Below are 57671 nucleotides of genomic sequence, written 5' to 3' on the forward strand. Positions count from 1 at the left end.
CCAGAGGCCGGGGTGGTTCCATCGTTGAACGATCTACTAATTCTAATTAACCACTCCGGCCTCCGGCCACCCCTCCTTGAAAAAAAGGAGGGGAGCTTCTCGCTTATCAACTCTAGTCTAGTGCGGATGGGGCGTGGATGGTGGCTACCGATTTGCTCGTCAGTTCATACAGCGCCTGCAAGAACCTATCGACTTCATCCTTCGTGATGTTGAGCGGTGGCAGCAGGCGGAGCACCGTTGGGTCAGAGGCGTTGCCGACGAAGATGTGGTGCTCGGTCAGCAGTTTGTCGCGCACGTCCTTGATGGGGAAGTCGTACTTGATGCCTACCATCAGGCCCCGGCCGCGGATTTCCTCGGCTCCCGCATTAACTTCCAGCTCAGTGCGCAGGTAAGCGCCTAGCTCGGTGGCGTGCTGCAAGAGGTTTTCGTCTTCGATGACTTCCAGCACAGCCAGCGCAGCGGCGCAGGCCAGGTGGTTGCCGCCGAATGTTGTGCCGAGCAGGCCATACGAGGCTTTCAGCTCCGGCGAAATCAGGATGCCGCCGATGGGGAAGCCATTACCCATGCCTTTGGCCACCGAAATGATGTCGGGCTTGATGCCGGCGTGTTGGTGCGCGAAGAACTTGCCGCTGCGGCCGTAACCGCTCTGCACCTCATCGGCAATCAGCAGCACGCCGTGCAGTTTGCAGAGCGCGGCCAAGCCTACCAAAAACTCATCGGAAGGCATAATGATGCCGCCCACACCCTGAATCGGCTCGACGATAACGGCGCAAACTTCGCCGGTTTGCATCACCCGCTCCACTTCGCTCAGCTCGTAGGGCACAAACGAAATAGCGTGGCCCGCGTTGAAGGGCGCCACGATTTTGGGGTTGTCGGTGGCCGCTACTGCCCCGGAGGTTCGGCCGTGAAAAGCGCCTTTGAAGGCAATGACGTGGTTTTTGCCGGTATGAAACGAGGCCAGCTTCAGGGCATTCTCATTGGCTTCGGCACCCGAGTTGCACAGAAACAGCGTGTAGTCGTCGTAGCCCGATACCTCGCCGAGCTTACGGGCCAGCTGCGCCTGAATCGGAATCTGCACCGAGTTGGAGTAGAAGCCGATGTTCTGCAACTGCTCGGTGAGGCGCTGCACGTAGTGCGGGTGGCTGTGGCCGATGGAAATTACGGCGTGGCCGCCGTAGAAGTCCAGGTACTCCTGGCCTTTATCGTCCCACAGCTTGGCTCCTAGCGCCTTAACCGGCGTGATGTTGACGAGCGGATATACGTTGAAAAGCTCCATGGTTTTTTGCGGTTGTTAGCTTTCGACAATAATTTAATCTAACTCAATGTCTAATGTGGCGGGTATATTGTCTTGATTAAGCTCTTTATAAAAGTCTTCATTAATACCGATAAAAGCCATCCCGTCGTACCCTCTGAGCAGAACTGTACGCTCTTTAGATTCAACAGAAGTATGGACTATTTTCATCGCCAATCCGTGTTTCTCAATCAACTCAGCTACAGTAGCTCTGTTTACTTCAGTAATGTTTACAATCCAATCACCTTTTGTAATATTTAGTAAACTGCCAAGTATGTATTTGATACCATCATAGGAATCCGTAGAAAGGAACCAGTTAGCTCCATAGGGAGCGTTTCGAATTACCTCGGCTAATAGCTTAGTTTCAGCATTCATAAGAGTAACGTGAAGTTGTCATGCTGAGCTTGCCGAAGCATCTTGGCAGAACGATATGATATGCGGCGCGGTAGAGATGCTTCGGCAGGCTCAGCATGACGTTCTAGAACATTACAAAAGTCCCGCCTTCAAATTTAAACCCGTCGTTTCCGGCAGGCCAAACAGCAGATTCATATTCTGCACCGCTTGGCCGGAAGCGCCCTTCACCAGATTATCAATAACCGAAGTAATCAGCAGTTGCTTGCCGAACCTTTGCACGTGCAGCAGACACTTGTTGGTATTGACTACTTGCTTGAGGTGAATTTCCTTGTCGGAAACAGTGGTAAAAGGCGCGGCGGCGTAGAAATCCTGGTACAGCTGGCGCGCTTCGTCCTGCGTTAAATCCGTGGGCGTGTAGACACTGGCGAAGATACCACGCGAGAAATTTCCTCGGTACGGAATGAAGTGAATAGCCATTTCCAGCGGGTGCTGTAGTTGCGCCAGACTCTCCCCTATCTCGCCAAGGTGCTGGTGGCTGAACGGCTTGTAGATAGACACATTGTTGGTGCGCCACGAGAAATGCACCGTCTCCGATAAGCTCTGCCCCGCCCCCGTCGAGCCGGTAATGGCCGACACGTGCACATCCTCGGTCAGTTTGCCCGCCGCCGCTAGCGGCAACAAAGCCAGCTGAATGGCCGTGGCAAAACAGCCCGGATTGGCAATGCTTTGCGCCTGCTGAATGCGGCTCTTGTTCAACTCCGGCAACCCGTACACAAACTCCCGGTCGGCAAACTCCTGATCCGCCTCCAGGCGGAAATCATTGCTCAGGTCGATGATGTGGGTGGTAGCTGACAGCGGCGTCTTTTCCAGGAAAGCCCGCGAGTTGCCGTGCCCGAGGCACAGAAACACCACGTCCTCATCCCCCGCCAATTCCGAGGCAAATACCAGGTCTGTCTCGCCCACCAAATCATCGTGTACCTGGTACACCGGATTGCCCGCATTCGAGGAGCTGACAATGGCCCCTAACGCCACGTACTCGTGATGCAGCAGGATGCGGATCAGCTCGCCGGCCGTGTAGCCCGCGCCGCCCACAATACCCACGCGAATGACCTCACCCCCTAGCCCCATCTCCAAAAGAGAAGGGGAACTAGCTTTTAGCTTTTCTTCTAACTCTAGTTCCTCTGACTCTGCTGCTGTTAACTGCTTCTCTACATTAGAGCTAACATCTAGAGCTAGTTCCCCCTCTCCACGGGAGAGGGGGCTAGGGGGTGAGGCCCCCTCCGGCAAGTCGTTGCTATTCCTCATTGAAGGAGCTGTGAATGCGGAGCTGATTGCTGAATATTTTAATGAAGCCCTTGGCGTCGCGGCCGTCCCAAGCGTCGTTTTCCTCGCCGTAGGTAGCCACTTTTGAGCGCATCATGTCATATCTCGACTCGATGCCTTGCAGCTCGAACTGATACGGTTTCAGCGTAACGAACACCTTGCCCGACACCCGCTCCTGCGACGACGTCAGGAAGGCTTCCATATCGCGCATTACCGGGTCGAGGTACTGCGCTTCGTGCAGCAGCGTACCGTACCAGTTGGCGATGTAGTCTTTGTGCAGCTGCTGCCACCGGCTCGACGTGTGCTTTTCCAGCAAATGGTGGCCTTTCAGCAGAATAAGTGGCGCCGGAGCCTCAAACCCCACGCGGCCTTTAATGCCCAAAATAGTGTCGCCGACGTGTGTATCGCGGCCGATGGCGTATTGGCCCGCTAGCTCGTTTAGCGCCTGAATGAGCTGCACCGGGTTCATAGTCTGGCCATTCAAAGCCACCGGCTCGCCCTTCTCGAAGGTAATTTCCACGCTGGTTGGCTCCGTGGCGCTGATTTGCGTCGGGTACGCCGATTCAGGCAAGGCTTGGTTGGACGTCAGCGTTTCGACACCGCCCACGCTGGTGCCCCAAATCCCCTTGTTGATGGAGTATTTGGCCTTTTCCCAACTCATCTCGAAGCCGTGCTGGTTCAGAAAGTCGATTTCCGCCTGGCGCGACAGTTTCAGGTCGCGAATGGGCGTGATGATTTCGGTGTTCGGCGAAATCACCGAAAACGCCACATCGAAACGAACCTGATCATTGCCGGCGCCGGTGCTGCCGTGGGCAATGTAGTCGGCCTGGTGCTCGCGGGCGTACTCGGCCAAAGCCAGCGACTGGAACATCCGCTCCGCGCTGACGCTCAGCGGATACGTGTCGTTCTTAAGGATATTGCCGAAAATAAGGTAGCGCAAACAGTCCCGGTAGAATCGCTCGGTCACGTCAATCACCTCGTGCTTGGTCGAGCCAAGCTCGTAGGCTCGTTTCTCGATGGCTGCTAGCTCCTCCTGCGAGAAACCACCCGAGTTGACAATAACCGTGTGCACCTCCAAACCCAACTCGCGGGTCAGGTACACCACGCAATACGACGTATCTAAACCGCCGCTGTACGCTAAAACTACCTTTTTCATTTGTTAGTATTGAGTAAAGGGTACTAAGTAGCTGGTAGTGAGTAGTGGGTGGTTAGCAGTGAGTTATCTGACGACCAGAAATAGTCTCACTCCTATTCCACACAATACCAATTACCTACCCCTCAGTATTTGATGATTTCAATCGACTCCTGCGCACGCTGGCTGAACTGGTCGTCGAGCTTGTCGTAAACCATGCCGGTACATAGGCACATTTTGCGCTCGTTTTCCATCAGGATGCCGTAGTTTTTGCAGCTAGAGCAGCCCTTCCAGAAATCGTCGCTTTGGGTCAGCTCCGGGAAGGTTACCGGGCGGTAGCCTAGCTCGTTGTTGATTTTCATGACGGCCGCGCTGGTGGTGATACCGAAGATTTTGGCCGCCGGGTATTTGGTGCGCGACAGCTCGAACACGCGGTGCTTGATGGCCCGGCCCAAGCCCTCCTGACGCAGCGCCGTATTCACGATGAGTCCCGAATTGACCACGAACTTGTTGTCTTCGAACGTCTCGATATAGCAGAAACCGGCCAGCTGCTCGTCAACGAAAGCAATAATGGCGTCGCCCTTATCCATCTTCTTTACCAGATAGTTAGGGTCACGCTTGGCGATACCGACCCCCCGCGTTCTGGCGGATTCGGCGTACCATTGACAAAGGGTTTCCACATACTGCGCGTCGGCAGCATTGGCTACGCGTAAAATCATGGTCAAAGCTCGGTTAGTTGCCTGCCTATCAGACAACGGACTCGGAAAGACGGACTGAAAAAAGTATAAGCTACTTACGAATGAAGTGGCTCGGCAACCGGGGAAAAGACCGGAATCAGGGAAAAATCCTGAAAACGAGGAATAATTGGCTTCGCGGGCGGCTGAAGGAGCATTTCTGGCTTACAGTTCGCCAGAAACGACATACTACGTAGGGCTTACACTCGTGTCAGATGGTTATCAGTTTAAGTTCTCTTCAATCGGGGCGATTTGGTGAAGGCCCCGCGCCGGTTTTTGCTCATGCTAAAAACGCAGGCGAAATTGTGCAGCCAGCTTTTAAGCTGGCATTATTCGCACGACCAGCGTGGGTCGTAGCAGAAGCACAAGAGAGGAGAGACGAACCATGACAGTTGCCGCGGGGCGGCGTAAGTGTTTCTGCGGTTTAAATGATTAGAACCGCTAAATCGTTGCAAAACTAGATGTTTTTTTTCGGAAACTTTGCCGGCTCCACGTTAAAAAACCTTTAGCAATAGCGCGCTTCCGATTTGTGGCCAAACGCTAAGGCTTACATTGCCACATTTTATCGCCCTTAGAGCCTTTTTGAAAAGAACGTTACAACCTCCTGCAGAGGCGCAGCCGAAGCATCTCGCGTGCTGATGTAAGAGTAGTAACTGAGCTTACCACACGAGCGAGATGCTTCCGTTGCACCTCTGCAGGACGTTCTATCTGAACATGGCCCCAAGCACGGCCTTTCATCACCTAATTAGCTTATGAGCAAAGTCCTAAAAATATTTAAAATCGGGGGTGGCATCATCGATGATGAAACACAGCTTCGCTATTTTATCGGGGAGCTGGCGCGCATCGAAGGCCGCAAAATACTGGTACACGGCGGTGGCAAAGGAGCCAACCAGATGCTTGCTCGCCTCGGCATAGAGCCCCAAATGGTAGAGGGCCGCCGCATCACCGACGCCGCCACCCTCGACATCGTGACGATGTTTTACGCCGGCAAAACCAACAAGCAAATTGTAGCTTTTCTGCAAGCGGAGGGCGTAAATGCACTCGGCCTGTCGGGCGCCGATGCCAACGCCATTCAGGCCACTAAACGCCCCGTGCGCACCATCGACTACGGCTACGTGGGCGACCTGAACGAGCACAGCATCAATAGCAGCCTGCTGGAGCAACTGCTCGAAGCCAACATAACGCCCGTGTTCTGCGCCATCACCCACGACGGCCACGGCCAATTGCTTAACACCAATGCCGATACCATTGCCAGCACCCTGGCCCGTGCCCTGGCCGGGTCATATGCGGTAGAACTGCACTTTTGCTTCGAGAAAGACGGGGTGCTGACCGACCTCAACGACGAGACGTCGGTGATTCCGCGCATCACGCCTGGGTTGTATCAAACGTTGAAGGCCGACGGCGTCATTGCGGCCGGCATGGTGCCCAAACTCGACAACGCCTTTGCCGCGCTGGAAGCTGGAGTAGCTACCGTGGTTATCGAAAACGCCTTGAAAATCAACGAGCCCGTGAAAACGATTTTATGCCGGAGCTAATCGAACGTCTTTCCGAAGAAGCTATTCAGCTGCTCGTTCAGCTACTTAAAACGCCGTCGTTCTCGCGGGAAGAAGGCGCAACGGCGGGCCTTATTTTCAACTTTCTGGCCGCGCACGGCGCGCACCCACAACGCGCCGGCCACAACGTGTGGGCCGTGGCCCCGCACTTCGAGGCCACCTGCCCTACCCTGCTGCTCAATTCTCATCACGACACCGTGAAGCCCGGCAGCACCTGGACCTACGACCCATTCGGGGCCGTGCTGGAGGGCGATAAACTCATTGGCCTCGGCAGCAACGACGCCGGCGCCTCAACGGTGAGCTTGCTAGCCACCTTCCTGTATTTTCAAGAGCAGCGCCCGGCCTTCAACCTGATTTGCGCCATCACGGCAGAAGAGGAAATTTCAGGCGCGGGCGGCATCCGCAGCGTCCTGCCGCAGCTCGGGAAGATAAACTTAGGCATCGTTGGTGAGCCGACCCAAATGGACATGGCCATTGCCGAAAAGGGCCTCGTGGTGCTGGATTGTGTAACCCACGGCCGCACCGGCCACGCCGCCCGCGACGAAGGCGAAAACGCTTTGTACAAAGCCCTTCCCGATATTCACTGGTTTCAGCACTACCAGTTCCCGCTGGTATCGGAACTGCTAGGCCCCGTGAAAACTACCGTTACGCAGGTGCAAGCCGGCTCGCAGCACAATGTAGTGCCCGACAAATGCCAGTTTGTGGTCGATGTGCGCACCAACGAGCTGTACAGCAACGAGGACATTGTGCAGCTAATCCGGGCGCAGGTGGGGGCCGATGTTACACCCCGCTCCACGCACCTCAACTCTTCCCGCATTGCTCTAGACCATCCGCTGGTGCGTAAAGGGCTGGCGCAAGGCCGCCGGGCCTTCGGCTCCGCCACCCTGTCCGACCAATCCATGATGCCCTTCGACACCGTTAAAATCGGCCCCGGCGACTCGGCCCGCTCCCACACCCCCGACGAGTACATCTTGCTCAGCGAAATCCGGGCAGGAATCCGGGGCTATATAGAACTGCTGGATGGTTTGGAATGGTGATGTAACACACCAACTTTCAGTTGGTGAACCCCGAACGTCTCCAGCGGTGCGCCGTGCAATGAAGTCTTGAAGCATCATCTACGAATTAGCAGCAACTCACCAACTGAAAGTTGGTGTTACACTCAGCAATATGAAAATTTGGGATAAGGGCATTGCCGTTGACAAGAAAATCGAGCAGTTCACGGTCGGCAAAGACCGGGAGCTGGACCTGTATCTGGCCCGGTTCGATGTATTGGCGTCTAAAGCTCAGGCCAACATGCTGGCTAAGGTTAATCTGATTTCGGGCGAGGAAAACCAGCAGCTTCAGTTAGGCCTGACGGAGCTGGCAGCCCAACTAGAGGCAGGCACCTTCACCATCGAGGAGAGCTTCGAGGACGTCCACTCGAAAATCGAGGCCTACCTGACCGAGAAATTCGGGGATGCGGGCAAAAAAATTCACACGGCCCGCTCCCGCAACGACCAGGTACTCACCGCCATTCAACTGTTTCTGAAAGACTATACCGAGCAAGCCGCCGCCCAAATCATGGCGCTGGTGGCGGTACTACTGGAAAAGGCCGAAGCGCACCAAACCGACCTGATGCCGGGCTACACGCACTTTCAGGCTGCCATGCCGAGCAGTTTCGGCCTGTGGTTTTCGGCTTACGCCGAACACCTGCTCCTCGACTTGGCCCTGCTGGAGGCCGCCCACACCGTAGCCGACCAAAACCCATTGGGTTCGGGCGCCGGCTTCGGCAGCAGCTTCCCCATCGACCGGCAGCTTACCACGCAGGAAATGGGGTTCGGCAACCTCGCCGTTAGTTCAGTAGGCGCCCAGATGCTGCGGGGCAAAACCGAGAAAACCGTGGCCTTCGCACTGGCCGGCGTGGGTGCTACCCTCTCGAAAATGGCTTACGACTTAGTGCTCTACAACAGCCAGGACCTAGCTTTTGTGGAGCTGCCGGCCGCCTTTACCACGGGTTCCAGCATCATGCCCCACAAGAAAAACCCCGACGTGTTCGAGCTGGTGCGGGCCCGCTGCAATGCTCTGCAAGGCTTGCCCACCACCCTCATGCTAACCACCAACAACCTCCCGAGCGGCTACCACCGCGACTTCCAAATCCTGAAGGAGATTCTCTTCGAGCCGATGATGCAGTTCCTCGACATTCTCGACATCCTGCTCTTCGCGCTGCCTCAACTGCGCATCAAGCCCGATTTGCTGAATCAGCCCAAGTACGATGGCATCTTCTCGGTCGAGAACATCAATCAGCTTATTCAGGCTGGCGTGCCGTTCCGCGAAGCCTATGTGCAGGTGGGGCAAGCTGTGGAGCAGGGCCGCTACATACCGCACCGCAAGTTTCACACTACGCATTTGGGCAGCGTCCACAACCTAGGGTTAGAGGAAATCCGGGCGAAGGTGGCCCGAGTGCGCGAGACTAGCCGCGTGCTACAAAACGAATAAAGGCATCAATAGAGCACTATTACCATACCTTTTCTCGCCGTTGCAAAAAATATTTTTCAATATGATTAAAAAGATGAGCTTTATAAAAAACTGAATAACAATCGATTGCATTAGAAGTATTAAAAATGGTAAGTATATACTCACCAAAAGAAGTGAGCTAACACTTACTAGTTAACTAATTCTTTGTAATATTGCTCCCGCTACCAGCTAATGAATCCCCCCCATCAGCTAGTAGCCAATTCCCACGCTCCGTTTGAACAGGCGCAAACCCCACCCCGCCTGTAGTATTTTCGAATACCGGACAGCTTGCTAGATGCAGTTGTTTCGCCACTATTCGAACCCAAGTAGCCGGCCGCTTCGACTTACGTTCGAGGCGGCCGGCTTCCGTTTGTGGCCATGCCATTCCTGCAAAGCGCTGCTTTAGCAGTACCTATTGATACACTTAGCTTTGAGGTAGAAAGGCAGTCTCGTTGGAGCAGACGAAACGCAAAAGCGCCACGGCAGCAGTCTGGTCGCAATTTAATTATGGCGAATCTCCTTTAGGGCGGGTAGGCGCTGCTCAATAACTACGGTGCCACTTGCTATTCACGCTTTTTCAGCCCGTTAGCGAACTTCCAGACAACTAATACCCCGGCTATAAACTGAATCGCTAACCCCAGCAATATAAGGAAGTCGCTACCTGGATAGCGCTGAACTTTAAAGAATGCTGCCATCAGCACCAACCCCATTCCAACCAACAACAGAATAATTAACAAACGATAGGATAGCTTCATGGGGCTTGGTGATGGGGAAAGCGAAATAACAGGGATACGACAAGACAGTTTCATAGTTCGGCCGATGCAAGGCCCGTATCGACAGCATAAGAAATGTAAAAGCCCCAACACCAGTGGATGTTGGGGCTTTTGCCAGTGAGCACAAGCCAAAGCTTAGGCTCTATTTTACAAGTGAATCACTTCGCCGTAAGCTGCAGCCGCAGCTTCCATCACGGCTTCGCTCATGGTGGGGTGCGGGTGAACCGACTTAATGATTTCGTGGCCGGTAGTTTCGAGTTTGCGGGCAACCACCACTTCGGCAATCATTTCCGTCACGTTCGAGCCAATCATGTGGGCACCGAGCCACTCGCCGTACTTCTTGTCGAAGATTACTTTCACGAAGCCATCTTTCACGCCACCTGCTGAGGCTTTGCCGGAGGCAGAGAAAGGGAACTTGCCTACCAGAATGTCGTAGCCCTGCTTTTTGGCTTCGGCTTCGGTGAGACCCACGGAGGCAATTTCCGGGGTGGCGTAGGTGCAGCCCGGAATGTTCTGGTAGTTGAGCGGCTCGGGGTTGTGACCCGTAATTTTCTCGACGCAGATAATGCCTTCGGCCGAGGCTACGTGGGCCAGCGCCGGGCCCGGAATAATGTCGCCGATGGCGTAAATACCGGGCACGTTGGTCTGGTAGTAGTCGTCGACGATGACGCGGCCGCGCTCCACTTTGATGCCTAGCTCTTCGATGCCGATGTTTTCCAGGTTGGTGGTCACGCCAACGGCGCTCAGCACTACATCGCAGGCAATTTGCTGCTCGCCTTTCTCGGTTTTGACGGTCACGCTGCAGCCTTCGCCGCTGGTGTCCACTTTGGTTACCTCGGCGCTGGTTAGCACGTTGATGCCCATTTTCTTGAACGACTTTTCCATCTGGCGCGACACTTCCTCGTCCTCAACGGGCACGATGCGGGGCAAGTATTCCACCACCGTCACCTCCGAGCCCATGGCCCGGTAGAAGTACGCAAACTCGACGCCAATAGCGCCCGAACCAACCACCACGAGGCGCTTGGGCTGCTTTTCGAGGCTCATGGCTTTGCGGTAGCCGATGATTTTCTTGTCGTCGACGGGCATGGTGGGCAACTCGCGCGAACGGGCGCCGGTGGCCAGAATGATGTGCTTGGCTTCTACCGTGTCCTTGGTGCCGTCGGCTTTGGTTAGCTCGACTTTGCCGGGGGCCAGCAGCTTGCCGGTGCCCATGATGGCGTCGATTTTGTTCTTTTTAAACAGGAAGTTGATGCCCTTGCTCATGCCATCGGCCACGCCGCGGCTGCGGTTGATGACGGCGTTGAAGTCGAAGCTCACGCCTTCGGCTTTCAGGCCGTATTCGCTGGCGTGGTTGAGGTATTCAAACACCTGAGCACTTTTGAGCAGCGCTTTGGTAGGAATGCAGCCCCAATTGAGGCAGATGCCCCCGAGCGACTCTCGCTCGATGACGCCGACTTTCAGACCAAGTTGGGAGGCGCGGATGGCGGCCACGTAGCCGCCCGGCCCAGAGCCGACCACGACCAGGTCGTATTGCAATGCCATAGTGTTTTCAGGTTGAAGGTGAAAAAGGAAACTCCGCGCCGGGCTGATAGCCGCCCCACGGGGTCGACAAAGATAGGCAGGCGGCGCATCTACCCAACAGCTAGAAGCGGGCATCGGTTCTTGGTTGCTCTCCCTCCTACCTTGGCTGGATTATCTGCCAGGCGAAAACCACCAAATTCATTTACCAGAAGCATATTTGAGGGAATCTGTTAGTGGGCGCGGCAACCTGTGAAGCAGGCTCTGATCAGGCAAAAAGGCTCGTAGTAAGCAGGCAGTTGAGTTGGCGAAAACCTAAGCTTTTGCTTTGCCAGCAAACTTTTAGGGCATTCCCAAAGAATCAAGCCATTGAGAAGAACGTCATTCCGAGGCACGAGGAATCTCGCGTGCAGTGGTAAACCTAGCTTTCAGAAATTATCATTGCTCGCGGGATTCCTCGTGCCTCGGAATGACGTTCTTTTTCGGATAGTTCTTGTCTTGATCTTCTGTCTTTTCCAAACAAATCAATTAGGTGCGGTGGATGCATCTTTTTATGGGCACGCGTAGTTTCTGAAATAAGCGGCTGTGCTGATGTTGGCTGTTAGCTAAAGCTGGTTCCTTATTGGTCGCTACGAATTTTCTGTGCTTCTTCCTGCCCCCATTGCGCCTCACTTTTGTATGCTTCGCCGCCTACTTGTTTTGCTTTCTGTTGCTGGCAGCCTGTTGTTTTTCGCGCAATGCGCCTCCGTTGAAGCGGACAAGAATACTGCTACTTCGCAACGGGCAATTCGCCTGGAGCGCGCCGAGCCCTTGTTGCTCGACTCGGCGGCCCTAACCAATGCCACGGCTTCGGCGGCGGGCGCCACAGCGGAAGTTGCCAAATCCACTTCCGAGTACCGGGCTATGGTGGAGGCGGCTGATGCGCTACTGGCTAGTACGCCCGGTGATGTGCAGGTGCTGCTGGTGCGGGCCAAGGCCAAAAGCCACCTTCGAGAGTACGATGCCGCTATTGCCGACTGCAACACGGCATTGCGTCTATCACCTAACCAAGCGGAAGCCTTTTACCAACGCGGGCTCAACCGCCTCAAAATGAAGCAGTCTCCGGCGGCTGTCACTGATCTAACGAAAGCTATTCAGTACAATCCGCAGTACAAAGAAGCTTTCTTTGGGCGCGGGGTGGCCCGTATGCAAACCCTCAACTTCAGAGCCGCCATCCCTGACTTCACCGAAGCCATCCGCCTCGACTCCATCTATGCCGATGCTTACGAATACCGCGGTATCAGCTACGCCTCCCTCAATAAACCCGCCGAAGCCAAAGCCGATCTGGAAAAAGCCGTTCAATTGAACCCCAAAGCCGAGCGAAGCCTCCGGCGCTACGTGGAGAAGTAACGCGAAGCTCCCGCTTCCGCGCACGAGCAAAGCGAGTATCTCGCGTCAGGACCAGATGGCGTGGTTACGGATACTCGCTTTGCTCGTGCGCGGAAGCGGGAGCTTCGCGTTACTTTCCAACTAGCAGCTTCAAATAGAAGCTTGGCTTGCGGAGCCGTTCGCGCATGTCCAGGTCCAGGAACATCATAGACAGCGTTTCGGCAATGGTGGGGTTGCTGGCGGCGCGGTTGGCAATGAAATTGAACAGCCACGGGTAGTTTAACAGACGCTGCATAACCCGACTCAGGCGCAACTCCTGGCCGAGGCGGTTATACACGGCTTTATCATAACCCACCAAGAAAGGTGGGGTGAAATCCTGCACGGCGAGGGCCCGGCAAGCCCAATCGGCGGCGTGGCGGCCCGACACCATGGCGTGGCTGATGCCCTCGCCGCTGAAGGGGTCGATGAGCGAGGCAGCGTCGCCGAGTAGCAGGAAGTTGCGACCGGAAAGTGAACGGCGCTTCGAGCCGAGGGGCAAACCGAAGCCCCGCACTGGCCCTAGCCGCTCGGCGCCGGCAAATCGGTCTTTCAGGGCTGGATGTGTAGCGAGCATAGCTGTGAGCTGCTCGCGCAGGTTCACTTTCTTCTTCGACACAGCTTCGGTGAGCATACCTACTCCCACGTTGGCCTCGCCGTTGGGCAGGGGAAATACCCAAAGGTAGCCGGGCAGAAAATCCTTGATAAAATGCAGCTCGATGAAGTTGTCGGGGTGCATGTTGCGCACGCCTCGGTAGTAAGCCCGCAGGCCGGCACAGTGGTGTGCGGGCTCTAAGGCGTGCCCGCCGATTTGCCGCGCAAAGACCGACTGCGCCCCGTTGGCGACCAACAGTAGCCGCGCCAGTACGACCGGCTGCCCATCCGCGTTTTTCAGCAGCCACCGTCCATCGGGCTGTTGCTCCTGCTGGCTGATGTCGATGCCTTCCCGTAGGTCTATTTCGGGGCGGCGGCGTACTTCTTGGATGAGGAAGTTGTCGAAGTCGAGGCGTTTGCTGATGTGGCCGGCAGCGTGGTCGGTGGCGGGGTTGTAGCGCGGCTTGAAGGGAACCGTCAGCTTGCGGCCGTTGGGAGCGTAAAAGTCGATGCCCCAAGAAGGAAGCTGCAACGGCGCCATTTCGAGCCGAGCAGGCAGGTCGGCATCGACCCGGCGTAATTCACTTAACACCTTACCGCTCAAAGCGTCGCCGCAGACTTTGTCGCGGGGGAAAGTCGCTCGGTCGAGGAGCAGGCAGGGCTGACCAGCGTTGGCGAGGTGCAATGCCGCCGTGGCGCCCCCCGGCCCGGCACCTAGAATACAGATGTCAGTTTCAAGCATAATTTCTCAGCTGATAGCTGTTGGCTGCTAGCTATTAGCTTCCAGAGACCACAGAATGCTGCGCAAGCTACGGCAAAGCATTCTACTGAACAGTGCTTGGCTTGCTCAGTTGCAGCTTATAAAAAGCCAACAGCTAGCAGTTAACAGCTAATAGCCTCTTTTGCTACCTTCGCCCCATGACAAAACTACTCGACGGAAAAGTAGCCCTCATTACGGGCGCCTCTAAAGGAATTGGCCGCGCCATTGCGGTGCATTTCGCCCAATTAGGCGCTCAGGTGGCTTTCACCTATCTCTCCAGTGTGGAGAAAGGTCAGCAGCTTGAAGCAGAGCTGGCCGCCCACGGCACCAAAGTAAAAGGTTACCGCTCCGATGCCTCCGTGTATGCGGAAGCCGAAAAGCTGGTGGAAGACGTGTTGGCCGATTTTACCAAGCTGGATATCCTCGTCAACAACGCCGGCATCACGCAAGACGGCCTGCTAATGCGCATGAGCGAGCAACAGTGGGACCAGGTAATAGCTGTGAACCTGAAGTCGGTGTTCAACCTCACCAAAGCGGCCACCAAGCCTATGATGCGCGCCAAAGCCGGGAGCATCATCAACATGACCTCGGTAGTTGGCATCAAAGGCAACGCTGGTCAGGCCAACTACGCCGCTTCGAAATCAGGTATCATCGGCTTCACGAAGTCGGTGGCGCTGGAACTCGGCTCGCGCAACATCCGCTGCAACGCCATTGCCCCCGGTTTCATCGAAACCGAAATGACCGACGCCCTCGACCCCAAGCAAGTAGACGAATGGCGCAAAGCTATTCCGCTCAAGCGCGGCGGCTCCCCCGAGGACGTGGCCAAAGCTACCGCCTTCCTGGCCTCCGACGACTCTGGCTACATCACCGGCCAGGTGCTGCAGGTTGATGGCGGCATGCTAACGTAACCCACATGGCGACGCCGGAAGAGCACGCAACGCATGATGCAGAAGCCGAAAAGAAAATCATCAGCGACGTAGAGCAGTATGGGTCTCACATTGGTCAAGTTAATAGCAATGGCTATTCACCTAGCTTTTCCTACACAATTGGGTTATTTAAGTCGTACGGATACCCGGAGCTGATTTGCTTCGGGCTGAGTCTTGACTTGTTACACTCAGTACTTTGGTCAGGTAAAGAGTTGTTAGACAAATATCCTGCGCCTGACCAAAGCCTTGGTTACCCCGACTTTTTAGGAGACTACGATGTACGCCTTTTAACCGTAGACAAGGCTTGGTACAAAGACTATTTTGGCTATGCCAAGTGGTTCTACGGAAATTGGAATTTCCCGGCGCTGCAAATAGTGTGGCCCGATAAGCAAGCGCTGTTTCCTTGGGAAGAAGGCTTTAATCCAAACTGGAAATTCGGACAACCGTTGCTTGACCGAAATATTGATTTTAAGTTTCGTGAAGAACGAAATCTAGGAGTTTTTACAACGCGCCAGGTCTTGGAGGGACAGCCAATTCTGCGCGTGTCTCACGATACCGACGGCGACTGGCAGTTTCTATGTGACACAACCTCTGACGTAGCCGACTTGAAAATAGTGGCTTTGGAAGAGGTAATTCAGCGTGATGCGTCCATCAATAACCTGTTCCAGCTCAACTATGGCTGGTCGGCATGGCGCGAAACGCTAGAAGATGCTTGGGAGACATGGGAGAAGGATATAAACGAGGCCGAAGAAGCAGAATAATACGTTCCAAAAATCGTAAGCTGATTGATTAATATTTCCAGGTTGATAAGTAACTGAAGCTAGCTCTCAGTTACTTATCAACCTAGAGCCTCATCCTCAGCTTGCCGAAGCATCTGGCGTGCTGACGTTACCCCATTGTAGAGACGCGACGCGTCGCGTCGTTGAACGACTGGAATGGGGTCTTTATAAACAACGTCAGCAACGACGCGACGCGAAGTGTCGCGTCTCTACCTCGTTCTACCTCAGCACACGAGATGCTTCGAAAAACTCAGCCGGACGGGCTTTTGTATGCTCCTCCCTTACTCCGTCAGCTTGAAGGCGGCTTCTTGCACGTCGCGGGAGTTACCACCGACGAATACTTGGAAGTCGCCGGGCTCGGACACGAACTTTAGGTCGGCGTTGTAGAACTTCAGGTCGTCGGGGCTTAGCTTGAAGGTCAGGGTGCGGCTTTCGCCTTTCTTCAGCATCACTTTTTGGAAGCTTTTCAACTCCTTCACCGGGCGCGAGATGGAGCCGACCATGTCTCGGATGTAGAGTTGGGCCACTTCTTCGCCGTCGTAGTTGCCGGTGTTTTGTACGGTTACTTTCACCTCCAGCGTGGCCGAGGAGGTTAGCGTGCTAGTGCTGAGTTCGGGTTTGCCGTATTTGAACGTGGTGTAGCTCAGGCCGTAGCCGAAGGGATAGAGCGGGTCGTTGCTGACGTCCAGGTAGCGCGACTTGTACTTGTCGAGCGCCACGCCGGCGTAGGGGCGGCCGGTGTTTTTGTGGTTGTAGTAGATAGGTACCTGGCCGACTACCTGCGGGAAGGTGGCCGTGATTTTGCCCGAGGGATTGTAGTTGCCGAACAGCACGTCGGCAATGGCGTTGCCGGCTTGGGTGCCGGCAAACCAGGTTTCCAGAATGGCATCGGCGTTTTTGTCTTCCCAACTCAGCGTGAGTGGGCGGCCGTTCATGAGCACCAGCACCAGCGGCTTGCCGGTTTTCTTGAGCGCCTTGAGTAGCTCCAGCTGCTGCCCCGGCAACCCAATATCGGCGCGGCTGGCGGCCTCGCCCGTCATGCCCTGCGACTCGCCCACTACGGCCACTATTACGTCGGCGCTTTGGGCGACTTGCACGGCCTCCTGCATCATCACTTCCGGGGCGCGTTTGTCGATGTTTAACTCGCCGCCGTGGGCGTTGAGGCGGGCTATCATCTGCTCGTCGTCGGTGACGTTGGCGCCTTGGGCGTACACCACTTTCACGGCGTTGCCGGCTACATTTTTCAGGCCTTGTTCTACCGATACGGCCTGCTTCCAGTCGCCAGCACCGCTCCAGTTGCCAATCATGTCGCGCTGGCGGTTGGCCAGCGGGCCGATCAGGGCAATGGTGCCGGATTTTTTGAGAGGCAGCGTGTTTTTATCGTTTTTGAGAAGCACTAGGCTTTTGCGGCTGATGTCGCGGGCGTCGGCCATGAACTGTTTGTTCATCATGGTGGCCTTGGCGCGCTTTTCCGTTACGGCGCGGTAGGGGTCTTCAAAAAGGCCGAGCTTGTACTTGGCTTCCAGCACCCGGCGGCAGGCGGCATCAATTTGCTCCTGCTTCACGGTCCCGTCTTTCAGGTTTTGAGCCAGATTTTTCAGGAAAATTTCGCCTACCATATCCTGGTCAATACCCGCATTGACGGCCAGCGCCGACACCTGCGCGTCGTTGCCCATGCCGTGAGCCGTCATTTCGTTGATGGCGGTGTAGTCGGTAGCCACGAAGCCTTTGAAGCCCCATTGGGTGCGAAGCAGGTCGGTCATTAGCCATTTGTTGCCAGTGGCGGGCGTGCCGTTGATGTCGTTGAAGGAGCTCATGACAGAGCCTACGCCCGCATCGATGGCGGCTTTGTAGGGCGGCAGGTACTCGTTGTACATGCGCACCAGGCTCATATCGGTGGTGTTGTAGTCGCGACCGGCTTCGGCGGCGCCGTAGAGGGCAAAATGCTTGAGGCAGGCCATAACGTTGGTGGGCTTGCTCATGTCATTGTCGGGGCCCTGGTAGCCGCGCACCATCACGCGGGCAATTTGAGCGCCGAGGTAGGGGTCTTCCCCCCCACCTTCGGCAATGCGGCCCCACCGTGGGTCGCGGGCAATGTCGACCATGGGCGAGTACACCCAATTGATGCCGTCGGCGGCGGCTTCTTCGGCGGCAATGCGGGCGCTCCGCTCGATGGCGGGCAAGTCCCAGGAAGCAGCTACGCCAAGCGGAATCGGGAAGATGGTGCGGTGCCCGTGAATGACATCGTAGCCGAAAATCAGCGGAATGTGCAGGCGCGACTCTTTCACGGCCAGTTCTTGCAGCTTGCGCGCTGCTACGGGCGTGTAGGTGTTGAGCACCGCTCCTACCGCGCCCTTCCGGATGTTGGCGTCCACATCCTTGCTCACCACTGGCCCCGTCACATCAAAGCCGACCGATACCAGATTCAGCTGCCCGATTTTCTCTTCCAGCGTCATCTTCCGCATCAGGTCCGCCACAAACTTGCCCATCTTGGGGTCATCGGCAGAGGCTACGGAAGTTGTAGGGGTTGTCTTTTGGGCTTGCAGCTGTGGCGTTAAGGCTAGGCCAAGCGAAAAAAGCAAAGCCGTTCGGAGGGTTCGTTTCATGTGGGAATAAGTGAAGGATTGGTAGGTGAAGAGGAAACAGGCCACCAAGCGAAGAGTAGAACGTCTTACCGATGTATCTGGCGTCTGCGCCGCCGGAGCCGAAGCATCTCGCTTGGGTGGTAGTCTCAACGAGGCAAGCCAGATGCTTCCTTCGTCAGCATGACACTATCATCCTTACATCAGCACGCGAGATGCTTCGGTTACGCCTCTGCACGACGCTTAGGCACCCTACTTCTTGATTTGTGGGCTTTCGAAGCCAAGCTTAGTTAAACCGCGCTGCACGTCGGGGCTGCTCATGAAGAGCTTCCAGAGTAACCCACTGCGGTGGTTTTCTATCATGACCACAATCGGGCCCTGGTCGATGGCCAGGTGCGACTTGGCGTACCAGTTGTGCTGCTCACTGAACCCGTCGACAAAGCCGTACTCGCTCCAGATGTTGTCACCGAGGTCGTTGTAAAAGTGCTTGAGGGCGGCCATGGACTCGGCGGGTGCATAGGGCATGGCGGAGAGGGCCGCGGTGGGCGAAATCACGCCGAGGTCTTCGGTGGGTGAGTGGGCGGCGTAGCCTTGGTAGCTATCGGAGGCAGTGAGGCCCCAGTTGTTGGGGCCGTAGCCCTTGTACTTCTTGGGGTTGGCCACGCAGTAGGCATAGTTGATGCGGGTATGGGCCTGGTTTTGCTGCATGTAGTTGGCATACTGGTCTTTGAGGCCGCGGGGGTCAAGGCCCATAAACGAGTAATGCGAGAAAAACAGCGGGCCGCCGTAATCGAAGCCTAGGGGCAGGTTGGTTTGATAGAACTCCTTGCCGTTGCGGAAATGCTCGCCAGTGGCCCAACCCTGGTCGTACACCTTTTTGTCGATGGCGTACTTGGGCGATGATGCGGCCAGCACGTAGGTGATCAGGCACTCGTTCCAGCCGTGAATCTGGTGGTTCATGCTCCAGCCGTTATTGGGGCTCCAGTGCCAGTAGAGCACATTTTGGTTGCCCTGCGTGTGCCAGTTCCACTCCACCCCTTCCCACATCCACAGGATATGGTTGCGCAATTCCTGCTCGGTTTTCGTTTCCTGCGTGAAGTACTGGCGGGCGCACAGCAGGCCCTCAAACAGAAATGAGGTTTCCACCAGGTCACCCCCGTCATCCTTCTGGCTGAAGCGAATCACTTTCCCCGTTTCCCCGTTCAGCCAGTGCGGAAACACTCCGTGGAACGAGTCCGACTTCTCCAGAAACTTCACGATTTTCAGGATGCGCGCAGCAGCCTGCTCCCGCGTAATCCATTTGCGGTTCGCGGCCACGATGATGGCCATGATGCCGAAACCCGTACCACCGGTTGTCACTACCTCGTTGCCGTACTCGTAGGCCACGTTGCTCCGCTCCCGGGCCATGCCGGACACCGGGTGCCCGAAGTCCCAGAAGTAGCGGAACGTCTGCCGCTGCACCTGATCGAGCAACTGTTCGTCGGAGAGGTTACGGGGCCGCTGCTTCGGGTCGAATCTGGCAGTGGGCGCGGCTTTTTTTGGTGCGGGCTTTTGCTGCGCGTGCAGCCAGCCAGGCAGCAGCAAGAACAGCAGCAAGATGAGTTTTGTCTTCATAGGATCAACCCGCGCTTAATACCCCGGATTCTGCGTCAACTGGCCGCCGCTGAGGTCGATTTGCTGCTGCGGAATAGGGAAAAGCTCGTTCTTGTTTTTCACGAAGGTTTTGCCTTGGGCGGCGAAGATGGGCACGATACGGCCGGACTGCACGCTTTCCTGGCGTACCAGGTCGAAGAACCGGTCTTGCTCCAGGGCCAGCTCTACGCGGCGCTCTTGCCAGATTTGGGTGAGCGTGGGCGCGGCAATGCCGGTCAGGCCGGCGCGGGTGCGTACCAGGTTCAGGCTGGTAGCGGCGGCGGCCATTTGGCCGGTTTGCAGGGCCGCTTCGGCGTTGATAAGCAACACGTCGGCGTAGCGCAGGATGCGGACATTTTTGGGCAGGTAGTCGTTGTTGCCGCAGTTGGCTTCGCGGGTGCGACTGTGGTAGGCTTTGTAGCTGTAGCGCGGGCCTTGCACCGAATCCTGGCTTGGAACTCGGAACCCGTCCCACAGCACGGTGCCGGTCGAGCGTTGACCGGCCGGGGCCGTAGGGTTGATGAAGATGATGGAGCCGGCCCGGCGCATGTCGTTGGCTTCGTAGGCATTCGCCAAAGCCTGCGTGGGCGTGTTAAAGCCAAATCCTAGGTCGGCCCAACCACCTCGGCCACCGGAGCGCGGCCCCTGGCTTACGGTGTAGATATTCACGGCCGAGTTGTTGCAGGCGGCATTTATGCCCGTCTGGATTTCAAAGATGGACTCCGAGCTGTTGGCGCCCGCGGTCCGCCACACGTCGGCGTAGACGGGATACAGGGCGTAGGCGCCCGAGCGGCCCTGAATGATTTCGTTGGTCAGGGCGTAGGCTTGCTGGTAATTTTTCTGGTACAGATACACCTTGGCCAGCATAGCCTGCGCGGCGGCCTTGGTGGCCCGGCCCGTTTGGGTGGCGGCTTTCAGCGGCAGATTGTCGGCGGCAAACTGCAAGTCACTCACAACCAGCTGGTAGATTTGCTCGGCCGTGGCGCGGCGCTGAAACTGCGGGTCGTTGATTTCGGAAGTGGCCGGCACCCGGTCGATTAGCGGCACCCCACTGTACAAGCGCACCAAGTTGAAATAAATGTAAGCGCGCAGAAACCGTACTTCCCCGAGCAGTTGGTTTTTGGTGGCTTCCGGAGCCGGGCTCAGTGGAATCTTATCCAGGGCCTGGTTGGCGCGCGCTATGGCCTGGAAGTGCCCGTTCCACACGTTGTTGACGACGCTATTAGTACCCGTCAAGGTGAAGTTGTCTACCGCGGCGGCATCGGGAAAATCGGTGGGCGTACTGCCTTTATCGGTGTCGTCGGAGGCAATGTCGGTCAGGATGATGAACTGAAAGCTGTGCACGTCGGGGCCGAAACCACCGATATAAAGCACGTTGTACACGCCATCAACCAGCTTTTGGGCGGCAGTGGGGTCGGTGCGGATAGCATCTTCGCTGAGCTGGCCCTGCGGAGCCACGTCGAGGTAGTCGTTGCAGCCGCTAACCAGGGCCAGCGTGAATGCCAGGGCCGCCGTGCCGGTGCGGCGCGAGAAAGAGGTGGGAAGTTGGAAAGACATCGGCGTAGCTTATTTGAAGTTGACATTCAGCCCGAGCGTAACCACGCGGCTAATAGGATAAGACCGGGCCTCAATGCCCGAATCGAGCGGACCACCCGACAGCTCCGGCGTGAAGCCGCTGTAGTTGGTGATGGTGAACAGGTTTTGCGCCGAAGCAAACACTCGCAACGAGCTCAGTCGAAACCGTTCCAGCGCCGTGCCCGGCACCGTGTAGCCCACTACCAGGGTGGTTAACCGCATAAAATCTCCCGACTCCAGAAAATAAGTGGAGTTGGGCATGCCATTGGTCAGGGCGCGGGGGTTGGAGTTGGAAGGGTTAGTGGCCGTCCACCGGTTGTTGGCGAAGTCGGCTTCCACGTTGTCGGTGTTGGTGGTGCGCAGTTGCTTTTTGGCGTTGTATACCTTGTTGTTCAGGTTGCCCGACAGCACAAACGAGAAGTCCACATTCCGGAAATTCAGCCCGCCATTGATACCGTAGTATATCGGCGGCTGGTAGGAGCCGAAGTAACGCCGGTCCAGCAAGTCAATCACACCGTTGCCGTCGGTGTCGGCATATTTTAGGTCGCCTACCTGCGGCGTGCCGAAGGTAGAGCGAGGCGAGTTGGCTATTTCGTCGGCCGTTTGGTACACGCCAATGGCTTCGAGCAGGTAGAAGCTGCCCGCGGCCACGCCGTTGTCGGAGCGGGTTACCAGGCCTTCTCCCCCAAATAAAGCCTGACCGCCGTTGAGGTTGGCAATGCGGTTTTTGTTGAAAGTGGCATTCACCCCGAAGTTGTAGCTCCAGTCGTTGCTGCCGCCGAGGCTGGCCCGCCAGTTCAGGCCCGCCTCAAGGCCGCGGTTGGTAATATCGGCGGCGTTAGTGATGTACTGGTTGTCGGGGTCGCCCAGAATGCCGGGGATGTTCACGTAAATCAGCGCGTCGGAGGTGGTTTTGTCGTAGTAAGTCACCTCGCCGGTCAGGCGGTTGTCGAGCAAGCCAAACTCCACGGCCAAGTCGTACTCGGTGCTGGTTTCCCACTGCACATCGGCATTCTTGATGTCCGTAATAGTGGCGCCCAGCACGGGCTGCCCGTTGAACACGTACGGAATGTTGGAATTGGCCGTCACGATGTAGGAGTTGGCCGTAGCTACCGCGCAGCTTCAGGAAGTTCAGCACGCCGTTGTCCTGCAAAAAGCTTTCCTCCGACAGCACCCACCCCACGCCCACCGACGGAAAAAAGCCGTTGCGCTGGTTGCGGTTGAACTTCGAGGTAGCGTCGCGGCGCAGGTTGGTCGTGAACAGGTACCGGTCCTTGAAGGTGTAGTTGACGCGGCCCAAAAACGAGAGGCGCCGGTCTTTGGAAGCCGCGGCATTGTTCACCGCCGTATTCGGGTCGCCGGTGTTGAGGTACCACTGGTTCGGGTCGGTAGGCACGTCGCGGCGGCTGCTCGACGCCTCATCGGCTTTGCCTTCTTCCACCACCTGCCCCACCAGCAGGGTCAGATTGTGCTGGTCGTTGAAGGTTCGCTGAAAGGTGGCCGTGTTTTCCCACAAATAGCGGTAATTGTTGTTTTGCGTCAGGGCCAGGGTGCTGCGCTGGTTGCGCTGGTTGCCGCCCGTGGTCAGGAAGGTGGTCTGGTCGTTGAGGTACTGATAATCGTAAACCCGCCGGTTGTTGTAGTTGAGGTCGACGTTGATGGCCGAGCGCAAGGTGAGCCCCGTTACGGGCTTCACATCAACTCCCACGTTGCCCTGCAAGCGGTTCTCGTACACCCGGTTGTTGTTTTTCTCGATGTCGAGCACCGGGTTGCCCACGTTGCCGAAGGCCGAGGTATTGCCGTACAGGTCGCCCACTTTGGCCGGAATGACCGGCGCCGCCCGGTAGGCGTTGTTGTAAGCCGTTACGATGTTCACGTCGCGGGTGTCGGCGTGGCTAAACGAGGCCTGCGAGCTGATAGTAACTTTCTCGGAAAGGTCGAAAGCCGTGTTGGAGCGCACCGTCAGGCGCTTGAACTTGTTGCTGACAACAATACCGTCGTCCTGCAACAGGTTGCCCGAGAAGTAGTACCGCACATTCTCACTCGCCCCCGACACCGCCAGATTATGGTTTTGATAGGTGCTGCGACGCAGAATTTGGTCGTACCAATTTGTACTGCCCGAGTAGTCGGGAATGGTGGTGCTGGGCGAGATGTCGCGCAGGTAGCTTACGTATTGGTCGGCGCTGGCCATATCTACTACCCGGGCCGCCTGCTTGAAGCCGCCCGTGCCGCTGTAGCTGAGCACCGGCTTGCCGAGCTTGCCCTTTTTGGTGGTGATGATGATGACGCCGTTGGCCCCCCGCACCCCGTAAATAGCTGCCGCCGAAGCATCTTTCAGGACGTCGATGGTTTCAATGTCGGCATTGCTCAGGTTGCGGATATCGGTGGTTTGCACCCCATCGACCACGTAAAGCGGATCGGCACCGGCCAGCAGGGTACCCGTGCCCCGAATGCGCACCGTGGGCTGCGAGTTGGGCGCGCCGTTGGTGGTGATTTGCACGCCAGCCACTCGGCCCTGCAAGGCTTGGGTGGGCGTTTGCACCGGCTGGTTTACTATTTCGGCGCCTTCTACGCGGGCCACAGCACCGGTTAAGTCACGCTTGCTTTGCGTACCGTAGCCCACCACCACTACCTCGCTCAGCGCCTTGCTGTCGGGGGCCATGGTGAGGTCGACGGTGGTGCGGCCACCCACGGCCACTTCCTGCGCGGTGTACCCCACAAAGGAAAACACCAGCGTGGCGTTGTCCGGGGCCGTGATGGTGTACGTGCCATCGGGACTGGTTTGGGTGCCGTTGGTGGTGCCCTTCACTACTACGTTCACGCCCGGCAGGCCAGACCCGGTTTCATCGAGCACCTTGCCCGTAATGTTGATGTCGGCGGTCGCCAGGGGCTTCAAAATAATATCGTCTTCCACAGCCTCGTATTTGATGCGCAGCGGGTCGAGCAGTTTGTGCAGCACCGCCGCCAGGGGCTCGCTGCTAACCGCTATCGATACCCGCCGACTAGCGCCAATCAGCTGCTTGCTGTACTGGAACCGCACGTCGGACTGGCTTTCAATCTTGTGCAGTACCGCGTACATCGGCTCGTTGCGGGTTTGCAGCGTAATGGGCTGCTCCAGAAGATCTTGGGCGCTGGAAGCATGCGGCGTTGCCAGGCTGATGGTGCTCAGCACCGTAAAACTCAGGGCTTGAAGCAGGGCTACCCGCCGAAGGAAGCGCCCGGATGGGAATTTGGGTAGTAAGGGAATCATGCGAAAACGGGAATTTGGTGGGGACTCATGACGAGGCGAGCTTTTCGCGGCTCAACTAGCAGGGCTACCCAGCTTTGGGGAAGTGGTAGCGGTAGCAGCGAGCGGCAAGCGGTTGTTATCTACTCATAGGCAAGCGCGAATTGGAAACTAAAAGGTTGGTAAAGCCAGCGAACTAGCTGCCCTGGCAGCCAGGGCCGTGAAACAGGATTTGCGCATTCTCTTCTTCATAGGAAGCCCCGAGCGTTTTGCAGAGTACCTCCAGCTTGCCGTAGAGTGACTGTTTGCGCAGCACCAGCGTCACCGTACAGTTGGCCAGGGCTTTGGCATCGTACACGATGTGCACGCCGTACGCTTTTTCCAGACTGGCCAGCACTTCCGTCACCGGCCGGTCGTCGAACACAAACGACTGCGGCTTCAGCTGCACCGGCTGCGCCACCAGCTCGCGCGCTAGCAATTGCCGCTCGGGCGAGTACACAGCCTGCTGATTGGGCAGCACCACAATGGGGGCGGGCAGGGCTTTGGGGGGCGGCGCATTGGCCGCCACGCGCGGGGTTACGCGCACCCGACCGGTTTTCACTTCCACTACCGCGTCTTTCTGCCCTTTATAAGCCTGCACCGAAAAGCTGGTACCGAGCACCGTAGTCAGCACTTGCGCGGTGTACACTTGAAACGGACGGGTAGTATCCCGCCGCACTTCAAAAAAGGCCTTTCCTACCAGGTACACCGGTCGATATTTCGCCCCGAACCGGCGGGGGTACTTGAGTTGGCTGGCCGGTGCCAGCTGCACCAGGCTGCTATCTGGCAGCATGATGCTCACCACTTGCTGGCTGGTATTGGGGTACACCACCCACCGCGTAGGGGCTGTAGCCGGCGGGCCGACGGTCTGCCGCGCCGGCACCGGCCAGAGTTGCCGGGCCCCTAAGCCGAGGCCGAGCGCCAGCATAGCCGCCGCTGCCCACCGGGCGGCGGGTGCCCTGAACCAGGCCCGGTCTTCGGGCTCTTCTTCCAGGTCAGCCGTTTGTTCGGCAATCCGGTTCCAAAGGGCCTGCCGAATGGTTTCGCGCTCTTCCGGCGTCACGTGCAGCTCCCGCTCGTGGCCCAGGGCATGGTACCAGTCCTCTACTATGCGTTTTTCTTCCGCCGTGCAGCTGCCTTGCTGGTAGCGCTGCAATAGTTCGCGTAAATCTGTTCGACTCATATAGTCAATAGCTAATTGCAGTAACGGGTATAGGGGTCCTACCCTTCTAAGTCGGTCAACCAGCCAACACCCCTAGCCAGTAGTGAAAACTTTCTACAAAAAAGCCCACCAACCAGATAGTTAGTGGGCTTGTAGCCGCGTGGCGGCAGAGTGGTGCGACTACTTTTTCCAGTCGTGGTACTACTTGGTCATACCATCAAGCAAAGCACACCAGCACCAGCAGGATAAAGTCGCGCAGGCTTACGCGCAACGCTTTGAGGGCGCGGGTTAAGTGGTACTCCACGGTTTTGGGGGAAATATGGAGCTGTCCGGCAATTTCCGGCACCGATTGATGCTCGAAACGGCTTAGCTGAAACACCTGCCGCGTGTGTTCCGGCAGTTGGGTCAGGCCCGCCTGCAAAGCCCCCGACAAGTCGTCGGCAGCTATGGTGTCTTCGGTGCTGTGGTCGGGGTCCGGGAGGTGGGTGCGGCTGTAGTGCAAATACCCCGTTTCGGAGAGACGTGCCTTGATGACGTCGATGATGCGGTAGCGGACGGCAGTGAACAGGTAGCGCCGTAGGTGCTCGATGTGATGGGCCTGGCGCTTGTGCCAAAGGGCCGTAAACACGTCCTGCACCACTTCTTCGGCCGTCTCACGCGAATTCAGCTTGCGGTAGGCCGTCTCCAACAGCGGATACCAATACCGCTCGTATATCTCGGCAAAGGCCCGCGCGTCTCCCCCACTCATGGCTTGTACCAGAGCATCTTCTTCCCAAGCCTCATAGGGCGCGGGTTGCTTAACTTTTAGCCTGGAAATGCGAGGCATATGCCCAACCAAGCTAGTAAACAACAACCATCAAGAGGTCTTGGCATAGTTGGTAAGCAATAAGGGTGGGAAATTTCGTTCTGCGAACAGCTACCACCAACAGATAAGGTTGCTTTACGACACCGGCCGTTGGTGGCGCTTGCTTAGCGGTTTCCGTTCTGAAATTTAATATAAAAATAACCAGCAATTATTCTATTATGTTGCCGAGCTTCGGCAACAACTGTTGCTGAACACTACGGCGCCCTTGCTACCATGAAGCTCAAGTTTCTCCTGTTCCTGCTGCCACTGCTGGCCTTGGCCGCGCTGGCCTATCCGCGCCTGCACCGCCGCTACGCCCGTTTCCAGCAAACCCACCGCGCCGAAACCGAAGTAGCGCGCCTCACGCCCAAGCTCCACGACGGCGACCTGATTTTCCAGACGTCCACCTCCGCCCAGAGCCAGGCCATCCAACTCGCCACCCACTCGCCCTACAGCCACTGCGGCATCCTATTCCGGCGCAACAACGCGTGGCGCGTGTTCGAGGCGATACAGCCTGTTAGTGAGACCTCCCTGGCCGCCTGGACTGCCCGGGGTCAAGGCGGTAAATTTGTCGTAAAGCGCCTGCACGATGCCGCAACAGTGCTTACTCCCGCCGCCCTACAACGCCTGCAAGCCGTCGGCGAACAGTATCGCGGCAAGAGCTACGACCTCTACTTCGGCTGGTCCGACGACCGAATTTACTGCTCTGAGCTGCTCTGGAAAATGTACCAGCAAGCAACAGGACGAGAAATTGGCCAGCTCGAAACCTTGCGCGAATTCGACCTCAGCCACCCCGCCGTGCAAGCGAAGCTGAAAGAGCGCTACGGCAACCAGATTCCACTAAACGAGAAGGTGATTTCGCCGGTGCGCATGTTTGAGAGCCAGGAACTGGTGGAGGTGCGGTAAACAAGAAGTGACGTACTGCTTTCCTCACCAAACCCGTATCTTCCCTTATGAACCCCATTGAAATAACGCAGTATATTGGCCTGAACCCTGAAGTTCGGTTTGGCAAGCCCGTGGTAAAAGGCACTCGCACCACGGTAGCAGAAGTGCTGGAGATGCTAGCCAATGGCATGACGCCGGAGCAGATTCAAGAAGACTTTCCAGCCTTAGGGCAGCCTCAAATCCGGGCCTGCCTGCTCTACGCGGCTTACAAGGAAAGCATTGTTCTGGTGGCCGCCTGAGTTCATGCGTCTGCTATTCGACGAAAATATCTCTTGGCGGCTAACGGCTTACCTACGCCCGCACTGCGAAGCCGTCCTGCACGTTCAAGACATTCACCTTGACAGTAGCCCTGACATTTCTATTTGGCGCTACGCCAAGCAAAACAACTTCCATCTGTTAACGAAGGATGAAGATTTTATCCGGCTGCTGCTCACTCAAGGATTTCCGCCCAAAGTTGTAGCAGTTATCAATGCGCAGGTACCAGTGAAGGATTTAGCTGCTTTCCTGCTTGCTCACCTAGAGCAGATACGAGGTTTTCTGACTGAGCAGGAATCTTCAGGTATGCTACTATTGCGCCTGCCGTAATTCTAGGCTACATCAGCAAGCCATTCGACTTTGTAAGCGCAACTAAAGGAATACTGCGGCAACCATATTCCGCTGACGGAAAGGCGATTTTTTCGGTGTGGATATTTGAGAGCAGAGAGCTGGTAGTGCGGTGAAGCAAGCTTTAAAGCCAAAGCAACTTGTCCTTTACTTTTCTTCTGCCCAAGAAAGGCGAAACCTATTCTCTATTAGCCATTTCTTAGCTTGCTCGACAACTACATCTATAATGTCCTTTCCGTTAGCTTCCGGCCAATAATACTGCTGCTCATTGCCGTAATCCAAATCATCCCAAGCCCACCAGAGCAAGTAAAAATCATAAACGCTACTCTCGTAATTATGGTCCCGGCAGTATCTAAATACCCTTGCCAAATTCACCTTTACATCTTCCCCTATTGCAATCTTTTTGATGAAGTAACTGCTGTAACTCAGTATTGCTTCTTCGCCTTCTTTTATGTCTATGCCTAAGTCTCTCAAAGCCTCTTCCACGTAACTAATTGTCTCATAATAGAGTGCAGGCTTCTTTAGCCCTGCTACTGCGTAGAGCGCTTCCGATTCATAGCCAAGAATCATCATGTCTAATGCCCAATCAAAAAAAACATCTGTCTCAAAATCAGGCACTTCTTTAAAAGCAACAACCTGACTCGTCAATTCGCTGATCATATCTTTTATAGTTATGTGACTAAATGTACGGGGAGCAGCTTATTATATACCCCTAACTTCGCCCGAGCCGCCCACCCGTAGCATCTGACTATAGGCACGCGCAACTCTATGCCTCCTTTTGGGGTTCTTGGTATTCTCATTCGCTACTCCTGTCTTTGATTTCCGTCGCTGCTTCTCCCTGGTTTATTCTGCTGTGCCTGGCTGCGGGCGCGGGCTATGCGGCTCTCCTATACTCAGCTAAGGCCCCTTGGAGCAAGGCGCTGAACCTCGGGCTGGCCGCCCTGCGCTTTGTGGTCGTGAGCTTGCTGTGCTTTCTGCTGCTCTCGCCCTTCCTTGAAACCACCACCAACACCACCGAAAAGCCCACGCTGGTGCTGGCCGTCGACAACTCGCAGTCGGTGGGGCTGTTTACGCCGCCGGCCGTGCTTGGGCAAGCCAAAACGGGGCTGCAGCAACTCACCGAAACGCTGCGCGGCCGGGGCTTCAACGTGGAAACCCGCACGCTCGGCGCCAACACCAGCCGCCCCGTAGCCCCCGACTCGGTGCGCTTCACTGCCGCGGCTACCGACCTGGACGGGCTACTGACCGGCGTCCGCGAAACGTATGACGGGCGCAATCTGGCGGGCGTGGTGCTGGTATCGGACGGCATTGTGAATCAGGGCCGCTCCCCGGCATACTCGGAGTTCAACTTCCCGATTTACTCGGTAGCCGTGGGCGATACGCTGCCTAAGCGCGACCTGAACCTGCCTACCCTGAACTACAACCGGGTGGCGTTCAGTGGCAACAAGTTCCCAATTGAGGCCGAAGTGACCTATGACGGCTTTGCGGGCGGTACGGCCGTGGTGCAGCTGCGCGAGAATGGCCGGGTGCTCCAGACGCAGCGCGTGCGGCTGCCGGCCGGTCAGCGGCGCACCAAAACCACGTTCACGCTCGTGGCGCCCGCGCCCGGTAAGCGCCGCTACGAGGTGGTGATCTCAACCCAACTAGGCGAGTTCACTACGCTCAATAACAGCAAGTTCGCTTATATCGAAATCGTGAAAGGCAAGCTGCGGGTGCTGCTGGCTGGCGCCGCCCCCCACCCCGACTTGAAGGCTCTGCGGGCGGCCATCCAGCAAAACGACAACTTCGACCTCGTTACCTACCTGCCCGGCATCAGTCCGCTTCAACGTCAGGACTATGACGTGGCCATCTTGCACCAGCTGCCAGCCCGGGGCGGTGAGGGCGCCGAAGTGCTGGCGCAAGTGCGGAGCCGCCGGATTCCGGCCCTCTATATCTTGGGGGCGCAGTCAGATTTCACTGCCTACAACAGTGCGGGCGCGGGCCTCACGGTGCTGCCCCGCGGCACCCAAACCGATGAGGTAACGCCGGTGCTCAACCCGAGCTTTTCGCGGTTTACCTTCGAGGAAGACGCCCTACGCCGGTTTGCCACCTACCCGCCCGCGCCGGTGCCTTTCGGGGATATCCGGCTGAGCGGTGGGGCCGAGGCCGCGCTGTTTCAGCAAGTTGGCCGCCTGCGTACGCAGAAGCCGCTGCTGGTATTCGGCGGCACGGCTGCGCAACGGCAGGCGACCTTGCTCACCGATGGCAGCTGGCAGTGGCGCCTGCAGGAAGCTGTAGAGCACGACGACCGGCCCGAAGCCTACGACCGGCTCATCGTCCGCACCTTGCAGCTGCTCACCCAGAATGCCAATAAAAAGCGCCTCGACGTGTATCCCACACAAGATGCCTTCAGCACCCAGGACGACGTAACCTTTGGTGCCGAAACTTACAACGCCATCTTCGAGCGCACCTACGACCAGCAAATCACGCTCACGCTCACCGACGAACAGCAGAAAACGCGCACCTTCAGCTATACCAATTCCGAAGACGGCGCCCCCTTGCACCTTGGCACGCTGCCCGGTGGCCTCTACCGCTACGCCGCCCGTGCCAACCTCAACGGCCAGCCTCAGCAAGACCGGGGCGAACTGCTGATTCAGGAGTTGCAGCTGGAAGCCCTCGACGCCCGCGCCGACCATAACCTGCTTTACCAGCTCGCCCGCCGCAGCGGTTCCCGGCTCTACTACCCCCAGCAGTTCAACCAGCTCACCCAGGACATCCTGAAAGCCAACTACAAGCCCGTCATTTACTCGCAGCAGGACCTGAAAGACCTCATCAACCTGAAGTGGCTGTTCTTCCTGATCCTAACTTTGGTGACCATAGAATGGGCCACCCGCAAGTATTCCGGCGGCGTGTAATGTAACGCGAAGCTCCGGCTTCTGCGAGCAACGCAAGTAGCAGACAGGCGCAAGCTGATGTGGTGATGGTACGTAGAGGCTAGTCTAGAGCCTAAAGAGCTAATTCCGAACAGCTTCTTAATATCAGGAAACACCGCCTCATTTTCAGGAAACTCGAAGTTGATTTAAAGTAGAACCGACCTTAATGCGTCCCTACTGCTGACTCACGTAGCTATTCCATGAAAATACGAGCCATTTTGACGGGCGCCACTGGTATGGTAGGCGAAGGGGTGTTGCTGGAATGCCTCCGCAACCCTGAGGTGGAACAGGTATTGGTACTCGGCCGCCGGGCCAGTGGCATCACGCATCCGAAGGTGCGGGAGCTACTCCACACCGACTTTCAGGACCTCTCGGCCATCGAAACGCAGCTGACGGGCTACAACGCCTGTTTCTACTGCGCCGGCATTTCCTCGGTAGGCATCAGCAAACCCGATTACGAGCGTATCACGTACGACCTTACCCTGCACGTTGCCGAAATCCTGGTGCGCCTCAACCCGGATATGACCTTCGTGTTTGTGTCCGGCGCGGGCACCGACACCCATGAGAAAAGCGCCCAGCATTGGGCCCGCGTGAAAGGCCGCACCGAAAACGCGCTGCTGCGCCTCCCGTTCCGGCAAGCCTACATGTTTCGGCCGGGTTTTATGCTTCCTACTCCGGGCCAGCGCAATGTGCTGAAGATGTACCGCTACGTAAACTGGCTTTATCCAATAGCCCGGAAACTTTCTTCAAACGTAGCTTCTACGATGAGCGAGGTGGGAGTGGCAATGATCAAGGCTGTGCAAGACGGCTACCCTAAACCGATACTGGAAGTGCGGGATATTGTGGCCTTGGCGCACGGCAAAGTGGCGACGCCTGCATGAGAAAACCAATAAAGCGCTTCCTCTTGACCACGAGTAGTATCATTGGCGTACTCTTACTGGCCGCGCTGGCTTTCACCGGCCTAAGCCCGCAGTTTGGCGGCAAGCCCACCAAGGTGGAAAAGCAGGCCTACGCAAAATCGGGGCACTACCAGGATGGCGAGTTCAAGAACCTCGTGCCAACCGTGGAGCTGACGGGCGGCAGCACGCTTGAAGTACTATGGAAATTTCTGTTTAAGAAGCCGCCCAATACCACGCCGTCCGGTCCGCTGCCCATGCAGTTGCTGGACTCCCTGACCATCACGCGCAAAACGCCGGACCTGGTGCGCGTGACGTGGTTCGGCCATTCGGCTAGCCTGGTGGAACTGGCCGGCCAGAATATCCTGCTCGACCCCATGCTCAGCATCGACCTTGGCCCGAGTGCCTGGCTGACCCCGCCGCGCTACAACCCTACGCTGCCCATCACGCCCGAGCAGCTACCCCCCATAGCCGCCGTCCTGATTTCGCACGACCACTACGACCACCTCGACTACGAAACCATTCGGCGCATCAAAGGCAAAGTGGCACACTTTTATGTCCCCTTAGGGATAGGGCCGCATCTGCGGAAGTGGGGCGTGGCTCCGGAGCGCATCACGGAAATGAATTGGAGCGACAGCGCCAGCCTGCCCGGCCTCACGGTGGTCTGCACCCCGAGCCGCCACTTCTCGGGCCGCGGCCTCACCAACCGCAACTCCACGCTCTGGAGCTCGTGGGTCCTCAAATCCACTACCAAACGCGTTTTCTATAGTGGCGACGGGGGCTACGGCCCGCACTTCAAAACCATTGGTGCCACCCACGGCCCCTTCGACCTGGCTCTGATAAAATGCGGCCAATACGACCCGCAATGGGCCCAAATTCATATGATGCCCGAACAAAGCGTGCAAGCCGCCCTAGATGTGCGGGCACGGGTGATGTTACCGGTGCATTGGGCCGCCTTCACCGAAGCCAACCACGCCTGGAACGACCCTATCGAGCGGGCCACCGCCGCGGCTATGCATCAGCACTTGGCACTTGCTACACCCCGCCTCGGCGAACCAGTAACCCTCGGAGGGGGGCCATTGCCGAGTACGCCGTGGTGGCGGTAGCCGTGCTTAGTCGAAGCTATTGCATTAGCTTTTAGCTGGTAGCTTTTGTCTGGCATCTGCCCCGGCAAAATATCGCGCATCAAGTATGGCAAGCCGGAATGGGTTGTTTAAAGCTTGTGGCTTGCAGCTTAGAGCTTACCAAGACCAAAACGTACCTTTGCGCTATGCGCTACATCCTGGTCAATAAACCCTACGAAGTCCTCACCCAATTCACCGACGAGCAAGGCCGCGCCACGCTCAAGGACTTCGTGGCCATTCCGAATATTTATCCCGTTGGTCGGCTGGATTTCGACTCCGAGGGCCTCGTGCTGCTCACCGACGACAAGCAGCTCCAGCACCGGCTTTCCGAGCCCCGCTTCAAGGTAGTGAAAACCTATTGGGTGCAAGTGGAAGGCATTCCCACCGAAGAAGCCCTCGAAACGCTGCGCCGGGGCGTAGACATCAAAAGCGGCTTCACCTCCCCCGCCGAAGCCCGCCTGTTACCTAACGATACCGAGCTATGGCCCCGCAGCAAACCCGTTCGGTTCCGGGCCAACATCCCGACCAGCTGGATTGAAATAACGATTTCACAGGGCATGAACCGCCAAGTGCGCAAGATGACGGCCGCCGTAGGCTTTCCTACGCTGCGGCTGGTACGGGTAAGCATTGCAGGCTTGCGCGTGGAAAGTCTAGCCCCCGGCAAATGGCGCGAGCTAACCGCCGAAGAAGTGCAAGCGCTCAAGGAAGACATGGCTGCCCAAACGGCGGCAGCCGGCACCTTCAAAAAGCCCGGCAAATCCGACACCTTCTGGCCCGGCGGCGTCCGCCCGGCTAGTGCCAAACCGGGTCAAAACAGCGCCGGCGGCTACAGTCGCGGCGGTTTCGGCAACGCAGGCCCCACAAAAACCACCGACGACGCCCGTTCTGCAGGTACTCGCGGCTCGGGCCGCAACAGCAGCGGCGGCACCTTCAAAGCCAAAACCACAGGCGGCAAACCTACCAATAGCAAAGCCACGCCGGGCAAAACTGGCAGCAAGCCCGGCCCTAAATCAGCCGGGCGCGGTGCGGCAGGTGGCACCAAGCGGAAGTAACGCTACCCGCTATTGCTTGCCATATAGATAAACTACTTCCAGTCTTAGAAGCTGTTTGCGTTAGCAAAAAATCGGTTCGAACGGTGTAGAGACGCATCTTTGCGTCTTGGCGCCCGCACCAACCCGCCGGTTTTGTTCAACGACGAGACGCAACGATGCATCACTACATCGTTCGCTGATTTCCAACACTTAACGCAAACAGCGTCTTAGAAAACCAGGAGCTAGTTCCCCTCAGATGAGGAGGAGTTAGGCGTGGTTGATGAATCGTTATTCAATAAGAACGTCCTGCTCATCTGGCGTCCGCATAGCCGGAGGCGTAGTCGAAGCATCTCGCTAAGGTGCTAATCCATCGCATTGCAACCTCAGCACGCGAGACGCTTCCTTGGTCAGCATGACAGACGCAAGTCGTCATGCCAGCATCAACCGCCGCTACTTCCTCATCTGACGAGAGATACAAGCTTTAGCTTCATAGCTTACGGAAATCTAGTTTCAACTACGCTTAGCGAATCCTAACAATCCCAATGCCCCGCAACTCTACGCGCAAGCCCCGGCGTTTCCGGCAACTCCTGTTGCTGGTGGTGTTGGGGTTTCTTCTTGTCAATGCCGTTGCGTTTTTTCATGCCTGGCGTTTCACGCACTTCACCACCGAACCCGGCGCCCATACCGATAACCCGGAGCAGTTGACGCCGCTGCAGAAAGTTGACATTCTACTTACTGGTATCAAGAACCCCAAACCCCGCAACCAGACTACACCGAGTTTCCCCTACCGCACCGTTTACCTCAACAGTCTCAATGGCCGCTTGGAAGCCTGGTATAGCGCTGTGCCCCACCCACGCGGCACGGTGGCGCTGTTTCACGGCTACACCAGTTGCAAAAGCAAGCTTCTAACCGAAGCCGCTTACTTCCGAGGCCTCGGCTACTCGGTGCTGCTCACTGATTTTGCCGGCAACGGCGGCTCCGCCGGCAATGTTTGCACCATAGGCCACCACGAAGCCGCCGACGTGGCCGCCGTAACGCGCTGGTTGCAGCGGCGGCCGGGTGCGGTGGTGCTCTACGGCAACTCCATGGGCGCGGAAGCCATCTTGCGCGCCGAAAGCGAGCTAGGCGTCCGCCCAACGGCTAACCTCGTGGAGTGCCCCTACGGCAGCATGCTGCAAACGGCCTCCAACCGCTTTCTATCCATGCACGTGCCGCCTTTCCCGCTGGCTAACCTGCTGGTGTTTTGGGGCGGGGTGCAAAACAACTTTTGGGCGTTCGACCTGGATGCCACGCGCTTCGCCACCAACATCAGCACTCCTACCCTTCTGCTATGGGGCGAAGCCGACCAGCGCGTAACCCGCCTCGAAACCGACGCCATCTTCGCCAACCTCCGCGGCCCCAAGCAACGCCAAAACTTCCCCCACTCCGGCCACGAGCCGTATTGGCGCAAGAACAAGCAGTTGTGGGAAGAGACTGTAGCCGGGTTTCTAACTATACTATAACAGATAATTTTATGGATCTACTGAATCGTATTCAACGCTGGTATACTATCAACTGCAACGGCGATTGGGAGCATTCTTACGGAGTTTCTATAGCAACCTTGGACAATCCAGGATGGTCGGTTATTCTTGATTTACAGGAAACCTGCCTTGAAAACGCAGTTCTGCCGCAGCAACCTACTCAAGAACGCTCACCAACAGATTGGGTGTCGTGGCATATTGAAAACTATAAGTTCATAGCGTACGGCGGTCCGCAAAACCTATCTGAAATTCTAAGCTATTTCCTTGAGATCTTTCTGCCGGCACACATCGACCCAACCTGTACTCTGGAAATTCATTTACCTGTACGTGGTTATGAAAATCGGTTGTGGTTGAAAGCGGAAGCTAAGATGCTTTCAGAGTCAGTAGTCGAAATTATAGCTATTGCCGACCGACAGCACCCGCAATCTTATGAATGGGGACTTGATGTCGATTTAGACTTACTTAATGAGCCAGAATATTCGCTTCTAGAGTTACAAGTGGATTATGTGCTTAGCGACAAAGCCGAGCCATACGTATTTCAATCTGACGACAATATGCTACGCACCTTCCTAGTAGCACCAAGCAAGAACTAATCCTGCCCCTGTGGCAGACTATACAGTGGCTGAAATTTTTGTGGAAGCCAGTCCGTCGGCAATTACTTGGCAAGCGCCTTCAAAAATGACAATCTGTCACAAATAAAGGCATTTGCCGGGGCTGGTACGAGGCTTGTAATTCCCCCCGTGCGAGTGATTCGCAGCTACAACCTGACACCTCAACCAATATATAAACTCCATTAAAATGGGCAAAATAATCGGTATTGACCTCGGAACCACCAACTCGTGCGTGGCCGTAATGGAAGGCAACGAGCCGGTGGTAATTCCGAACAGCGAAGGCCGGCGGACGACTCCGTCGATTGTGGCTTTCCTGGACAACGGTAAAGGCGAGCGGAAAGTCGGTGATCCGGCCAAACGTCAAGCCATTACCAACCCTACGAACACCATTCAGTCGATCAAACGCTTTATGGGCCGGGCTTTCGGCGAAGTGACTGAAGAGGCTAAAAACGTATCCTACGCGCTGGAGCGTGGTTCTAATAATACAGTAGGCGTAAAAATCGGCGACCGTCAGTACACGCCGCAGGAGATTTCGGCCATGGTGCTTCAGAAAATGAAGCAGACTGCCGAAGACTACCTTGGCCAGACCGTTACCGAAGCTGTTATTACGGTACCTGCTTATTTCAACGACGCACAGCGCCAAGCTACCAAAGAAGCTGGTGCTATTGCCGGCCTTGATGTGAAGCGTATCATCAACGAGCCTACCGCCGCTGCCTTGGCGTACGGTCTCGATAAGAAACACACCGACCAGAAGATTGCCGTGTACGACCTTGGTGGTGGTACCTTCGATATCTCCATCCTGGAGCTCGGCGACGGGGTGTTTGAAGTACTTTCCACCAACGGTGACACCCACCTCGGTGGTGACGACTTCGACCAGGTAATCATCAACTTCCTGGCTGAAACCTTCGCCAGCGAAAACGAAGGCCTCGACCTGCGCAAAGACGCCATGGCTCTCCAGCGCTTGAAAGAAGCGGCCGAGAAGGCTAAAGTAGAGCTGTCGTCGTCGACGGAAACGGAAATCAACCTGCCCTACGTAACGGCTACGGCTTCGGGCCCGAAGCACTTGGTGGTGAAACTGAGCCGCGCCAAGTTCGAGCAGCTCGCCGACAGTCTCGTGCGTCGCTCGATGGATCCGGTGAAGAAAGCCCTGCAAGATGCCGGCCTGAGCACGTCGGATATCAACGAGGTTATCCTCGTGGGTGGTTCGACCCGTATTCCGCGCATCCAGGAAGAAGTAGAGAAGTTCTTTGGCAAGAAGCCTTCAAAAGGCGTTAACCCCGACGAAGTAGTGGCCATCGGGGCTGCCATCCAGGGCGGTGTACTGACCGGCGAAGTGAAGGACGTGCTCCTGCTCGACGTGACCCCGCTTTCGTTGGGCATCGAGACCATGGGCGGCGTGATGACCAAGCTCATCGAGTCGAACACCACGATTCCGACCAAGAAGAGCGAGACTTTCTCGACGGCTTCCGACAACCAGCCTTCCGTGGAAATCCACGTGCTGCAAGGTGAGCGTCCGTTGGCTTCGCAGAACCGCACCATCGGCCGCTTCCACCTCGACTCGATTCCGCCAGCACCCCGCGGCGTACCGCAAATCGAAGTAACCTTCGACATCGACGCCAACGGTATCCTGCACGTATCAGCCAAGGACAAAGGCACCGGCAAAGAGCAAAAAATCCGTATTGAAGCTTCGTCGGGCCTCACCGACGCCGACATCGAGCGGATGCGCAACGAAGCGGCGGCCAACGCCGAAGCCGACAAAGCCGAAACCGAGCGTATCGGCAAGCTTAACGCAGCTGACTCGATGATCTTCCAGACCGAGAAGCAGCTGAAAGAGTACGGTGACAAGCTAAGCGCCGGCAACAAGACCGCCGTTGAAAATGCCCTTGCTGACCTCAAGAAGGCCCACGAGAGCAAAGACGTTGCGCAAATCGACCCCGCCATGGAGGCCATCAACGCTGCCTGGCAGGCTGCCTCGCAAGAGATGTACGCCGCCACCCAAGGTGGTGCCGACGGCCAGCCTGGTGCCGACGGTGGCAACCCCTTCGGTGGTACTCAGCCCGGTGGCAACGGCCAGCAAGGCCAGCCTCACGACAACGTAACCGACGTAGATTACGAAGAAGTAGGCACCAAGTAATCATCACAGATTGATTCTGATTTAGGCGCAGATTGTGCTAATTCAGTTGCAAAACAAAAGGCCCGAAGCAGCTTGCTTCGGGCCTTTTTGCGTTTCAGTCAAGAGCTAGAAGACTAAGAATCTATCCGAACAGGCTATGCAGATCGTCCTGCTTGATCTGCATAGCCTGTCCGAATAGCGCCGCTCTAGTTTTCAGCGGGAAAGATATTTCGGCTGCGCCTCAATGATAGGTTAGTGTTCAGTTTTGTAAGGCCTAGACCGTTTCCAGCGGGTGAAATAGCATCCTCAACAGTAGCAATAGCTCAGGGGCCAACCAGTTGCTCTACAGGCTTTGCTTGCCGTATCAGTAACCGCAACAGTAGCCCCTGTACGGCAGAGCTTACAGTAAACTAAACAATAACTATCTGGCAATGTGAGCGTAATGCCTTTTCGACTTCCATTCTCACTTAATTTTTCCCTACTCTCAACCTCTTTGTATGAACCCTCCTTACCGTACCGATACTAGTGGCAACGTGTCTATTGACATGGATGACACAAGTCGTCGCATGGCTGGCCTGACTGGCACGTCTTACGGCGCTACCTCAACCGTACCTTTTGTACGGCGTATTTCGTGGGGCGCCGTGTTGGCCGGGGCCGTGCTGGCTCTCGTCATTCAACTGGCCTTAAGCTTACTTGGCCTTGGCATTGGCTTGGGCACTGTTGACCCCTTGGAAGAGCAGAACCCAATGTCTGGCATCGGCATCGGCGCAGCCATCTGGTGGGTGGTGAGCATGTTGGTTTCGCTCTACATTGGTGGCTCGGTGGCCGCCCGGCTGGCTGGTATGCCCCGCCGGACCGATGGCTTGCTGCACGGCCTGCTAACTTGGTCGGTGGTGACGTTGCTTACGTTTTACTTGCTGAGTACGGCCGTGGGCCGCATTATTGGCGGCGTTACGGGTGTTGCGGGTCGGGCCCTATCGGCCGCGGGCGGTGGTATTGCCGCCGTTGCGCCACAGGCGGCTGATGCTGTAAAAGACGAGTTGCAGGAGCGCGGCATCGATGCAAGCGACCTGAAGCGCGAAGCCCGCCTGTTGCTGCGCCAGACCGGCAAAGACGAGCTGAGCCCCGAGAACCTGGAGCGCCAGGCCCGCGCCGCTGGCAGTTCGGCCAAAGCTGAAGCCGGTCAAACCGCCGCCAACCCTCAAGCTGCCAACGATAACTTCGACGACGTAATCGACAACCTCTTTAGCCGCGGCGGCCAAGTAGCTAGCGCCGCCGACCGCGACGCCGCCGTAAACGTGGTGATGCAGCGCACCGGCAAGAGCCGCGCCGAGTCCGAGCAAATCGTGAGCAATTGGCAGCAGACGTATGAGCAGGGACGCGCAAAACTGCAGCAAACTGCTCAGCAGGCCGAAGCAAAGGCCCGGCAAGCCGGCGATAAAACAGCCGAAGGTCTTTCGAAAGCCGCCTTGCTGGCGGCGTTAGGTCTTGGCTTAGGCGCGGCCGCGTCGGCATTCGGGGGCCGCAATGGCACGCCCGAGGAAGTTGCTAAACCTGACACTGCGGCGGCGTAAGTTGCTGCCCGCTCTTTACTTGAAAAGCCTTGCCACATTCATGGCAAGGCTTTTTTGCGATTAAGCCTTATTGGTTGGTGCACTTAGCACGCTGCCGTGGTGGTGCTACACTGAATTTAGCCAGCCACTTCCTTCCTTTTCTCGGCAACAGCCACCTCTTGCAGTTCTTCCTCTACTTCTTCCTCGAAGCCTTCCCGAATTTTTTCGTTGGCCTCCTGGTGGTCGTCGGCATCAGCTTGCTCGGCGTTTTCCTCTTGCACTTTTTTGTCGTGGGGCTCGTAGCTGAGCTTGATGTAGATGGGAAAATGGTCGGAGCCGACGTAAGGCAGGCGCTGAATATCATCGACCTTGAAGTCGGGTGAAACAAATACGTGGTCGAGGGGCCAGCGGAGTGCTACATAATCGGCGTGGAAAGTGGGCAGCAAGCCGCGGCCCACGCGGGGGTCCATCAGGCCACTTATCCGCCGAAACAACTCGGAGGTGTGCGACCAGGCCACGTCGTTCATATCGCCAAAAACGATGGTAGGCTCTTCGTGCTCGTTGATTTCCTCGCCTACCAGCAGCAGTTCCGCGTCGCGCTTAGTACTGGTTTTCGATTCGGCGGGCGCGGGTGGCTTGGGGTGCAAGCCGTAGAGGCGCACCCACGTTTTGCCATCGGGTAGCTGTACGCGGGTGTGCAGCGAGGGCACGTCGTCGTCGAGGAGGTATTTCACCTGGCAACCTTCCAGCGGCAAGCGGGAAAAGAACAACAGGCCATACGTGTTGTCGAGAGGCTCGTGGCAGGTATAGGGGTGCGTTTTTTCGAGGGGCTTCAACTGCTCATGCCACCATTCGTCCGTCTCGACTGCCATAATAACGTCGGGGTCGGCGCGGCGAAGCACGGTCAGGGCCATTTCGCTGTGTTTGTTGTACTGCAGCACGTTCATCACGGCCAAGCTTATGTGCCTTTTGCCGTCCTTGAGCGTGCTGTCGCCCACCTGTTTTTTGGCTATGGGAGTATAAGGCGCAATGCGAACCGACTGATACAGCACCACGCCGCCAAGCAGAGTCATCAACCCTACCCCAACCCAACCGGGCAACTGGTGCCAGCCAAGCAGCCAGGCCGCCCCCACTGCCAGCACCGTCGCGACCACAATTTGCAGGCGTGGGAAGTCGAATATCCTGATCCACCAAGCTGTTTGGCGCAGCAGTGGCAACAGGGTGGCTACTATGGCCAAAACGGTCAACAGCAACGTAAAGCTATGCGCTAGTAGAATCCAAAAGGGAGCGTCGAAATTGGGCACGGGTGGGAAGTGAGGTGTGTAGGAACAAGGAAACAAGCGGCCGCACCAGAAACTTTGCAAGTACCAAGCCACCGTTGCTTTAGGTCGGCAGTTTAATGCCCGTCTGTACGCTGAAGCAGCTTTACGGTTGATCTGCCAAACATAACATTTTCTGGAATTGCTGCTTCTACCCTGGCGCGTACCTTTGTGCTGCCTTTCACTGGCTTCTCCTGCATGGAAATTCTACTCGCCACGTTTACCACGCTGTTTTCGGTCGTCAACCCATTTGGGGCCATGCCGGTGTTCCTGACTCTGACCGAAGAAGACACGCCTGCCGAGCGTGCCAACATCGGCCTGCGGGCTTGCCTCTACATGATTGGGGTGCTATCGGTGTCGTTTTTCGCGGGGCAGTACGTGCTCAACTTCTTCGGCATCAACATTCACCATCTGCGCATTGCGGGCGGTATTCTGCTTATGCGCTCCGCTTTCGACCTGCTCACGCCCGGCGGTAACCGCTCGAAAGTATCAGAAGAAACGCTGGAAGAAAGTATGCACAAGAATGATATTTCTTTCACGCCGCTGGCCATGCCCATGCTGTCGGGGCCGGGCTCCATGGCCGTGTGCATCGGTTTGTTCACTGAAAAGCTGAGCTACCTTGATATGGGCCTGATTGTGCTGGGCTTTGTACTGGTGGCGCTGGCCGCGTATATCATTCTCATGTCGTCGTTGCGGCTGACGCGATTTTTGGGCCGGCCCGGTATGGCGGCGCTGGCCCGCATCATGGGTTTTATCACGCTGGCCATCGGTGTGAACTTTATGGCTACGGCTATTAAGGCGCTCTTTCAGGAATAACCGCCTTTCCCTTACTCAGCAGCCCCTACCTTTGCGGCAGCAAATCAGCGCAACTCGTATAATCTGCAAGATCAGTGCTTAAAAACGACCTCCTCCTCCGGGCCGCCCGCGGCGAAGAAACCGAACGTACTCCTGTCTGGCTGATGCGCCAAGCGGGCCGCATTCTGCCTGAATACCGCGCTTTGCGGGGCCGCCTCAGCGGTTTCAAGGAGTTGGTGGAAACACCGGCTCTGGCCGCCGAAGTCACTATTCAACCCGTGGACGCGCTGGACGTGGACGCCGCCATCATCTTCTCCGACATTCTGGTGGTGCCCGAAGCCATGGGCCTCACCTACGAAATGATCGAGGCGAAAGGCCCGCTCTTCCCCGAAACCATCAAAACCGCGCAGGACGTAGCCCGGATGCGCGTTGCCGACCCGGAAGAAGGCCTCGGTTACGTGCTCGAAGCCATTCGGGTCACCAAGCGCGCCCTCAATGGTCGGGTGCCGCTCATTGGGTTTGCCGGCGCCCCCTGGACCATTCTGGCTTACATGGTAGAAGGCCACGGCTCGAAAACCTTCAGCAAAGCCCGCCGGATGCTCTATGCCGAGCCAGCTCTGGCGCACGAGCTGCTCGCCAAGATTACCGCCACTACCATTGCCTACCTGAAAGCGCAGGTGGAAGCCGGCGCCAACCTTGTGCAGGTGTTCGACTCATGGGCTGGTATTCTGCCGCCCGCGCACTACCAGGAGTTCAGCACACGCTACATAACTGAAATCTGCCGGGCCATTCCCGAAGTACCCGTTACGGTATTTGCCAAGGGCGCCTTCTGGGCCGTGGGAGAGTTTGCGCAGCTCCCCTGCCGTACCATCGGCTTGGACTGGAACCAGGACGCCCGCGCCGTCCGCCCACTGGTAGGCGACAAAACCCTGCAAGGCAACCTCGACCCTTGCGCCCTCTACGGCTCCCGCGAGCAAGTGCGCGCCGCGACCATCGCCATGCTCGATCAGTTCGGCCCGCACCGCCACATTGCCAACCTCGGCCACGGCGTCTACCCCGACACCAATCCCGACAATGTGAAGGTATTTATCGAAACGGTGAAGGAGTACAGCCCAAGCCTGCGTTAAGCTTCCGAGTCTTATCTTTTCAGCTATTTATTGCCGCGGCCCGCTCAACAGCGGGCTGCGTTGTGTTTATATGAGTTCTCTATGCCGTCACATCTGATTCGTTGGGTAGCATCTCGTCGCTTAGGGCTTCTGACCATCGGCGTGGGTTTGGGGCTGTTGCCTTTTGTTGTCCTTTGCCTGTACAATCAGCCGTATCTGTGCGACTTTTCCGTCTCGTCTGATACGTTCAACTACGGTATTTGGGGCGCTCAACCTTATCTTTTTCAGCAATGGTCAGGGCGCTACTTCAGTAATTTCCTGTTATATGTAGCTAATCCGCTGAGTTATCGGTGGCTAGATGGGGTTAAACTAACAGCCGCTGTTAGTTACCTGCTGCGCATAGGGGTTTTGTACCTAGCCGTACGCTGCTTGACCAATCAGCAGCTACGCCACCGAGAGGCCGGGCTATTTGCTGCCGGGCTAACCTTGCTCTACATAGCTTTGGCGCCTTACAAGTTCTCCGTACTCTATTATTTCACTGAAATAGTTGTCTATCAAGTGGCTACTTGGCTCTTGCTGTTAGTTCCACTAGCAGTGGAACGTGTGCACCGGGCTTCGGGCCGTGCCGCTCGAAAAGCCTGGGGGATACTAGCCGTTTTGGGTACTATAGCCGCGGCGGGGTCCAACGAGCTTACCCTAGTGCAGCTCGGCTGTATTTTAGCTTTGGCAGCAGGTATGAGCTTATATCGTCGGCAGTACCATAGCTTCCGGATATGGACAGGCTTAGGTGTCTTGCTTATAATTTGTGGCACTGTGTCGGTGCTGGCCCCCGGCAATTCGGTTCGTCAGCACCTCGACGGCGCCGTAGTTCCCGCTGCTTCTGCCTGGGAAACCACTTCGCGCTTGGTAGTACTGTTGCGCTACTTGTTCGTGGAGCCAGCCATGCTGATAATACCCGTACTGACACTAGTTCTCGGGCCCTTAGCGGCCCGCACCTTACCGGCCAGACCGCCAGGCTTGCGGCTACCACTTTTGTTGAGTGTGGCCGTGCTGGTAACTGGCGTGGTACTGGCCACGGCGCCTTATGCCTTGATGTTGCCCCGCCCACTCTTATTGCCACGAGCTACCAACGCTATAGTGTGGTGGTGGCTATTAGGCTGGATAGTGGCGGCTTGGGCTAGTTTGCCCCCGGCCCCGGCCGTAGTGCCGGTAGCCTCAACAGCAATGCGTACCCTGCTTGGCCTTGTAGTATTCGTTATCATAGCAATACCGAGCGCCCGCGCCTACTTGGATTTACGCTACGATGCCCCGGAGTATGCGCGGCAGTGGGACTACCGCTTCAAGGAACTTCGCCGAGCCAGCCACACGCCCCGTGTTCCGCTCGAAGTCCCGCCGCTGCCGCCTCTCACCAACCGCTTCAACTTCCTGCCTCCCGACGACTTATCTACCATGTACGACTTTGGGGTGAACACCCGGCTGGCTACCTGGTTTGGGGTGGACTCGGTGCGGGTAGTGGTGCCCCGGTAGGCACTTTCCTGACTACTTATTTCTCTTGTTCATGAGGTGCTTTTTCCTGTTGCTATTGCTCCTTGGCTGGGGCGCCATCCAAAGTGAAGCCCATAACCAAGTCCGCGTGCTACTGCGGGTGCAGCCCGAAACCAAGCAGTTCTGGTGCCGCTACACCTTGATGCTGCCCGCTGATGCTGCGCCCTCGCAGCTTCTACTCAACCTCAATAAGCAGTACAAAATCCTTTCAATACAAAGCCCAAGGGTCAAGCAGCAGCGCATCGAACGGTATCTGTATCCGGTTTTTCAGGATACCATGCAAGGGATCAACCTGGGCTTTGCCCCTCAGGATAGGCGCGCCAAGGAAGTTACGGTAACCTACGAGGGCGCCCTACCAGCAAAGTTTGCCACCGACGACGTACTAGAGCTTAGCGGGCATACCAACTGGATGCCCTTGTTGCCCTACAAAGAGTACGAAGTGGTGGACTATACGCTGGATGTGCAGGCCCCTGACGTGTATTCGGTTATCAGTACTTCACCAGCAACCAAACAGCGCGCCGGGCACTACCGCTTTCAAGGCACTACCTGCGCCATCGAACTTACAGCGCTGGTAGCCAAGCAATTTTACCGACTCGCGTCTGCTTCGGCAATGCCATCGGTTACGATATATAAAGCAGGCAGTCCACTACTTAAGTTGGATTCCCTACTATTGGGTGAATCAGAACGAATCATTGGTTTCTACAATCAGTCCATCGGGCGCCAGGACGCCATTACGCGCTTTTCTATTTTCTTGCCGGGCACTGACCGGGATGCCTTTGCCATGCTCGATAATGCAACCGTAATCACCTATCCTGATTTCGACGTTCGACAACTAGAATATCGGGTAACCTTGGCGCACGAAGTCAGTCACAAGTGGTGGGGTTACGGCGCTTACAGTGACTACAACGATTGGCTCAACGAAGCTTTTGCTACCTATTCGAGCTGTCTTTATCTGCGGGCAGCGGGTGATACGGCATCCTACCGGCAACTACTAAACACAAAGACTAAATCGGCAACCGGCGCTCCGGCCATCCTTGGCTTCGATAAAACCAAGTACAATTATGCCACCTACCGCCGCGTCATCTACGACAAGGGCTCCGTGGTATTGGCAGCCTTGCACCAGCGAGTAGGCGACCAGAAATTCTTCGCTATTCTAGCAGCAACCGCTGCCCAGAAAACAGCCACCACGGACGCCTTTCTAGATGTAGTTGCCCAAGAAGCCGGCGAAGAAACCCGCCGCTGGCTCAGAACTAAACTTACGCAGTAGTTACTTGCTAATTAAGCGAATCAGCTTACGAGCCTGCTTGCTTATACTGAAAGCAGCAACCCAACTTCTTCGGCTTCTTCCAGCAGCAGTTGTTTCTCAATCGGCACTACGCCTACCTGTTCGCAAACCAGACCGCCACCAAGGTTGGCCAGCGCCGCCGTGACGGAAGCGGGCAGCTTTAGCGCCACGCATAGCGCCGCAATACTAATTACGGTGTCGCCAGCACCTGATACGTCGGATATGGTGCGCAGGTGGGCCGGCAGGTAGGTGCGTTGTTCGTGTCCGTTTTCCACAAATACACCGCGCTCAGAAAGCGTGACGAGTACAATTTCCGGCGTAAGTAGCTCGCGCAGGCGCGTTACGGCCGCCTCGAACTGAGGCCGATCCGCATCGGTGTCACTGAATTCCACCTTCAGACCTTCGCGCAGCTCTTTCAGATTGGGCTTGAACAGTGTACAGTGTCGGTAAGCCAGGAAGTTCTTCTTTTTGGGGTCGACTACGGTAGGAATGCCGCGCTGCCGGGCCAGGCCAATGAAGTGCTGAATGCTGGTTTCGGCAAGCACTCCTTTATCGTAATCCTCGAAAATCACTACGTCAACCTGTGTCAGCAGCGCTTCGTAGCGGGTTGTTAGCTGCGTGCTTTCTTCGCTGTTCAAGTCGGTTTCCACTTCCGAATCAATGCGCAACAGGTGCTGCCCGGCAGCCAGAATGCGTTGCTTGACGGTGGTAAGGCGGTATGCGCTACGCACGATGCCCTCGGCCGAAAGGCCGGTGCTGTGCAGCAGTTCCAGTAGTTGGTCGCCGCCCTGGTCCTCCCCTATCACGGCGCACAGCAGCGGGGTGGCACCAAGGGCCTGCACGTTCAGGGCCACGTTAGCGGCCCCGCCGAGGCGCTGCTCGGTACGGCTCACATTCACTACGGGCACCGGCGCTTCGGGCGAAATCCGCGTGGCTTTACCCCACACGTAAGCATCCATCATTACGTCGCCTACCACAAGCACGGTAAGCTGATTGAAAGCGTTGAATAAGTCAGGAAGCGTAGTGGGAGTTGCAGGTAAGGGCATTCTGGCGGTTTAGGTAAGGCCGCAAAGGTACATGGTCCTACGAATTCCCTAAGCGGGCTCGTAGGACCATGGCGAAGTGCTTAGCAGTGAACCACTGGTGACTCCCGGAAGAGTTACCGAACTGGCGGCAGCTTATACCAGCGTTGCCAGGCTGTTTTTGATGCGCTTGAAAGCTTCGCGCAGCTTCTCATCGGCCGCTGCTGTGCTGAACCGGATGCAGTTGGGTGCCCCAAAAGCCCGACCATCAACGGATGACACATGGGCGTCGCGCAGAATAAACAGAGCGAGGTCGTAGGCATTTTCAATGGGTTGCCCATCGGCAGTGGTTTTGCCGAAATAGCCGCTCACGTCGGGGAAAATATAGAAGGCGCCGCTGGGCGTGGGCGTGCGCAAACCCGGAATGTCTTTTACTAGCTCCAGCACCAGGTCGCGGCGGCGGTGGTAGGCTTCGGCCATTTCATTGGCCGAGGCCCGGCCCCCTTGCAGGGCTACAATGGCGGCGCGCTGGGCAATGGAGCAGGTACCAGACGTAATTTGGCTCTGGATTTTCTCGCAGGCACAGGCAATATCAACGTGGGCCGCCATGTAGCCCACGCGCCAGCCGGTCATGGCGTAGCCTTTCGAGAAGCCGTTGACGGTGATAACCCGGTCTTTGATTTCCGAGAATTGCGCCATGCTCACATGCTCGCCCACGAAGTTGATGTACTCGTAAATCTCGTCGGCCAGCACGTATACCTGCGGGTGGCGGGCCACTACCTCGGCAATGGCACCCAACTCTTCGCGCGTAAACACGGCGCCCGTGGGGTTGCACGGCGAGGAATACATAATGAGCTTGGTACGCGGCGTAATGGCAGCTTCTAGCTCGGCCGCCGTGGCCTTGAACTCGTTTTCGATGGAGCCCACCAGCTCTACCGTGACGCCTTCCGCCAACTTCACGATTTCGGTGTAGCTCACCCAATACGGCGCAAACACAATTACCTCGTCGCCGGGATTCACCAAGCTCAGCACCACATTAGCCAACGACTGCTTGGCGCCGGTGCTGACCACAATATTTTCGTTTTTGTAGTCGAGGTTGTTGTCGCGCTTGAACTTGTCACAGATGGCTTTGCGCAGATCGGGGTAGCCGGGAACGGGCGTGTAGAACGTGTAGCCTTCGTCGAGGGCTGCTTTGGCCGCGTCCTTGATGTATTGGGGCGTCTGGAAATCAGGCTCCCCGAAGCCTAAGTTGATGACATCGATTCCTTGTGCGCTCAGTTCCCGGCCCTTTTTGACCATGGCAATGGTCTGCGATTCCTCCATGGCTAATATCCGGTCGGATAGCATGGACGTGGGTGACTGAGTTAGCGTGACAGCTTGAGACATAGCAGCAAATACGATTTGGTGAAGCGAGCGAATGTAATGAGTATAGCGTAATTAACCAGCACCAAAAAATTGCTTATCTACACAAGCAAACTCCGCTTTACCAGTGCTCCGCAACAACAAAACCGGCATCTTCCAGTCGTGTTCCTCTCCGCAATTTCAGGAGGCATTCCATCTGGCTTAAGGCGTATTCTTATTCAAAAGGCCCTCAAATGTGCTAAACCAGCATCTGCTTAGCAGTAATGCATCCAGATTTCGGCCAGTTTGATCTTCTGACTCGCTCAATTCCTGGCCAATATTTTCTCGTAGAATAATTATTTCCAACAGCTCTAGCAGTGCCTCCTACTGCCTGCTATCAATTGAAATACTGGTGGCAGCAGCCAGCTTAGCGGGCGGTATTGTCGTCGCCAAAAGTCCTAGCTACAGTAGCGCAACTGCAACCTGCTACCAGCTTAGCAGCCCTGGCTTACTCGGTTCCTAGCCACCGAAAGCGCCGAAACAAAACGCTTACATCGGTGCTGGGCTCGTAGTCTTTGGCGTAGAGCAACTCCAAACGGCGTCTAGTGGCTTCAGAGAGCGGCGTAGCCGCCTGGGCCACGTCGGCCGGCGAGAGGATGGCGCTAGCCAGCCGGCCTGGGGCGGCGGCATGCAGCATGCCAACCCAGGTACGCCGGCCGCCCAACACGCGCAGGCAATTGCGCACAAACCCGGCCTTATTGAATTGAAAACCAAGAAGTAGCGGCGCGGCTAGCAGCAGCAGCAAACTGGTTAGAATATCGAGTACTCGCTTATTGCGCACCTGCTGCGGCCGGAACAGATTAAGCGTGATATCAAGGGCGTAATAGTCGCCGGGCGAATCCTTGGAAGAGCTGCCAATGATGTACTGGCTGTCCTGCGGCAGGATCTTGTAGGCTACCGGGGGGTGCTGGGGCAAACTCACCATCAACCCGATAATCTGACTGGCCGATAAATCTTTGCCGCAGAAGATGAGTTCATCGAGTGCGTAAATACGAATGATTTCCGCCAGCTGCCGCACCTCCCCTAGTTGGTCATCTGGGGGAGCCGGGGTTGCCACAGGGGCGGGAGTTTCCGCTACGGCTGTCATAACGGCGCTACCCAACCGAGAGGCCCCTGCCCGGGCGGGCACCGCAACGGCCGCCACTAGTGCGCTTTCCCGTACAGCCACCTCCGCGCTGGTATCCGGACTAATATAGCCAATGAGGCGGGCCTGCACGCCGGAGTGTTCCACCAAACGGCGCACCCGCAGGCTTTCCAACGACGAACCCACAATAGCCACGTTTTTCTGGCGCCGCTCCGTCAGGCGCAAGTCGTGGTAACGCATGAAGTGCGTTGCCATCATCCGAACAACCAGCGCTGCCACGGCCCATACCCCCCCGAGCACAATCAGGGCTTTCGAGAAGCGCCACGCATCAAAAAAGTTGCTAATGGCCGAAATCAAAACGGTACCTAAGAAAATGCCGCGCGCAATACGGGACGTTTTGCTAGGCTGATCGTAGGCTCCGCTGAAGTAAGCCGAGGTAAGCCAGACGGTAATGTAAGCCGGCACCGCCATCAGCATAAACTGTGGCGGGTAGGGCGTAGGCACGTACTTATGGTTGTTTTCCCAATAAGTTTTAAGAAAGGCAAGGCCTACGTAAATCAACCCTGCATCAAAAAGCACGGGCGCGGCCCTCGTTATAAAGCGCTCGGCCACTGCCACACCCGCCCGCAGCCAAATGGCCGCATTGATGAGCAAGGAAAACATACCGGCCTGCTTGGGCGCGAAATGCTTGCGGGCAAAAATCACCATGGCCCGGTAGAACACGAACACGTAATTGACGCTCGTGCGCTTGGTGCTTTCGCCTTTGTAATGAATGATGCGCGTGTGGGGGAAATAATAGTTCTTCCACCCGCCCTGCGTGATACGGTACGAAAGGTCGATGTCCTCGCCGTACATGAAGTAGTCTTCGTCGAGCAAGCCCACCTGCTCCAGCGTGGCGTAGCGCATCATCATGAAAGCACCGCTTAGCACCTCGACTTCGTGGGTCTGGTCTTTATCGAGGAACCCGAGGTGGTAGCGCCCGAACTGCCGCGACTTTGGAAACAGCTTGGCCAGTCCAAAAATCTTGTAGAACGCCACCCAGGGCGTGGGCAAACCACGCTTGCTCTCCGGCAGAAACTTACCCTGTCCGTCGAGCATTTTCACGCCCAGGCCACCCGCATTGGGGTGGTCGTCCATGAAGGCGCAGCACGCCCTAAAGGTATCTTCCTCCACCACCGTGTCGGGGTTGAGCAGCAGCACGTACTCGCCTTGTGCATTGCGCAACGCCTGGTTGTTGGCCACCGAAAAGCCGGGGTTGTCTTTGTTCTCAATTAGGATAACCTCCGGAAACCGGGTCCGTACCATGGCGACCGAACCGTCCACGGAATTGTTATCTACCACGAACACCTCGACTGACTGCTCGAGCTTTTCCGCTGCCCGCCGCACCGAAAGTAACGCCTGCTCCAGGAAATAGCAGACGTTGTAGTTGACGATGACGATAGACAGCTTCACGGGCGCAAACGGATAGCTAATTCAGGATAGGAAAGGTAAGATACGGAGAGATAAGCCTTGGCGCTAGTGGTCTGAGACAGACGAGCTTTTGCTTCAGCTACGCTATATACTATTTATCCCAGATATATCAGAAAAACAGCGTTTTATTTAATGCGATAACCGCCTCCCGAAAGTCGGCGCGGGCAATTAGAAACTGAATGTTAACCTTGCGCAACGCAAAACCGGCACTCAGAATATTAATATTGGCATCGGCCAGGGCGCCGGCGGCCTTGGCCAGCAGACCCGGCTGGTCGATGTTGGAGCCAATCAAACAGACCATGGCGGCCTTCTCAACGGTTATCTTTTCGTACTTCTCTTGCAGGTCCTGCACCAGCTTTTTATTGAAGTCTTTTTCCCAAATAACCACCGAAATGCTGTTGGCGCTGGTGGCCTTGAAGCTGTAGCTGATGCCCAGGTCATAGAAGGTTTGCATGATGTGCAGGTCGTAGCCGGCGGCGCCCACCATCAAGGGGTCGTACACATCAATGATTAGCACTTTTTCGGTGCCCGTAATCACCTCCACCCGCTTGTGCGGCGACACATAATCCTCGGTGATGAGGGTGCCGGGGTGCTCGGGCTCGAAGGTGTTCTTGATGCGCAGGTTGATCTTGTTGATTTCCAGCGGCTTCGACGCTTTGGGGTGAATGGCTTCCATGCCCACGTCGGCCAGCTGGTCAGCCACGTCGTAATTGGTGAAGCCAATGGGTTCACAATTGTCCACACCCACCATCACGGGGTCGGCCGAGCAGAGGTGGTATTCTTTGTGAATGATGGCTTCCTTGGGCTTCACGGCTACGGCTATTTTACTGAAAGTCACTTCCGAATAGCCTCTGTCAAACTCGCGCATGATGCCTTCGGTACCTTTCACGTAACCCGTGACGATACAGATGGTTTCGGCGAAATTAATGCGCTTGAAAGCGTGCCGGATCCGCTGGTCGATAGTGTACGACTTATGGTCGTGAAAGCCGCTCAAATCCACGAGCGTAGCATGGATGCCGCGATTTTGCAGAATGTTAACCGAGTTGAACGCCGAGTGCGTTTCCCCAATGGACGCCAGAATTTCGCGCGCGGCCTGCAGAATGTTGTAGCTGCTCACGTAGCCGGAGGCCAGAATGTTGGTGAGGCTGTTGAGGTAGGTTTGGGCGTCCTGAATGCGCTGTTCAATAAAGGCGTCGGCAACGGCCAGATCCAGGCCTAGCGGCTCGTACTGCCGGTTCAGCGCCTTGAGCTTGGTGGCTACTTCGGCCAAGGCCTGGTGAAACTTTTTGTGTTCGGTAATGCGGTGGTAGACACCAGGCTCCCCCGTTTTTTTGTTTTCGAGCAGCCAGTTGGTGACGCCAGCATATGCCGATACCACAAAAATCCGGTTGTAGAGTTCAGCGCCCGTGCGGTTGAATTCGATGATGTTGCGCAGCACGTCGCCGAAGGCACTCATCGACGTGCCCCCTATTTTTTCTACTGTAAGCATAGAACCATTGCAAGTGAAACGGCAAACATAGGCACCATGGCCCGAATGCCAAAAGCAACCATTGGTCGGCTGCGCTTGATAATCAGCTGATCAACAACCAGCAATGCCGCACGGCTCTTTGAGCAGCATATAAGGTCTAGCGGTTGTCTGCATATCGTGCGCTCCCCCCGGCATCGCTAAGACGCGGCGAAGAGGGAGTTGGCAGCCACCTCCTCGACCACTGAGCCAGGTTGGGTCTGATGAAATGCTTCGTAGACGGCGTGATAAATAGCTACCGTCCGTTGAACAACCGTAGCTGGATTGTGCCGCTGCCAGGCGACGGTGCGGGCCTGCGCGATAAGACGCTGGCGCAGGGCCGGGTTGTGGCAGAGCTGCAGCACCTGCCGGGCAATAGTGGCCGGATTCAGGTCGCAGAGCAAACCCGTCTGCTCATGCTCAACCAACGAGCTGACGCCGCCCACATTGGCCGCTATTACCGGCAGCCCGGCTACCTGCGCCTCGCACACGCTGTTGGGGCTGTTGTCGACGTGGGAAGGATGCAGCAGGCAGAACGACTCACGAAACAGAACTGCCAGCTCGGCGGCCGATACAAACTGCCGGCACTGTACGTCGTTGGGCCCTATGTTTCGCAAACCAGTCTGGGCGATGGCAGCCGCCATTTCGTGGTCGTTGACCCGGCCAACGATTACCAGTTGCACGTCCACCTGCGCCCGAACAATCTTGAAGGCCGCCAACGTCTCCCGAAAGCCTTTTAGTTCTTGGCTGCCACCCATAAACAGCAACTGCGGCCGGCCGGAAACTGGTGCCACCACCGAATCATCCCCGAAAAATTCAGGCCTGATCATTTCCCAGTTGTGATGCACAGTGCACCCGGGGCTAAGTTGCCTGATCTGGGCTTTGTCCCAGTGCGTACGACACGAGAAATGGTGAATTGCCGGCAAGTAACGCCGCTCATAATAACCAGCCAGCGCCCAAAGGAACTTTAGCTTGGAAAACGTTCCCGGCACAAATCGAATATACTGCGAAACCAGCCCCTGTACGGAAAGCAGCTGCGGCACGGCCAGTCCGGCCGTCATAGCGGGCAACTGCAACTCAGAGCCGTGCAGATGCAGCAAGTCGTAGCGCTGATAGTGCTGCCGTAGGTAAGCGACAACCAAAGCAATCCGGCGTCGATACAGCGTTAGTATATCTTCCCGAACAGAGGGCACTTTTAAATAAATAAAACGAATTCCGTCTTGCGTACACTCTTCGACGTCACTGGAAATTTTTGAAGTCCAGTTTAAAATAGTCAATTCTATTTCGGCGTGTTGACTGAGTTCCTTTGCTAAAGTACCTACCCACGGAACCGGGTGAGGCGCAGTTTCCAAGGGGTGCGGATACGGAGCAAGCCAAAGCACTTTCATGGTCTGTTATTCAAATTGTAAATAATATCTTAAAACGTTACCTCTGATTTCGAATAGCTCTTTTGATATGCAGGTCAGAACGGAATAATTTGAGTTGTCTTTTAATATCTGTGTCGCCCCAAAGTAAAAAACGGTTTAGCTCCATCAAGCCCAGCGCATCGGTGCAAACTGATAAGCGGTTCTTACCTTCTCTAACTGTTACCCCCGTTTGAAAGCCGAGTCTTTTCGCAATTGCCACTACCTCCTTGGAATAGTTTCCGTTGGGATAAGCAATACTGGTAGGCGCCGTACCGAGCAATTTTGTAAGGTATTGCTGCGATTCCAGTAATTCCGCCTCCACTTCCGCGACGGTGTAATTGGTTAAAATAGCATGATTGTGCGTATGGTTACCGATAACCACGTATGGGTCGCGCGCAAATTCCTGTAGTTCAGCAGGCGTGAAAGGCCGGTCCAGGTCGCTGACCGGATGTAGGCACTGTTGCCCGAATTGCTCAATTAAATATTTTTCTATTTCGTGATTTTTTCTCTGCTTCAGCATTCCATATTCGCCTTGCTGCTGCCAGGGTTTATTTAGTTTCTGGCGTTGTCGGTATACTACATCCCACCAAAACGATTTACCAGCAGCCACATGGTTTGCAGAAACATAAAAAACCGCTGGCACTTTATATTTTCGCAGTATGGGTAAGGCTAGCTGGTTATTGAAATAGCCGTCGTCAAACGTAATTAAAGCGTACTTTTTATTTTTATCAAGCACGCCTTCTATATTATCAGGCGAAATAAATATATACCCATTTGACAAGAAATATTCTATAAATTCAGAAAATACAGCTACCGTAATATTTTGCTGCGCATCAACTGTAGCAGAAGCGAGAGTTTGCTTTTCTTCATAGAGCGAATGAAATAAGAAAATCAGCAAGGCTGGTCTTTCTTTAAGTATAGAAACATGCAGCAAGGATATTCGCTCATCTATTCTATTGGCTATAGAAGCTACCTTTTTCCGCATGTTTGATTTTGGCTATTTCTTACAGCCGATAAAACTTGTTAATAACAGAAGAATTTACGAAGACCTATACTTATGGGATTGCCACACGAACGTGATGCCCTAGCTTCGGCTTCACATTGCAATACAACCCTTCAGCGAATCATAGACACGTTGTGAGCATCGACGTAAGTTGGGCAGTTTCTTCACAAGGTATCATTTTATATAATATACTTTATATTGAACGTGAGTTATAAAGATAGGACTTACGCAAACTCATGGTATGATCTTTCACGCAGTGGATCGGGGTATAAGTCCTAAAAGAAAAAGCCGTTGCTGTATGCAACGGCTTTTTTGCTCTTCAACCAAGAAAGATTGTTATTTTGCTTGGCGCTGGCGCTCCACTATGCTACGCCCGAGTGTAATCTCGTCGGTGTATTCCAGCTCGCCCCCCATCGGGATGCCGCGGGCAATGGAGCTGATGTGTACTTCGGCGAAGTCGCGCAGCTTACGGGACAGGTAGAAAGCGGTGGTATCGCCTTCCATGGTGGGACTGATGGCCAGAATAACTTCTTTGATTTCCGACTCTGGCGCGCTGATGCGCTCTACCAACGAATCGATTTGCAGGTCGCTAGGGCCCACACCCTCGATGGGCGAAATAACGCCGCCTAGCACGTGATAGCCGCCTTTGTATTGGCCGGTGTTTTCGATGGCAATAACGTCGCGAATGTCCGACACCACGCAGATGGTGCTATGGTCGCGGAGTTTGTTGGCGCAGATGGTGCACTCGGCCGTGTCGGAGATGTTGTGGCAGGTGTCGCAGTAGCGGATGTCGAAGCGCATTTTGGCCAGGGCTTCGGCTAGCGAAGCGGTGGTATCCGTTTCAGCCTTCAGCAGGTGAAGCGCGAGGCGTAGCGCGGTTTTTTTACCGATGCCGGGTAGCTTGGACAGTTCCCCAACGGCGTTTTCAATCAGTTTGGAAGGAAAATCCATTTAAATAAAGCTATAAGCTGTAAGCCGCAAGCCTTTAGCTTCGGCCTCCGCAGTCAGACGGTAAGCTTGCTGCCTGAAGCTTACCGCTTGCAACTCGTATTTATAAAACGTCGGCCGAAATACCTCGGTCGTGGATGGCGGTACACATGGCCGCTAGCTCGTCGTAGACGCCGTGCTTGACGGTGCACTGCCCTTTGTAGTGGATGAGCAAGGTGCACTGCTCGGCCTGTTCCGGCTCGTGGCCGCACACATCGATGAGGGTTTTGATAACGTGGTCGAAGGTGTTGATGTCGTCGTTGTATACAATTAAGTCGCGCACATCCGTGGTTTCTTCCAGCAACAGGACGTCCTCGTCGTAGTCGATTTGTGGTTTGCTATTCATGGTACAAAAGTACGTAAAAACGAGCAAAAAAACGGGATTAGTGGCCTCTGCCGGCCTTATATAACCCCTTGAAGAGCAGAAACGTTTCGGCAATTTCAGGAAAGTATCGTCTGCCGAAGAATAGCTATTCACCTGCGTGATTGAAAGCTAAAGAAGACCGGTTTAGCCATGGACGGAGGCCGTTTCGCGTAACTGCCATAGCGGCAGTCTGCATCCATGGGTACGTTAGCAGAAGCCGCCGTTGATAAGGGCGTGCAACTCGACTATTTCGGGCACCCCGGCCACCCGCACAACGTGGCTGGCCAGGACCGGGGGCACCTCTACAATAAAATTACCCAATACCTCGACGAGAAACTGTAATATTCGAGAATATTCGACGCTGTTTCTCTACCAGTAGTGCACTATGAAAAACTTAAATAAGCTGCGCCTGCCCAAATCCTTACCAAGGATACTAGCCGAAGAGTCGATGTGGGAGGAAGACACCTACGCACCGTTTCACGTCTCAATCCACGACCATACGGGTGAAGTTTTGTACGAAGTATACCTGGCGCCCACCAACGAGCCGGAACTGCTCGAGCTGAACGCCGAGTTGGCCCAAGCCGGGTTTGAAGTGAACGGCTACGGGTGGGAAAAAGCTATTCGCGCTTTGCTAGCCAAAAAAGCCCCTCATTTCAACGAGCAGGTGCAAAGCGACAGTGACACAGAAGCCTGCGTACTATATACTACCACCGAAGCAGATTTCCGGCAACTACTAGACTTGCTTTGGGAGCTGGTTGAAAACCCGCAGGAAATCAAGACCTTGTCTTGAGAATTTTTGGACATTCAGTAAAATAAAAAGCCCTTAGCGTAAGGCTAAGGGCTTTTTATTTGCCACACGGACTTTGTGCCGCTCAGGTCCAAGCGCATCTGCCGGTTTAAAGTTTCTTCGGTAATCTTGTCGTCCATCAGCAACAGGGCCTTGCTGCTGATGGACGACCGTACGGCGTCCTTGAAAGGCAGGAAAAGCTTCTGAATTACCTACCTAATAGTTAACTGCGCCGTTTGTACTTAATTTTCGAGCCTCACTCGCCGCTTTACATCCCCATGCCCGTACCGTCAGCTGAGTTCAAAAAAGCTCTCCAACGCCTCCCCGAGAAAGAAAAAGAAGCGCTCTTGCTCCGTGCTGCCCGCCGCGACGCCGAGCTGTACGAAACGCTTAGTTTCGAGCTGCTGCCTGATGTGACGATTGAAACCATATTCGAGGAAACCTCTGACCGGATTCACGAGCTGTTTGCCGTCGGGGCCACGGGCCGGTTGCTGAACCGCAGTCTCACCAAGGCACTGCAAAAAGCCACCAAAGAAGTGGCCCGCACCCGGCGCATCACCAAAGACAAGCGCTTGGAAATCGACCTCAACC

Annotated in this window: 48 protein-coding genes (1 of these 48 running past the window's edge); 24 read left to right on the top strand and 24 right to left on the bottom strand. The window is 56.0% G+C overall.

Features of this window, described 5'->3' with window-relative positions; genetic code table 11:
• Nucleotides 1-112: 112 nt before the first annotated feature.
• The 5 genes from VF639_RS01890 to VF639_RS01910 form a co-directional block, all read right to left on the bottom strand.
• Entirely contained in the window at nucleotides 113-1276 is a 1164-nt protein-coding gene (locus VF639_RS01890) for an aspartate aminotransferase family protein (RefSeq protein WP_331144183.1), read from the bottom strand.
• Between the two features lie 33 nt (nucleotides 1277-1309).
• Nucleotides 1310-1666 carry a hypothetical protein gene (locus tag VF639_RS01895; protein ID WP_331144184.1) on the bottom strand — a complete coding sequence of 119 codons (357 nt, stop codon included), beginning with the start codon at nucleotides 1664-1666 and terminating at the stop codon, nucleotides 1310-1312.
• Between the two features lie 111 nt (nucleotides 1667-1777).
• Complete coding sequence (gene argC / locus VF639_RS01900; protein WP_331144248.1) at nucleotides 1778-2773, bottom strand: N-acetyl-gamma-glutamyl-phosphate reductase; 996 nt, start codon at nucleotides 2771-2773, stop codon at nucleotides 1778-1780.
• Nucleotides 2774-2939: 166 nt separating this feature from the next.
• Nucleotides 2940-4124 (bottom strand): argininosuccinate synthase, encoded by a 1185-nt coding sequence (gene argG, locus VF639_RS01905; protein WP_331144185.1) that lies wholly within the window; start codon nucleotides 4122-4124, stop codon nucleotides 2940-2942.
• A 122-nt stretch (nucleotides 4125-4246) separates the two neighbouring features.
• Nucleotides 4247-4819 (bottom strand): GNAT family N-acetyltransferase, encoded by a 573-nt coding sequence (locus VF639_RS01910; RefSeq protein ID WP_331144186.1) that lies wholly within the window; start codon nucleotides 4817-4819, stop codon nucleotides 4247-4249.
• A gap of 767 nt (nucleotides 4820-5586) precedes the next feature.
• Here VF639_RS01910 and argB point away from each other — a divergent pair.
• The 3 genes from argB to argH all read left to right on the top strand — a co-directional run bounded on the left by argB (nucleotide 5587) and on the right by argH (nucleotide 8862).
• Nucleotides 5587-6369: an acetylglutamate kinase gene (gene argB / locus VF639_RS01915; protein ID WP_331144187.1), complete on the top strand. Its 783-nt coding sequence runs from the start codon at nucleotides 5587-5589 to the stop codon at nucleotides 6367-6369.
• A complete protein-coding gene (locus tag VF639_RS01920) occupies nucleotides 6357-7424 on the top strand; it encodes a M20 family metallo-hydrolase (protein ID WP_331144188.1) in 1068 nt (355 codons plus the stop codon). Before argB ends, VF639_RS01920 begins: the two co-directional genes overlap by 13 nt.
• A 130-nt stretch (nucleotides 7425-7554) precedes the next feature.
• Nucleotides 7555-8862: an argininosuccinate lyase gene (argH, locus tag VF639_RS01925; RefSeq protein WP_331144189.1), complete on the top strand. Its 1308-nt coding sequence runs from the start codon at nucleotides 7555-7557 to the stop codon at nucleotides 8860-8862.
• A 581-nt stretch (nucleotides 8863-9443) separates the two neighbouring features.
• Here argH and VF639_RS01930 read toward each other — a convergent pair.
• Together VF639_RS01930 and lpdA are read right to left on the bottom strand one after the other, a co-directional pair.
• On the bottom strand, nucleotides 9444-9635 hold the full coding sequence (locus tag VF639_RS01930) for a hypothetical protein (RefSeq protein WP_331144190.1): 192 nt from the start codon (nucleotides 9633-9635) through the stop codon (nucleotides 9444-9446).
• Between the two features lie 165 nt (nucleotides 9636-9800).
• Entirely contained in the window at nucleotides 9801-11195 is a 1395-nt protein-coding gene (lpdA, locus tag VF639_RS01935) for a dihydrolipoyl dehydrogenase (protein ID WP_331144191.1), read from the bottom strand.
• A gap of 654 nt (nucleotides 11196-11849) precedes the next feature.
• Here lpdA and VF639_RS01940 point away from each other — a divergent pair.
• Nucleotides 11850-12560, top strand: a complete 711-nt coding sequence (locus VF639_RS01940) for a tetratricopeptide repeat protein (RefSeq protein WP_331144192.1) — start codon at nucleotides 11850-11852, stop codon at nucleotides 12558-12560.
• A 109-nt stretch (nucleotides 12561-12669) separates the two neighbouring features.
• On the opposite strand, the gene VF639_RS01945 is transcribed toward VF639_RS01940, so the two are convergent.
• The gene (locus VF639_RS01945; RefSeq protein WP_331144193.1) at nucleotides 12670-13911 is read right to left on the bottom strand and encodes a geranylgeranyl reductase family protein; all 1242 of its coding nucleotides are present in this window, start codon (nucleotides 13909-13911) and stop codon (nucleotides 12670-12672) included.
• 176 nt (nucleotides 13912-14087) lie between these two features.
• On the opposite strand from VF639_RS01945, the gene fabG reads away from it, so the two are divergent.
• On the top strand, nucleotides 14088-14837 hold the full coding sequence (gene fabG, locus VF639_RS01950; protein ID WP_331144194.1) for a 3-oxoacyl-[acyl-carrier-protein] reductase: 750 nt from the start codon (nucleotides 14088-14090) through the stop codon (nucleotides 14835-14837).
• Between the two features lie 5 nt (nucleotides 14838-14842).
• On the top strand, nucleotides 14843-15616 hold the full coding sequence (locus VF639_RS01955; protein WP_331144195.1) for a DUF4262 domain-containing protein: 774 nt from the start codon (nucleotides 14843-14845) through the stop codon (nucleotides 15614-15616).
• A gap of 299 nt (nucleotides 15617-15915) precedes the next feature.
• Here the strand turns inward: VF639_RS01955 and bglX are convergent, their stop codons facing one another.
• From bglX to VF639_RS01985, 6 genes are all read right to left on the bottom strand, one after another.
• On the bottom strand, nucleotides 15916-18240 hold the full coding sequence (bglX, locus tag VF639_RS01960; protein ID WP_331144196.1) for a beta-glucosidase BglX: 2325 nt from the start codon (nucleotides 18238-18240) through the stop codon (nucleotides 15916-15918).
• A gap of 228 nt (nucleotides 18241-18468) precedes the next feature.
• Nucleotides 18469-19830, bottom strand: coding sequence for a glucoamylase family protein (locus VF639_RS01965; protein ID WP_331144197.1), 1362 nt, complete (start codon nucleotides 19828-19830; stop codon nucleotides 18469-18471).
• Nucleotides 19831-19845: 15 nt separating this feature from the next.
• Entirely contained in the window at nucleotides 19846-21405 is a 1560-nt protein-coding gene (locus tag VF639_RS01970) for a RagB/SusD family nutrient uptake outer membrane protein (protein ID WP_331144198.1), read from the bottom strand.
• Between the two features lie 856 nt (nucleotides 21406-22261).
• Nucleotides 22262-24673, bottom strand: a complete 2412-nt coding sequence (locus tag VF639_RS01975; RefSeq protein WP_331144199.1) for a SusC/RagA family TonB-linked outer membrane protein — start codon at nucleotides 24671-24673, stop codon at nucleotides 22262-22264.
• 172 nt (nucleotides 24674-24845) lie between these two features.
• A complete protein-coding gene (locus VF639_RS01980) occupies nucleotides 24846-25871 on the bottom strand; it encodes a FecR family protein (protein ID WP_331144200.1) in 1026 nt (341 codons plus the stop codon).
• A gap of 196 nt (nucleotides 25872-26067) precedes the next feature.
• The gene (locus VF639_RS01985) at nucleotides 26068-26676 is read right to left on the bottom strand and encodes an RNA polymerase sigma factor (RefSeq protein WP_331144201.1); all 609 of its coding nucleotides are present in this window, start codon (nucleotides 26674-26676) and stop codon (nucleotides 26068-26070) included.
• Between the two features lie 252 nt (nucleotides 26677-26928).
• Here VF639_RS01985 and VF639_RS01990 point away from each other — a divergent pair, with 252 nt between their 5' ends.
• From VF639_RS01990 to VF639_RS02000, 3 genes are read left to right on the top strand one after another with little or no spacing between them, the layout of a single operon-like run.
• On the top strand, nucleotides 26929-27600 hold the full coding sequence (locus VF639_RS01990) for a YiiX family permuted papain-like enzyme (protein WP_331144202.1): 672 nt from the start codon (nucleotides 26929-26931) through the stop codon (nucleotides 27598-27600).
• 47 nt (nucleotides 27601-27647) lie between these two features.
• On the top strand, nucleotides 27648-27878 hold the full coding sequence (locus VF639_RS01995; RefSeq protein WP_331144203.1) for a DUF433 domain-containing protein: 231 nt from the start codon (nucleotides 27648-27650) through the stop codon (nucleotides 27876-27878).
• 4 nt (nucleotides 27879-27882) lie between these two features.
• Nucleotides 27883-28224 carry a DUF5615 family PIN-like protein gene (locus VF639_RS02000; protein ID WP_331144204.1) on the top strand — a complete coding sequence of 114 codons (342 nt, stop codon included), beginning with the start codon at nucleotides 27883-27885 and terminating at the stop codon, nucleotides 28222-28224.
• A 165-nt stretch (nucleotides 28225-28389) separates the two neighbouring features.
• Here VF639_RS02000 and VF639_RS02005 read toward each other — a convergent pair whose 3' ends face one another.
• Nucleotides 28390-28902 carry a hypothetical protein gene (locus VF639_RS02005; protein WP_331144205.1) on the bottom strand — a complete coding sequence of 171 codons (513 nt, stop codon included), beginning with the start codon at nucleotides 28900-28902 and terminating at the stop codon, nucleotides 28390-28392.
• Between the two features lie 155 nt (nucleotides 28903-29057).
• On the opposite strand from VF639_RS02005, the gene VF639_RS02010 reads away from it, so the two are divergent.
• The 8 genes from VF639_RS02010 (at nucleotide 29058) to VF639_RS02045 (ending at nucleotide 40023) form a co-directional block, all read left to right on the top strand.
• Nucleotides 29058-31136 carry a VWA domain-containing protein gene (locus tag VF639_RS02010; RefSeq protein ID WP_331144206.1) on the top strand — a complete coding sequence of 693 codons (2079 nt, stop codon included), beginning with the start codon at nucleotides 29058-29060 and terminating at the stop codon, nucleotides 31134-31136.
• 218 nt (nucleotides 31137-31354) lie between these two features.
• Nucleotides 31355-32035: an NAD-dependent epimerase/dehydratase family protein gene (locus VF639_RS02015; protein WP_331144207.1), complete on the top strand. Its 681-nt coding sequence runs from the start codon at nucleotides 31355-31357 to the stop codon at nucleotides 32033-32035.
• A 23-nt stretch (nucleotides 32036-32058) separates the two neighbouring features.
• Complete coding sequence (locus VF639_RS02020; RefSeq protein WP_331144208.1) at nucleotides 32059-33156, top strand: MBL fold metallo-hydrolase; 1098 nt, start codon at nucleotides 32059-32061, stop codon at nucleotides 33154-33156.
• 164 nt (nucleotides 33157-33320) lie between these two features.
• Complete coding sequence (locus tag VF639_RS02025; RefSeq protein WP_331144209.1) at nucleotides 33321-34226, top strand: pseudouridine synthase; 906 nt, start codon at nucleotides 33321-33323, stop codon at nucleotides 34224-34226.
• A gap of 521 nt (nucleotides 34227-34747) precedes the next feature.
• Nucleotides 34748-35707 carry an alpha/beta hydrolase gene (locus tag VF639_RS02030; protein WP_331144210.1) on the top strand — a complete coding sequence of 320 codons (960 nt, stop codon included), beginning with the start codon at nucleotides 34748-34750 and terminating at the stop codon, nucleotides 35705-35707.
• Between the two features lie 11 nt (nucleotides 35708-35718).
• Nucleotides 35719-36318, top strand: coding sequence for an immunity 53 family protein (locus VF639_RS02035; RefSeq protein WP_331144211.1), 600 nt, complete (start codon nucleotides 35719-35721; stop codon nucleotides 36316-36318).
• Between the two features lie 205 nt (nucleotides 36319-36523).
• Nucleotides 36524-38470 carry a molecular chaperone DnaK gene (dnaK, locus tag VF639_RS02040; RefSeq protein ID WP_331144212.1) on the top strand — a complete coding sequence of 649 codons (1947 nt, stop codon included), beginning with the start codon at nucleotides 36524-36526 and terminating at the stop codon, nucleotides 38468-38470.
• Nucleotides 38471-38946: 476 nt separating this feature from the next.
• Nucleotides 38947-40023, top strand: coding sequence for a phage holin family protein (locus tag VF639_RS02045; protein ID WP_331144213.1), 1077 nt, complete (start codon nucleotides 38947-38949; stop codon nucleotides 40021-40023).
• Between the two features lie 116 nt (nucleotides 40024-40139).
• On the opposite strand, the gene VF639_RS02050 is transcribed toward VF639_RS02045, so the two are convergent.
• Complete coding sequence (locus VF639_RS02050) at nucleotides 40140-41306, bottom strand: endonuclease/exonuclease/phosphatase family protein (RefSeq protein ID WP_331144214.1); 1167 nt, start codon at nucleotides 41304-41306, stop codon at nucleotides 40140-40142.
• Between the two features lie 213 nt (nucleotides 41307-41519).
• Here VF639_RS02050 and VF639_RS02055 point away from each other — a divergent pair, with 213 nt between their 5' ends.
• From VF639_RS02055 to VF639_RS02070, 4 genes are all read left to right on the top strand, one after another.
• Nucleotides 41520-42137 carry a MarC family protein gene (locus VF639_RS02055; RefSeq protein ID WP_331144215.1) on the top strand — a complete coding sequence of 206 codons (618 nt, stop codon included), beginning with the start codon at nucleotides 41520-41522 and terminating at the stop codon, nucleotides 42135-42137.
• A 74-nt stretch (nucleotides 42138-42211) separates the two neighbouring features.
• Complete coding sequence (gene hemE, locus VF639_RS02060; protein WP_331144216.1) at nucleotides 42212-43243, top strand: uroporphyrinogen decarboxylase; 1032 nt, start codon at nucleotides 42212-42214, stop codon at nucleotides 43241-43243.
• A gap of 81 nt (nucleotides 43244-43324) precedes the next feature.
• Nucleotides 43325-44749: a hypothetical protein gene (locus VF639_RS02065; RefSeq protein ID WP_331144217.1), complete on the top strand. Its 1425-nt coding sequence runs from the start codon at nucleotides 43325-43327 to the stop codon at nucleotides 44747-44749.
• A gap of 31 nt (nucleotides 44750-44780) precedes the next feature.
• On the top strand, nucleotides 44781-46034 hold the full coding sequence (locus VF639_RS02070; RefSeq protein ID WP_331144218.1) for a M1 family aminopeptidase: 1254 nt from the start codon (nucleotides 44781-44783) through the stop codon (nucleotides 46032-46034).
• 41 nt (nucleotides 46035-46075) lie between these two features.
• Here VF639_RS02070 and VF639_RS02075 read toward each other — a convergent pair whose 3' ends face one another.
• The 8 genes from VF639_RS02075 to VF639_RS02110 form a co-directional block, all read right to left on the bottom strand.
• Nucleotides 46076-47098, bottom strand: coding sequence for a bifunctional heptose 7-phosphate kinase/heptose 1-phosphate adenyltransferase (locus VF639_RS02075; protein ID WP_331144219.1), 1023 nt, complete (start codon nucleotides 47096-47098; stop codon nucleotides 46076-46078).
• 132 nt (nucleotides 47099-47230) lie between these two features.
• Nucleotides 47231-48460, bottom strand: a complete 1230-nt coding sequence (locus VF639_RS02080) for a pyridoxal phosphate-dependent aminotransferase (protein WP_331144220.1) — start codon at nucleotides 48458-48460, stop codon at nucleotides 47231-47233.
• Nucleotides 48461-48923: 463 nt separating this feature from the next.
• Complete coding sequence (locus tag VF639_RS02085; protein WP_331144221.1) at nucleotides 48924-51011, bottom strand: glycosyltransferase family 2 protein; 2088 nt, start codon at nucleotides 51009-51011, stop codon at nucleotides 48924-48926.
• Between the two features lie 127 nt (nucleotides 51012-51138).
• The gene (locus VF639_RS02090; RefSeq protein ID WP_331144222.1) at nucleotides 51139-52518 is read right to left on the bottom strand and encodes an aspartate kinase; all 1380 of its coding nucleotides are present in this window, start codon (nucleotides 52516-52518) and stop codon (nucleotides 51139-51141) included.
• 176 nt (nucleotides 52519-52694) lie between these two features.
• Entirely contained in the window at nucleotides 52695-53675 is a 981-nt protein-coding gene (locus VF639_RS02095) for a glycosyltransferase family 4 protein (RefSeq protein ID WP_331144223.1), read from the bottom strand.
• A gap of 283 nt (nucleotides 53676-53958) precedes the next feature.
• Nucleotides 53959-54924: a polysaccharide deacetylase family protein gene (locus VF639_RS02100; protein WP_331144224.1), complete on the bottom strand. Its 966-nt coding sequence runs from the start codon at nucleotides 54922-54924 to the stop codon at nucleotides 53959-53961.
• Nucleotides 54925-55278: 354 nt separating this feature from the next.
• The gene (gene recR, locus VF639_RS02105) at nucleotides 55279-55893 is read right to left on the bottom strand and encodes a recombination mediator RecR (protein WP_331144225.1); all 615 of its coding nucleotides are present in this window, start codon (nucleotides 55891-55893) and stop codon (nucleotides 55279-55281) included.
• A 100-nt stretch (nucleotides 55894-55993) separates the two neighbouring features.
• Nucleotides 55994-56275: an ATP-dependent Clp protease adaptor ClpS gene (locus tag VF639_RS02110; protein ID WP_245122861.1), complete on the bottom strand. Its 282-nt coding sequence runs from the start codon at nucleotides 56273-56275 to the stop codon at nucleotides 55994-55996.
• Between the two features lie 216 nt (nucleotides 56276-56491).
• On the opposite strand from VF639_RS02110, the gene VF639_RS02115 reads away from it, so the two are divergent.
• The 3 genes from VF639_RS02115 to VF639_RS02125 all read left to right on the top strand — a co-directional run.
• On the top strand, nucleotides 56492-56635 hold the full coding sequence (locus tag VF639_RS02115) for a hypothetical protein (protein ID WP_331144226.1): 144 nt from the start codon (nucleotides 56492-56494) through the stop codon (nucleotides 56633-56635).
• A 43-nt stretch (nucleotides 56636-56678) separates the two neighbouring features.
• A complete protein-coding gene (locus tag VF639_RS02120) occupies nucleotides 56679-57083 on the top strand; it encodes an Imm51 family immunity protein (protein ID WP_331144227.1) in 405 nt (134 codons plus the stop codon).
• Nucleotides 57084-57358: 275 nt separating this feature from the next.
• A protein-coding gene (locus VF639_RS02125) for a hypothetical protein (RefSeq protein ID WP_331144228.1) crosses the window boundary here: on the top strand, nucleotides 57359-57671 show its 5' portion. Its footprint extends 245 nt past the window's final position; only the first 313 of its 558 coding nucleotides appear in the window; the start codon lies at nucleotides 57359-57361; its stop codon lies off the right edge, out of view.

The organism is Hymenobacter sp. (assembly GCF_036387835.1).
In the GTDB taxonomy this organism is placed as follows: domain Bacteria; phylum Bacteroidota; class Bacteroidia; order Cytophagales; family Hymenobacteraceae; genus Hymenobacter.

Excerpts from the sequence above, each read along its gene's own strand:
- argG (WP_331144185.1), bottom strand. The coding sequence starts at position 4,124 with ATGAAAAAGGTAGTTTTAGCGTACAGCGGCGGTTTAGATACGTCGTAT.
- VF639_RS01895 (WP_331144184.1), bottom strand. The coding sequence starts at position 1,666 with ATGAATGCTGAAACTAAGCTATTAGCCGAGGTAATTCGAAACGCTCCC.
- VF639_RS01985 (WP_331144201.1), bottom strand. The coding sequence starts at position 26,676 with ATGCCTCGCATTTCCAGGCTAAAAGTTAAGCAACCCGCGCCCTATGAG.
- VF639_RS01975 (WP_331144199.1), bottom strand. The coding sequence starts at position 24,673 with ATGATTCCCTTACTACCCAAATTCCCATCCGGGCGCTTCCTTCGGCGG.
- VF639_RS02055 (WP_331144215.1), top strand. The coding sequence starts at position 41,520 with ATGGAAATTCTACTCGCCACGTTTACCACGCTGTTTTCGGTCGTCAAC.
- VF639_RS01970 (WP_331144198.1), bottom strand. The coding sequence starts at position 21,405 with ATGTCTTTCCAACTTCCCACCTCTTTCTCGCGCCGCACCGGCACGGCG.
- VF639_RS01910 (WP_331144186.1), bottom strand. The coding sequence starts at position 4,819 with ATGATTTTACGCGTAGCCAATGCTGCCGACGCGCAGTATGTGGAAACC.
- VF639_RS02005 (WP_331144205.1), bottom strand. The coding sequence starts at position 28,902 with ATGATCAGCGAATTGACGAGTCAGGTTGTTGCTTTTAAAGAAGTGCCT.
- VF639_RS02080 (WP_331144220.1), bottom strand. The coding sequence starts at position 48,460 with ATGTCTCAAGCTGTCACGCTAACTCAGTCACCCACGTCCATGCTATCC.
- VF639_RS02115 (WP_331144226.1), top strand. The coding sequence starts at position 56,492 with ATGGGTACGTTAGCAGAAGCCGCCGTTGATAAGGGCGTGCAACTCGAC.
- lpdA (WP_331144191.1), bottom strand. The coding sequence starts at position 11,195 with ATGGCATTGCAATACGACCTGGTCGTGGTCGGCTCTGGGCCGGGCGGC.
- VF639_RS02110 (WP_245122861.1), bottom strand. The coding sequence starts at position 56,275 with ATGAATAGCAAACCACAAATCGACTACGACGAGGACGTCCTGTTGCTG.
- VF639_RS02065 (WP_331144217.1), top strand. The coding sequence starts at position 43,325 with ATGCCGTCACATCTGATTCGTTGGGTAGCATCTCGTCGCTTAGGGCTT.
- VF639_RS02035 (WP_331144211.1), top strand. The coding sequence starts at position 35,719 with ATGGATCTACTGAATCGTATTCAACGCTGGTATACTATCAACTGCAAC.
- argB (WP_331144187.1), top strand. The coding sequence starts at position 5,587 with ATGAGCAAAGTCCTAAAAATATTTAAAATCGGGGGTGGCATCATCGAT.
- VF639_RS02015 (WP_331144207.1), top strand. The coding sequence starts at position 31,355 with ATGAAAATACGAGCCATTTTGACGGGCGCCACTGGTATGGTAGGCGAA.
- dnaK (WP_331144212.1), top strand. The coding sequence starts at position 36,524 with ATGGGCAAAATAATCGGTATTGACCTCGGAACCACCAACTCGTGCGTG.
- VF639_RS02090 (WP_331144222.1), bottom strand. The coding sequence starts at position 52,518 with ATGCTTACAGTAGAAAAAATAGGGGGCACGTCGATGAGTGCCTTCGGC.
- VF639_RS01930 (WP_331144190.1), bottom strand. The coding sequence starts at position 9,635 with ATGAAGCTATCCTATCGTTTGTTAATTATTCTGTTGTTGGTTGGAATG.
- VF639_RS02025 (WP_331144209.1), top strand. The coding sequence starts at position 33,321 with ATGCGCTACATCCTGGTCAATAAACCCTACGAAGTCCTCACCCAATTC.
- VF639_RS02045 (WP_331144213.1), top strand. The coding sequence starts at position 38,947 with ATGAACCCTCCTTACCGTACCGATACTAGTGGCAACGTGTCTATTGAC.
- VF639_RS01890 (WP_331144183.1), bottom strand. The coding sequence starts at position 1,276 with ATGGAGCTTTTCAACGTATATCCGCTCGTCAACATCACGCCGGTTAAG.
- VF639_RS01980 (WP_331144200.1), bottom strand. The coding sequence starts at position 25,871 with ATGAGTCGAACAGATTTACGCGAACTATTGCAGCGCTACCAGCAAGGC.
- VF639_RS01955 (WP_331144195.1), top strand. The coding sequence starts at position 14,843 with ATGGCGACGCCGGAAGAGCACGCAACGCATGATGCAGAAGCCGAAAAG.
- VF639_RS02100 (WP_331144224.1), bottom strand. The coding sequence starts at position 54,924 with ATGCGGAAAAAGGTAGCTTCTATAGCCAATAGAATAGATGAGCGAATA.
- VF639_RS01990 (WP_331144202.1), top strand. The coding sequence starts at position 26,929 with ATGAAGCTCAAGTTTCTCCTGTTCCTGCTGCCACTGCTGGCCTTGGCC.
- argH (WP_331144189.1), top strand. The coding sequence starts at position 7,555 with ATGAAAATTTGGGATAAGGGCATTGCCGTTGACAAGAAAATCGAGCAG.
- argC (WP_331144248.1), bottom strand. The coding sequence starts at position 2,773 with ATGGGGCTAGGGGGTGAGGTCATTCGCGTGGGTATTGTGGGCGGCGCG.
- fabG (WP_331144194.1), top strand. The coding sequence starts at position 14,088 with ATGACAAAACTACTCGACGGAAAAGTAGCCCTCATTACGGGCGCCTCT.
- VF639_RS01945 (WP_331144193.1), bottom strand. The coding sequence starts at position 13,911 with ATGCTTGAAACTGACATCTGTATTCTAGGTGCCGGGCCGGGGGGCGCC.
- VF639_RS01920 (WP_331144188.1), top strand. The coding sequence starts at position 6,357 with ATGCCGGAGCTAATCGAACGTCTTTCCGAAGAAGCTATTCAGCTGCTC.
- VF639_RS01965 (WP_331144197.1), bottom strand. The coding sequence starts at position 19,830 with ATGAAGACAAAACTCATCTTGCTGCTGTTCTTGCTGCTGCCTGGCTGG.
- VF639_RS02120 (WP_331144227.1), top strand. The coding sequence starts at position 56,679 with ATGAAAAACTTAAATAAGCTGCGCCTGCCCAAATCCTTACCAAGGATA.
- bglX (WP_331144196.1), bottom strand. The coding sequence starts at position 18,240 with ATGAAACGAACCCTCCGAACGGCTTTGCTTTTTTCGCTTGGCCTAGCC.
- VF639_RS02070 (WP_331144218.1), top strand. The coding sequence starts at position 44,781 with ATGAGGTGCTTTTTCCTGTTGCTATTGCTCCTTGGCTGGGGCGCCATC.
- VF639_RS02000 (WP_331144204.1), top strand. The coding sequence starts at position 27,883 with ATGCGTCTGCTATTCGACGAAAATATCTCTTGGCGGCTAACGGCTTAC.
- VF639_RS02075 (WP_331144219.1), bottom strand. The coding sequence starts at position 47,098 with ATGCCCTTACCTGCAACTCCCACTACGCTTCCTGACTTATTCAACGCT.
- recR (WP_331144225.1), bottom strand. The coding sequence starts at position 55,893 with ATGGATTTTCCTTCCAAACTGATTGAAAACGCCGTTGGGGAACTGTCC.
- VF639_RS01995 (WP_331144203.1), top strand. The coding sequence starts at position 27,648 with ATGAACCCCATTGAAATAACGCAGTATATTGGCCTGAACCCTGAAGTT.
- VF639_RS02030 (WP_331144210.1), top strand. The coding sequence starts at position 34,748 with ATGCCCCGCAACTCTACGCGCAAGCCCCGGCGTTTCCGGCAACTCCTG.
- VF639_RS01940 (WP_331144192.1), top strand. The coding sequence starts at position 11,850 with ATGCTTCGCCGCCTACTTGTTTTGCTTTCTGTTGCTGGCAGCCTGTTG.